We start from the raw sequence: 57671 nt of genomic DNA, 5'->3' as shown, positions 1-57671 counted from the left end.
TTCAAGATAAGAATGCATTGTTGAGCTGGTCAACAACCAACCACTATAACTTCAGTCACTTCGTAGTTGAGAAGAGTGTTGATGCAAGAAGTTTTAAAGAAGCAGCCATTGTGTTTGCACCTGAAACAACTTCTACAGAAAGCAATTTCAAGTATAAAGACAATCTGCAGAACAGCACAGACAAAGCAATCTACTATCGATTGAAAATGGTTGATATAGATGGCAAGTCTTCCTATTCTGAAACAAGAATGGTGCGTTTAACAGAAGAACATAAAGTACAGATCAGCACTTTCCCAAACCCTGCAACTAATGAAGTGCGTGTAATGATCCCCAATAATTGGCAGGAGAAAATGGTAACGTATGAAATTTATAACAGTACCGGCATCCTGGTGCAACGTTATCAGAGCAAGCAGGCAGCACAGGTGCAACAATTAAATGTACAACACCTGAACAGAGGGAATTACATACTCAAAGTAAATAATGGCGTAAACACTTCTACTTCAAAATTCATTAAACAATAAACGGTTCCGGTATAGACTATATGTTGCTGACCTGGCAAACACTGTTGCTAACCTTTTACCCATTACTCAACATCCACATTGGATAACTAACATATTGACTGGTCTCTTGGTACGGACTAAACATGTTGCTAACCGCCTACACTTTTTATTAAACACAGATTAAAAATTACAAATGGAATACATTCTTAAAATATTGGCAGGCATTCTTAAACCAACAAAACTGAAACTGCCCGCATTTGATTTTAATCAACTGCAACCTGTTTACGTGAAGAACATAAAAGAATCAACACATAAAAAATATTAGCTGGTCTCTTGGTACGGACAAACTAAGTTGCTAACCGCCTACACCTTTTTTCAAACACAACTGGTTTACCCGAAATCCATATTTGGATTCTTATAAAAATATTAGCTGGTCTCTTGGTACAGACAGAATTGTTGCTAACCATCCACATGTGAAGTGAAGTTTACCCATACCCAAAATCCACATCGGATTTTTCCTGACGGGTGCCCCGGAATAACTCCGGGGCTTTTTTATATACCTATCTCAAAATGCATTTCAGGGACGATCACATCTGTAAAGCCTTTACGCATCAACCGTTGCTGAAACGCATGCTGCACATCATACTCACCGTGAACGATAAATAATTTTTCTACCAGCTTTGGATCCTGGCAGGCAAGCCACTGACTCATATCTTCATAATCGCCATGCGCACTCATGCTGCGTATTTGGCCGATCTCAGCATGCACTTCCTTCTCAACACCAAATATTTTCACCTCTTTACGGCCTTCCAGAAGTTTACCACCTAAAGAACGTGGTTCGCAATAACCTGTAAGCAGAATGGTGTTTCGGCTGTTCTCAATTGCATTATTAATGTGGTGCTTTACTCGTCCCGCATCAGCCATACCACTTGCACTGATGACTACGTAAGGACCGCTTTTGAAGTTTAATAATTTTGATTCATCAACTGTTTTCACAAACTTCAATCCTTTAAAACCAAACGGATCATTATCGGTTTGCAATACTTTTTGAATACGTTTATTAAAATACTCCGGGTAACTTTTAACGATCTGTGTTGCTTCCATACTCAATGGACTGTCAACAAAATATTCCAGCTCCGGTAAACGGCGTTCGAGCTCCAGTTGATTAAGATCATATAACAACTCTTGCGTACGGCCCACACTAAATGCCGGAACAATGAGTTTGCCTTTCTTCTGCAGGCAGGCTTTTTCTATCCACTGCAATAACTGGTCGGGAGTTGAGATTGCATTATCATGTAAACTGTTACCGTACGTTGATTCCATGATAATAATATCAGCCTGCGGAAATTCCTGCGGCGACTTTAAGATCACATCACGGTAACGGCCAATATCACCCGAAAATGTGATGCGCTTTGTTCTGCCATTTTCTGTAACCTTTAAGTGCACACAGGCGCTGCCGATGATATGTCCTGCATCGGTAAACATGGCTTCAATACCATCTGATACTTTAAACCATTGGCCATACTCGTGTTGCACAAACCGGTCAAGTGCCGCCTTTGCATCCTCAATGGTGTACAGGGGCTGCAGGTAAGGCATATTGGTTGCGGCCCGGCGCTTGTTCTCATATTTCACTTCATCTTCCTGTATCTCGGCGCTATCTTCCAATAATACAGTTGTAAGTGATGCCGTGGCATCTGTACAATGAATATCACCTTTGTATCCATCTTTACACAACTTTGGTATCAATCCGCTGTGATCAATATGTGCATGACTGAGAATCATGTAATCAATTTCTGCAGGATCAAAACCCCAATGCCTGTTCAGGGCATCTGTATCTTTTCCCATGCCTTGAAACAAACCACAATCGAGCAATAACCGTTTACCGTTTACGGTAAGTATATGTTTGCTGCCTGTAACACAACGTGCAGCTCCGTGAAATGAAAGTTTCATAAAGACAATTTGAAAATGATTCAATTTGAAAATTTGAAAATGCAAATACATTTTCAAACAATCCTTTTTTTGTTAACTCTTTACTTTAAACGACCATGTAATATAGAACTCTGCAACAATCTCACCAGCTTTGTTACGGCCAATAGATTTTGCCTTCATACTTTTTGCTTCACCTGTTGCAATAGCTTCATCAACCAAGTGCTCCATCTGCTTCCCATCGTCACAAACAAAACTTGTAACATCGGTTGCTTTCTTAAAAAAACTTCCTTCAATATTTACAACAAGCATTGACACGGCAGGTTTTCGTCCGGTGATCTGCATCAACCCCAATACACCTGTTGTCATTTCTGCAGCCATTGCCAAACAGGCAAAATAAGTTGACCGAAATGGATTTTGTGAAAACCACTTGTACGGCACCGTTACCACGCAACGTTCTTCGGTAATTGATTGAATTCGTACCCCACTGAAAAAAGCGGAAGGAAGTTTCAGCAACAGGAATAACTTCCCTTTAATGGGATGCGTGATTTGTTTGATAAACTGGGTTGCAGATTCTTTCATGAACTTAAGGTGCAATGGTTTTACTTCGTTACTTCAATAATACAAGCTACTACATTATTGGCGTCTCCCGTTACATCAAAACGCATAGTACCATTACCTGTTGATGAATAACGCACATTGCGAATGAGTGATGAACTTAATGCACGGTTCAACCTGCTGCCAAAATCACCGGAAGGATCGGCACTGATCTGTTGATTCAATTGATACCAATCCAATTCTTTTTTACTTATCACCACAGCAAGTACATCTCTGCCACCAACACCAATGCTATCGGGCGTCATGCTTTTATCTTTTGGGAATAAACGCACACCGGTAATACCGCAGAAAGGAGAATATTTTGTTTTGGTGGGATCATCCGTTCTTGGATAAGGAAATAAGGTATAGCTCGTACCATCCACTTCTTTACCGAAAACATACACATAACATTCAGTTGTATTCTTCAACTCCATTTTAAATTTATCACCGGGGCGAACAGGTGCAGTTGTTTCAAAACGATTGCCGCCGATATTTCGTAAAGCAATATAATCACCTGCTACAGTTTTCTTACCATCGTATTGCACACTAACCAATCCCACTTCACAGGAAAACTGCTGCACATTTTCATTACCTGCATGCATGGGATTTACACCATATGCTTCACGCACATAGGTTTGAAAATCGCCGTATCGCACCCATGCAAATCCATTGGTGCCCCACTCCTGTCCCCAGCTGTTCATCAGTAAAAAAGAACCGCCATATTTTTTATCATCATACCCAACCACACACATTGCATGACCACCAAAGCCCATCATACTTCTGTCGCCACTTGCGGGAATCCACACATCCTGCCCCATCATTGGCTGCATAAAACTTTGCCCAACCATCATACCAATAACAACCGGTGCGCCCTGCGATAAATTCTCTTTAATGGCACGCAGATCAACAGCATCATTACGATCTCCTAAACTCAAACGATTGAAACCACGCATTCGATATTGAGCCGCTTGCTGCTGCAAGCTATTATCGGGTTGACGTTGGCAATCCTGATCGGTATAAGGAAACTGATCGTAAGGCACATCGCCACGCTTGGTCATAAATTCCATTGCACGGATGATGTATGAACCCTGGCAACCTTCCAAACCAATTTGATTATACATGAACGATGGAGAGAACACCACTTCGTTTGGCTGTTTACCTGTACGTGATGATTCTAATATCGTATGTGCAGCAAACGCACTGCTCCATGCAACGCAACTTCCCTGCGAACCTTGGTTTTGTGGTGTTGGACAAAAACGTTGCAGGTTTGCCGATTCAGGTAACGGATTTTTTGTATCATCATCAGCCAACGGTTCGTAGATCTCTGCCTTCTCAAATTGCTTTGGATCTAAGAAACCACCTGTTGCAAGGTTAGCTATATCACTCACATTACAACCACCACGACCAAGTAAAAAATATGCACCTGCTGCTACAACCAGCAACAAAATAATTCCTTTACCTCCTCCGCCTCCACCACGGCCAAATAAACTCAATAACAGAGGCAATAAGCTGAGTAATCCTCCGCCACCTCTTCCTCCACCACCCCCGGGAAAACCTCCGCCTCCACCATCATTACTTTGGTGTTCCTGTTGATCCTGCGGATCATCTGTCATACGTATTGGCATAGCTAAGTGTTTTTATGTTGATTAAATGTAATGCAATTTTTGAAGAACGGAACTACCGCAAACAATACTAAATGTATCTTTCAAAAAAAAAGACATGAAGAAACTTTTCATGATTTTAATCGTCCTTTGTTTTATCAGCACAACAAATGGACAAACAAAAACCGATACAGTTATTGCTGCAACAAAAGATGTAGAAACTGTTGATGCAATTGTTGCTGCATTATACAACGTTATCAGCGGACCGGCAGGTGAACCAAGAAACTGGAACCGTATGCGTAGTTTGTTTTTGCCTGAAGGAAAATTAGTTGCTACTGCTGTTCGACCAACAGGTGAGATAGTAAAGCGTGTACTAACCGTTGATGATTATATTACACAAAGCGGACCAGTAATTGAGAAGAATGGATTTTTTGAAAAAGAAATCAATCGTAAACAGGAAGTGTATGGACATATTGCTCATTGTTTCAGTACTTATGAAGCAAGAAGAACAGCAACAGATGCTGAACCGTTTATGCGTGGTATTAACAGCATTCAATTATACAACGATGGAAAGCGTTGGTGGATATTAACCGTGTTCTGGCAAACAGAGAATAAAGATCTGTTGATACCGAAGGAATACTTGAAGCAAAAATAGTTTTACGCAAAGACGCAATGCTACTTCTTATAAAATAATTATGGCTCTACCGTACTTCCTAACCAAGCCATCATTGCCATGCCTGTTTCAATGGCATCTTCATCAACATTGAATGTTGGGGTGTGTACACCGCTGCTGATTCCTTTATCTTTATTCATTACTCCAAGACGAAAGAAACAACCGGGAATTACCTGTGAGTAATAACCAAAATCTTCTGCACCCATGCGGAGTTCAGTTTCTTCTACATGTGATGTTCCTAATAATTCAGCTGCTTTTGATTTTGCTTTTTCGTTGAGAGCTTCGTTGTTGTAAACAGTAGGATAACCAACATCAATATGCAGATCGAGTTCGCCACCCATGCTTTGTACTAACTGTGTTGCATTGCGGCGGATAAGATTGTGTGCTTCAAAACGCCATGCTTCATCCATTGCACGGAAAGTGCCCATCAACTTTACTTCGTTGGGAATTACATTGGTGGTTGTACCTGCATTAAATGCAGTGATCGATAACACGGAAGGATTGTGTGGATTTCGGTTGCGGCTGATGACCTGTTGCAGACTCACCACGAGGTGTGATGCAATCAAGATTGGATCAACAGATAAATGTGGTGAAGCGGCATGTCCGCCCTTACCTTTCACCATTAGATATAATTCATCGGCACTCGCCATTACTTTACCTGCACGAAAACTTAACTGACCTAATTGCAAACCCGGATGCACATGCAATCCAAATATGCATTGCGGTTTTGGGTTTTCCAACACACCTTCTTTGATCATGATACTGGCGCCACCGGGATTTTTTTCTTCACCGGGTTGAAAAATGAGCTTTACCGTTCCCTCCCACTCTGCTTTTAATTCATTGAGAATTTTTGCTGCGCCGAGTAAACAGGTGGTGTGCACATCATGTCCGCATGCATGCATCACACCATCTACTTTCGATTTATAGGGAACATCATTTTCTTCCAGTATCGGCAATGCATCCATATCGGCACGCAAAGCAATGATCTTTGAAGATGGATTCTTTCCTTCGATCAAACCAACCACACCTGTTTCAGCCATTACCGTAAACGGGATACCCAACTCTGTGAGCTTGGCTTGTACAAATTTTGATGTTTCAAATTCTTTGTAACTGAGTTCCGGATTTGCATGCAAGTGATGACGAACTGCAATAAACTCTTCTTTATACTGTTTGGCCAGTGATTGTATCTGATCTTTTAACATAGAGGAGCAAAAATACAAAAACCTGCAACGCTGCAGGCTTTATTGATGACTGTTCACCTGAAAGCTGACTGATGATCATTGTTTTGATTCGTACTACAGTCACCTTTCAGGTGAGTAGACAAAGATATGTTCCGTCAGACAGGGGCGTGCTACAACTTGATGTTTTCTTCCTTTTCAGGAGGCGCTTTGTATTCAATATCGCTGGGAATCACAAACACTCCGGTAGGAAACATGCGGGCCAGTTCTTTTTTCAGGTCATCGGCTTCTGCTTTTTCAACAAAGTTGCCGATGCGAATTTTGAAATAAGGTGCCTGGTACATGAGGTATGTTTTCTGATCAGGATAGAGCGTCAATAATCTTGATTTGGTAGCCAGTGCCTGGTTACGATCGGTGGTGTTGAGCACCTGGATACGATAACCTTTGCTTGGCTTTTTAGAATCGGCTGATTTCTTGTTGATCTCAGCCTTCTTTTTTACGAGCAAATCGAAACGACTGTCTTTCACAACAAATACGTTACTCCCAATCGTATCAACTACAGTCTGTGCCTTGCTGATTGAAACAACACTTATGATAAAACAAAACAGAATGATCTTTTTCATATTACTGGTTCAAACTTTCTTTTACAATAGCAACGCTGGCACTGCAACCCAACCTGTCGGCTCCTGCTTCAATCAATTGTTTGGCAAAAGCGTAATTGCGTATTCCACCCGATGCCTTGATTTTTATATTAGACGGTAAATGCTTCCGCATCAGTTGCACGGCTTCCAATGTAGCGCCTTTTTCTGCGTAACCGGTAGAGGTTTTTACAAAATCTGCGCCAAGTTCAGCATAGATCTCACAACAACGAATGATCTCCTCATCGGTCAAAACCCCGCTTTCGATAATGATCTTGATGTGCTTTTCTTTTTTATGTGCCATGGGGATGATGGTTTCCCCTTCATGCTTTACAAAGTTCCAGTCGCCGTTTTTAATAGCAGAGATATTTGCCACCATATCAATTTCATCTACACCGTCAACGATCGACAGCAGGGTTTCAGTCACCTTTGCTTCAATGGCCGAATAACCAAATGGAAAACCAATGACCGTTGCTGTCTTTACACTTGAACCGCCAACCAGTCCTTTTGCAAAACGAGTAAAAGGCGGAGGCACACAAACCGCTGCAAAATTATACAGGGTTGCTTCGGTGCAGAGTTGTTCAATATCACTGATGAGGGTTGTTGGCTTTAGAATCGTATGGTCGATATATGAAGCAATGTTCATGGCGCAAATGTATTTTTTTATGAGTAGAAAAAAGGAAACAGCGATCAGCAAAAAAAACCTCCCGAAGGAGGTTTTCTCTTATAAATCTTTACCGTGACATTGTTTGTATTTCTTACCGCTGCCGCAAGGACAAGGATCGTTACGTCCGATTTTCGGTCCGGCAACAATTGGTTCCTGTTTTACATTTTCTGATGGATCATAATAATCCGGTGTTTCCATCAGTTCAGAACCACCACCTGCAGCTACCATATCTTCTTTGCGTTGGCGCATCTTGCTCATATCGGTTTTCTGTTGACGGCCTTCACGAATTTGTCCGGCTGTATTTTCTTCAACTGGTAAACCTGCATGTGCAAGGAATGAAACGATATTCTTATTGATCTCACTGTTCAATTGCTCAAACAATGTATACGCTTCCACCTTATAGATCACTAACGGATCTTTCTGTTCGTAAGTTGCATTTTGTACAGAAGTACGCAGATCATCCATTGCACGAAGATGTTCTTTCCATGCTTCATCAATGAAAGCGAGGGTTGCAGTACGTTCCAACGCACTTACTAATTCAGCACCCTGTGATTCGATGGTTTTGTTCATTGGCGTTAACACCTGTAAACCACGTTTACCATCGCTGAACGGCACAAATACATTTTCAATATGCGAACCCTGTGTTGCTTTAATATTCTGGAACACCGGCAATGCATCTTTCTTCAACAGATCACTCTTACGCAGGTAAGCTGTTTTTGCTTCCACATATAATGCTTCTGCCAAAGTGTTGCTGTCTGCTTTATCGAGTTGTTCTGCGGTGATCTGTGTATCGATACCAAAGTTGATGATACAAGCCATCTTAAATCCTTCATGATCGTTTTGCTCTTTGAACGATGCGATCAATCCATCAGCAACAGAATAAAACGCATTATCAGTATCAAGCGTTAAACGTTCGCCACTCAATGCATGATTACGACGGGTGTAAACCGCACCACGCTGTTTGTTCATTACATCATCATATTCCAGCAAACGCTTACGGATACCGAAGTTGTTTTCTTCTACTTTCTTTTGTGCACGTTCAATTGACTTGGTGATCATGCTGTGCTGGATCACTTCACCTTCTTTGTAACCAAGTTTATCCATCATGCCGGCAATACGATCACTACCGAACATACGCATGAGATCATCTTCAAGCGATACATAGAATTGAGAAGAACCAGGATCGCCCTGGCGACCTGCACGACCACGTAACTGGCGATCGACACGACGGCTGTCGTGACGTTCTGTACCAAGAATAGCCAAACCACCTGCTTCTTTTACACCTGCACCAAGTTTAATATCGGTACCACGACCGGCCATGTTTGTTGCAATGGTCACAGCACTTGGTAAACCAGCTTCAGCAACAACCTGTGCTTCACGGGCATGTTGTTTTGCGTTCAATACATTGTGTGGAATTTTTTTCACCTGCAACATCTTGCTCAGCAATTCACTCACCTCAACCGAAGTTGTACCAACCAGTACGGGACGACCGGCTGCACGAATCGTTTCAATTTCTTCGATTACTGCTTTGTATTTCTCACGCTTGGTTTTGTACACAAGATCCTGTTTATCCTCACGAACCATATTCAGGTTAGTAGGGATTTTTACAACATCCAATTTGTAAATGTCCCAGAACTCCCCTGCTTCAGTTTCCGCAGTACCCGTCATACCACAAAGTTTGTGATACATACGGAAGTAGTTTTGCAATGTGATGGTAGCATACGTTTGTGTTGCCGCTTCGATGTGCACATTTTCTTTCGCTTCAATAGCCTGGTGTAAACCATCACTATAACGGCGGCCATCAAGAATACGACCTGTTTGTTCATCAACGATCTTCACCTGTCCATCTAACACCACATACTCTACATCTTTTTCAAACAAGCTGTAAGCTTTCAGCATTTGCAGAATGGTATGGATACGATCTGCTTTTGCTGAATATTCATTTAAGAACGCTTCTTTCTGACGTAACTTTTCCTCAGCACTAAGATCACTTCTATCTAATGTTGCAAGAGAAGTACTGATGTCGGGCAATACAAAGAAGTTAGGATCTTCATTGTCTTTGGTGATCATGCTCAAACCCTTATCTGTCAGATCAACCGAATTGCTTTTCTCATCTATATGAAACAGCAAACCTTCATCTACTTTTGGCATTTCTTTTTGCTGATCGGCGAGGTAATAGTTTTCTGCTTTCTGCAGTTTTACTTTAATACCGGGCTCACTTAAGTATTTGATCAACGGACCATACTTCGGCAAACCTCTCCATGCACGCATCAATGCAAGACCACCACTCTTTGGATCATCATCACCTTCTGCAATAGCTTTCTTTGCTTCATTCAAATATTGTTGCGCCAAACGTTTTTGTGCATCCACGAGTTTTTCAATACGTGGTTTCATATTGTGGAACTGCTGCTCATTGCTGCCTGTACCAACAGGTCCTGCAATGATCAATGGTGTACGGGCTTCATCAATTAAGATACTATCCACCTCATCCACCATCGCAAAGTGCAATTTGCGTTGTACTTTCTCAGTTGTATTCACCACCATGTTATCACGGAGGTAATCGAAACCAAATTCATTATTGGTTCCGTAAACGATATCGGCCATATATGCCTTGCGACGGTCTTCACTATTAGGTTGATGTTTATCAATACAATCAACAGTTAATCCTAAAAATTCAAACAGAGTTCCGTTCCATTCACTATCACGACGAGCGAGGTAATCATTCACCGTTACAAGATGCACACCTTCACCAGGTAATGCATTTAAGTAAGCAGGTAAGGTTGATACCAGCGTTTTACCTTCACCGGTAGCCATCTCTGCAATTTTTCCCTGGTGCAACACGCTACCACCAATCAGCTGAACATCGTAATGCACCATGTTCCAGGTTACTTCCGATCCACCAGCCAGCCATGATTTTTTATAAAACACCTGGTCGCCTTCAATACGCATATGCGGGCGTTTGATCACAAGATCCCTGTCTAATTGCGTAGCCGTTGCCTGCAACTCTTCATTATTGGTAAACCTGCGTGCAGCTTCTTTCACTACAGCAAAAGCTTCGGGATGAATTTCTTCAAGAACCTCTTCAATTTTTTTATCTCTTTCTTTACGCAGTTTATCTATTTCCTGGTAAGTAGCATCTTTTTCCTGGATCTGATCTTCGCTGAATGCATCAGCTTTAACTGTAAGGGAAGCAATCTCGTCATCTATACTTTGGAGATGTGATTTAATGCGCTGTCTGAATTCCTGTGTTTTATTACGGAGTTCATCATTGGTTAAGCTTTGATATTGCTGGAAATACTGGTTGATTTTTTCAACGATAGGCGAAAGCTTTTGTACATCTTTCTCGCTCTTGCTGCCACCAAACAGTTTCGATAGGAATCCTAACATATGTATAGATTAATAAGTCAATTATTTTGATTAAAGCTTCCTTGTGTCAAATACAATGCAAAGTTTAAAACAAAGCCAATTTGACAGAAGCACCTTTTTTACAGGCCGACAAAGGTAATGATTAACTGTTGAGTGCGATGAACCAGGTTAAATTTTGAACTAGCCTGAAAGCAATAGAAACCATCCGTTTACAAACCTGATCAAGCGTTAAGCAATTCACAATAAACCCAACAAAAAACAGTTTACCCACCAGCACGGACAGCTGCCGCCACTGAAATGGTAGATTTGCCTTTTATACTGATTGCTCAACAAAGAGCAAACTTTTTCAGGCATTGTCGTCTATTATTTAACAATTCGAAAAATAAATTATTGACGAAAATTTTCGTATTTCGCATCTCAAACATGTTTATGAAGAAATTATTACTCATTCTCCTTGTCATCACAACATCCGTATCTGTAAAAGCCCAAACAGCAGGCATCACCGGGAAAGTAACCGATTCAACCGGATCAAGAGGACTTGACAAAGCCACTGTTAAGCTGGTTGAAAAAAGTTTCCCTTACGATACATCGAGAACATCGACGAATGCTAAGGGTGAGTTCAGCTTCGCAAAAATTCCTACTTCAGCCTATTCCATTGTTATCAGCTATACAGGCTATAAGCCAATGATCAAAGAATTCTTTAAGCCCTCAGCCGGTGTATCGAATATTGACCTGGGCGAGTTGGTGCTGGTCAATTCATACCTCGACCTGAAAGAAATTGTGATCGAGGCCCCCGCAGTAACCATGAAAGAAGATACGGTTGAATACCGTGCCGGTGCGTTTCAAACCAAACCAAATGCAACTACTGAAGAGTTATTGAAGAAATTGCCCGGTGTGCAGGTTGATAGAGAGGGTAATGTAACTGCACAGGGCAAGGCCGTAACCCGAGTGAAAGTGAACGGGAAAGACTTCTTCACGGGTGATCCTAAAACAGCTACCAAAGAAATACCGGCGGATATGATCGATAAAGTGCAGGTAATTGATGATTATGGTGATCAATCAACCGTATCAGGTATTCGTGATGGTGAACCAGAGAAAGTAATTAACCTGCAGCTGAAAAAAGATAAAAACAAAGGGATATTTGGACGGGCGCAGGCTGGTTACGGAACCAACGACCGTTATACGGGTGCCGTTACTGTGAACAGGTTCAACAACAGCAAACAGCTTTCACTTATTGCAAACTGTAATAACGTAAACACTTCTACTTTTCAACAGGATGGCAGCAGCGGTGGTGGTGGTGGCCGTGGCGGTATGACTTTTGGCGGCGGAGGCGGTGGTAATACTGGTGGTGGTAATCAAAATGGTATTACCAAGTTGAATTCAATTGGCCTGAACTATCGGAACGACTTTGGAACACGCAATTCCTTTTACGGCAGTTATACTTATTCGCACAGAGCTACAACCATTGAACAATTTACAGCCCAACAAAATATCGGCAGATCAGGATCAGGGTCGATCTTTACAAATACCGACCAGGGCTCACTAAATAAAAACGGTACACATCGTGCCTTTGGTAACCTTGAACTATGGATCGATTCGTTTAATTATATCAAATTCAGTCCAAGTTTTACTCTCACGGAATCGAACAACCGATCTGAAAGTATTTTTGATATTTTTAATGACAGTTCGCCTTTACAAGACGGAACTAACGTAAACACTTCATTAAGCGATCGTCCTAACTTCAGAAGTAACTTATTATACAACCACCGCTTTAAAAAACGTGGCCGTAACCTCTCGTTTAACAGTGATCTTAATTTCTCATCCAGCGAAAGTGATCAGTTTACAAATAACGAGTCCGTTTTTTATTTAACAAACGGCACGAAAGATTCAACGCTCAGGCAAAATATTCTGCAGGATAACCGCACACAAAACATCAACCTGCGTGCAACTTACACTGAGCCATTAGCGGTAGATCGCTTTCTTGACCTGAGTTATAACTACAACAAAAACTTTGGCAGCAACGACCGTCAGAATTATATCCAGCTTCCCGGCAATACGAACTATACACTCATTGACTCATTAAGTAACGCTTACGAAAATAATTTCGATTACAATCGTATTGGCGCAAGTGTGCGTACAGTAAAGAAAAAATACAACTATACGATCGGTGTTATTTTACAACCGGTTGTTTTAAAAGGTTACAGCATCAGTAAAGACAGTGCATACAAGCCAATTACAAACTTCAACTGGTTTCCTGTTGCACGCTTTACGTATAATTTTACCCGTACAAAATCGCTCAACTTCAATTACAATGGTAATGCAAGGCAACCCAATTTCGAACAATTACAACCTGTAAGAGATCAGAGCAATCCACAATATCTCACTGAGGGTAATCCATTGCTACGTCCATCTAACAGTCATAACTTCAATACCAATTTTAATAATTTCAACTTCAGTTCAGGCCGTATCTTCCTTGTGAACTTAGGATTTAATTTTGTTGAAGACCAGATCGTAAACAATGTGATCCGTTTCAAAGATCCCAATGGTAAATTAACCGGCGCACAGTTGACAAGACCTGAAAATGTAAATGGTTATTACAACGTAAATATGTTTACGACCTATGCAAAGCCTTTCAATAACAGAAAGTATGTGATCAGCACCAATACAATGGTGAATTATAATAATAACATCAGTCTTGTTGATGGTGAGCGTACCATTGGTAAAAACTGGTTATATACACAAGGCGCAAATTTTGAATTCAACATTCCATGGCTTGAGTTGGTAACAGGTGTAAGATATAACCTGAACTATGCTGACTTCAGAGAAGCAGGTCAGTCAATTACCCGTCAAAGCACCTGGACACTTAGCAGTGATGCCCGTTTTGATTTTGGTGCAGGCTTTATTTTCCGTTGGGACTTTGATTACCTGTTGAACCAGGGATTGTCAGCTGGTGTGCAGCAAAACATTGCGTTGCTGAATGCATCACTTGAAAAAGAGATATTTAAAACCAAAAACGGTGTGATCCGCCTGGCAGGTTTTGATATCCTGAAACAAAACACCAATGTTAACCGCAGTATCAGCAGCAACTTTATTACCGATACAAGAACAAACAGATTAACCCAGTATTTCATGTTGAGCTTTACTTATCGTCTCAACCGGTTTAAAGGAACCCAGCAGCCGCAACAGCAAAACAATATGCGCCGTATGGGTGGAGAAAGAATGATGATCAACGATAATTAATTTTTAAACATCGCCTGAAAAGCAGTCACGTTATTGTGACTGCTTTTTTAATGCCTTTTATAAAATAATTTAAAGTAAACATAAAAGGTCGCCGATATCAGAATCACGGTTACAACCTGGGTAAGTATGGTTGAAAGCATCCCTTTTAAAAACGAAACGGTTTTCTTTCCGCTATAAAATTGTGTGCAGGCCCAACCATAGTAACAACTCCAGCAAAAAAGGTAAAAAGCAAGAAAGGGATAAAATGGCGGGTGAAACATTAACCAGATTGGTGCAACCAGCATGCTGAAAAAAATAGAGCGTTGGCCCGATGTGAATGCCGCCAGTACCAGGTTTTCGGAATAATTTATTCCAGAACGCCGGAAAAGCAGTCGGTTAAACAATGCAAGCAACGGTATATTCAGAAAAATAAGCAGGTTTACATGTTTATCAAGGAACAGTGAAATAGGGTTTGCAGGCATTGCTGAGCCTCCGGAAAAACTGGCAAACCCTGAGCCGATCAGGATCACGGAGGCGAAGCCCACTACCACAAAAGCAAACGTAAACGGGTTGAAATATTGTTTTCGCTTTCCATCTACATACTCCCTTGCCACAATGCCCGGCTTGAAAACTAACTGCCATATGAGCGAAAAGATCCCCTTATCGGCATGGGTAAATGCATGCACCAGATCGTGCCAGATATGGTTGAAATTGAGCCTGTGTGTATCAGCTTTTTGTCCGCATTGAGGACAGAAACGTTGCGATGGTTCTAATGCAGAACCGCAGTTTAAGCAGTTTGTTGATTGCATGGTTGGTTTGGCTGTGGTGAAAATAATAAAATTGCTTCATTCACCCTGAAAAACACCCATCAGCTCCGCCTCGAAAAAACAGGTTCGGCTTTTCCACAATTTCGCTGCGGGCTTGCACTTGTAACCCTGTTTCCATTACCTTTGCGGCCTGAAAATAAACGTTCAACCACATGCCCGGACAATTAAAAGAGGTACGTAACAGGATCAAAAGTGTACAAAGCACCCAGCAGATCACGAAAGCCATGAAAATGGTGAGTGCAGCCAAACTCCGTAAAGCACAGGATGCCATCATCCAGATGCGCCCTTATGCACAGAAACTGCAGGATATGCTGAGCAATATTGTAAGCAACAGCGATGGTAGTGTAAACATGAAACTGGCAGCTGAGCGCCCGGTAAATAAAGTGTTGATCATCCTGGTTACCAGCGATCGTGGTTTGTGCGGTGGTTACAATGCCAACCTGGTAAAACTTGCCCGCCAGACAATTGCTGAGCAATATGCTGATCAACAGCAAAAAGGTAATGTACAGGTTTGGGGTATTGGTAAAAAAGGTTTCGAAGCGATGCTCCGTAACGGTTACAAAACCAGCGATACCTATAAAGATATTTTCCTGCACCTTAGTTTCGAAAACGTACAGCAGGCATCAGCTGCAGCAATGGATGCTTTTGTAAAAGGTGAGTTTGATGTGGTAGAACTGGTGTACAGCCAATTTAAAAATGCAGCCACCCAGCAATTTAAACTGGAGCGCTTCCTTCCTATTCCTAAAGTAGTGAGTAAAGAAGGTTCTGCTAAAACAAAATCTGATTTCATCTTCGAACCAGGCAAAGAAGAACTCGTTACTGAGTTAATGCCGAAGATCCTCAATACACAATTATTCAAAGCAGTGCTTGATGCAAATGCATCAGAGCATGGTGCCCGTATGACGGCGATGGATAAGGCAAGTGATAACGCCAACGAATTGTTGCGTTCACTCCGCATCAGCTATAACCGTGCACGCCAGGCAGCCATTACAACTGAGTTGACAGAGATCGTAAGTGGTGCAGCAGCTCTAAATAGTTAAATAGTTTAAAGTTTAAGGTTGAAAGTTGTGGATACAACTCAACTTTAAACATTAAACCTTCAACTTTAAACGTTTGAAAACGAATGGAACTTAGTGTTATCATCCCGCATATTGAAGCGCTGATCTTTGCAGCTGAACGTCCGCTTACCACATTGGAGCTTTGCGACCTTGTGAACAATGCATTGGGTTTTATTGAAGACCGTGCAAGCCTCGACCAGACAGAAGCAGCCATTTCAGCTATCAAAGAAAAATATACCGCTGAGTTTTATCCTTTTGAAGTGAGAGAAAGCGGCGGTGGCTGGCAGTTCCTCACCAAAAAAGAATACCACAAAACTGTTGCGCAGATCAACGGCGATAAATTCCTGAAGCGTTTAAGTACTGCAGCCTTGGAAACTCTTTCCATTATTGCCTACAAACAACCTATCACCAAAGGTGAAATGGAAGCGATTCGTGGTGTAAGCTGTGATTACGCTGTACAAAAATTATTAGAAAAAGAACTGATCGTTATACTTGGTCGTAATGAAAAGATGCCCGGTCATCCGTTGGTGTACGGAACGTCCCGTTCATTCATGGATTATTTTGGTATCAACTCACCGGAAGATCTTCCAAAGATCAAAGAGATTATTTCTACAGAGATCATTGATCCGACAGGTGTACAGAGCGATACACTGAATGTTGCCGGTGAAGAAGAACAGGTGCTTACTGCAAATGAAGCACTGGTGGTTACGGAAGATGGTGAGTTATTAGAGCAGCCTCTCAACAATGTTGAAGAAGATCAGCAGGAAGAACTTATTATTGAAGAGATTACTGCTGTTACAGAAGAAGTGAGCGGGGAAGAAATTGTTGAAGTAGAAGAATCTGCTCAACAAGAAGAAGTGGAAGAAACAGAAGAAGTAAGTGAAGAGAATGATTTGGATGAGCAACAGGAAGAAGATGATGATGAAGAAGAGAAAAAAGACTAATGATAGAAAGCCCCGTTGTTGAACGGGGCTTTTTTTATAGCACATGCTTACTGCATTGCGTCTTCACTCATTTGCGTTCTTTGCATGAAATAAAACAGATAATCGTTCAGGCCGCTTTAACGTCCTGACCGGTTTTTAAACTAAATTCGCAACCTAGCAATATCGACACATGACTCCTTCTATTCCAACCAATCTATTACAGCAGATCGCATCTACATATGGCACGCCCGTTTATGTTTATCATGCAGAAAAAATAAAGCAGCAATATGAAACATTGATCAATGCGTTTTCTGTTTTAGATACACGCATCTTTTATGCATCAAAAGCGTTAACAAATATTCATGTTGTTCGTTACCTCAACAGTCTTGGTTGCAATATCGATTGCAGCAGCATCAACGAAGTAAAGCTGGCATTGCATGCAGGCGTGGCCCCTGAAAATGTATTGTACACCAGCAACGGTATTTCATTTGCTGAAATTGAAGAAGCTGTGGCAGCAGGTGTGCATGTGAACATCGATAGTTTATCTAATCTTGAAAAATTCGGCAAGAAGTTCGGACATAGTTATCCAGTTGGTGTAAGACTTCGTCCAAATATTATGGCGGGTGGAAATATAAAAATTTCAACAGGTCATAATAAAAGTAAGTTTGGTATTCCTGTTGAGCAGATAGGCGAACTGGAAGCCATTGTAAAAGCAAATAATATTTTCATCCGCACATTACACATCCACACAGGAAGTGAAATAAAAGATGCTGATGTATTTGTAAAAGGGATTGAAGTGTTGTTCGATCTCATTCCTCATTTTCCTGAACTGGAAGTGATCGATCTTGGTGGTGGTTTTAAAGTGCCATACATACCCGGAGAAAAAACAGCTGATGTAGCGTCGATCGGACAAAAATTAAAACAGGCATTTGATGCACATCCTTTAGCGAACAATAAAAAATTACAGATCTGGTTTGAGCCGGGAAAATTTTTAGTAAGTGAATGTGGTTATTTACTGGCTGAAGTAAATGTGCTGAAACAAAATGGCGATACCATCATTGCAGGTGTAAACACAGGATTGAATCATTTGATCCGCCCAATGATGTATGATGCGTATCATCATATCAGCAATTTATCGAACCCAGAAGGTGAAGAAAAAAAATACATGATCACCGGTTATATCTGCGAAACAGATACGTTTGCGAGTGATCGTTTATTACCTGAAATAAAAGAAGGCGATCTGCTTTGTTTCCATAATGCAGGTGCATATGGTTTTGAAATGAGCAGTAATTACAATTCACGTTATCGCCCGGCAGAAGTAATGGTGAAAGATGGTGAAGCAATATTGATCCGTAAGCGGGAAAGCTTTGAAGATCTGTTGAAGAATATACCTGCTTGATCTTTGCCTGTTTCTCCATGTAATTTTCTAATCTAAGTGTGACTTTTTTACCAGAAAATCCACTTTTCATTCTTTTCGTACCTTGCCGCCCTTAGCAAGGCTAAAACGATTGTTTGATTAATTAATACGTATGAACAAAGAAGAACTACGCCGGCAACAGGCATTGGAATATCATGCCAAAGGAAGACCGGGAAAAATTGAAGTAATTCCTACAAAAGAAGCCAAAACGCAGCGTGACTTATCATTAGCATATTCACCAGGTGTTGCGGTGCCCTGCATGGAAATTTTTAATAATCCCGAGGATGTTTACAAATACACGGCCAAAGGAAATTTAGTAGCAGTGATCAGTAATGGTACTGCGGTACTCGGTCTTGGTGATATTGGTCCCGAAGCTGGCAAACCGGTGATGGAAGGAAAAGGAGTACTCTTCAAGATCTTTGCTGATATTGATGTGTTTGATATTGAAATCAACGAAAAAGATCCGGAGAAATTCGTGCAGATCGTAAAAGCGCTTGAACCAACGTTTGGTGGTATCAATTTGGAAGACATTAAATCTCCCGAATGCTTTTACATTGAACAGCGTTTGAAAGAGGAAATGAAAATTCCGTTGATGCACGATGATCAGCATGGTACAGCCATCATCAGCGCCGCTGCATTACTCAATGCATTGGAATTACAAAAAAAGAAGATCGACAAAGTACAGATCGTTGTAAATGGCGCAGGTGCTGCTGCCATTTCCTGTATCAAATTATATGTGGCGCTTGGTGCAAAGAAAGAAAACATCAAAGTGTTTGATAGTAAAGGATTGATCCATGACGGCAGAACCGATCTTGATGAGCAGAAGCAATTGTTTGTGATCAAAAGCAAACCAATGACGCTTGATGAAGGCATGAAAAATGCAGATGTGTTCATTGGTTTGAGTAAAGGAAACACCGTATCGAAAGAGATGGTAAAAAGCATGGCAAAGAACCCCATTGTTTTTGCAATGGCCAATCCTGATCCGGAGATCACCTATGAAGATGCAACTGAAGCAAGAAAAGATGTGATCATGGGTACGGGACGAAGCGATTATCCCAACCAGATCAACAACGTATTGGGCTTCCCTTATATTTTCCGTGGTGCATTGGATGTGCGTGCAACAACGATTAATGAAGAAATGAAACTGGCGGCGGTTAAAGCATTAGCTGAGTTAGCAAAAACGCCTGTTCCTGATATTGTAAACATGGCTTACAACGAAACCAACATTTCGTTTGGCCCTAACTACATTATTCCTAAACCACTCGATCCACGTTTGTTAAGTTATGTTGCCCCTGCTGTTGCAAGAGCAGCAATGGAAAGTGGCGTGGCACAACATCCTATTACCAATTGGGAAGAATACGAGAATATATTGAATCACCGTTTGGGTATCGATAACCAGTTAATGCGTGCAATAGGCAGCAAAGCAAGAAAAGATCCGAAGCGTGTGGTGTTTGCTGATGCGGAAAATGTAAAAGTGTTGAAAGCTGCACAACTTGCTTACGAAGAAGGTGTGGCTTACCCTATCTTATTGGGTGATGTAAAAAACATTAACGACATCGCTGAAGTAAACGGTATTGAGCTGGAAGGTATTCCTGTTCTTGATCCAAAGAGCAAAGAGATGGAAGAATTCCGCTCGAAATTTGGTGACCAGTTTTTCCAAAAGCGTCAACGCAAGGGGTTAAACCGTTACGAAGCAGCCAAATCCATGAAAGAACGTACACACTTTGGTTGTATGATGGTGGAAACAGGTGAAGCCGATGCAATGATCAGCGGATTGAGCCGTAAGTATTCTGATACTATTCGTCCTGCTTTGCAGATCATTGGTAAAGATGAAAACGTACGCAAGATCGCCGGTATGTACATCATGCTTACCAAACGTGGGCCTTTGTTCCTTGCTGATGCAACAGTGAATTTTAATCCACGTGCAGATGAACTGGCCGACATTACACAACTTGTAGCAAAAGAGGTACGATCATTTGGTATTACACCACGTGTGGCCATGCTCAGCTATTCAAACTTTGGGAGCAGTGAGGGCAGCGAATCAAAAATCGTGGCAAGAGCAAGAGAAATTGTAAAAGAACGTGAACCAAACCTGGTGTGTGATGGTGAAGTGCAGCCGCTTGTTGCGTTCAATAAAGAAATATTGAAAGAGAATTATCCGTTCAGCGAATTGGTGAATGGTGAACCGAATGTGTTGATCTTCCCCAACCTTGCAAGTGGTAATATTGCTTACAACCTGCTGCAGGAAGTTGGTGAAGCAGATGCTATCGGACCAATTTTACTTGGTTTGAAAAAACCCGTTCACATTCTGCAATTAGGCAGCTCAGTTCGTTCTATTTTCAACATGGTGTTGATCTCTGTAGTTGATGCGCAAATGAAAACCAAAAGCAACACACAGGAAGCTGTAAAAAAATCACCGTGGTGGAAGAGGTTTCGCAAGGTGAGCCATGAAATGTAAGCGTGAGTGGTGAATGGTTAGTGATGTAAGATTTAGCCAATTATCGTTGATAATAACAGACAAATCTCAAGTTTAGGTTACTTTACAGGCCTGAACTTGAGATTTGCATTTTGAATTGTATCTTCAATGCTTATAATTAGTCCTTTTGAATATTGATATTAAACTATGGATTTCTTCACACACTTCGGCCGTTACCTGTTAATGATCAAGGGCATGTTTTCCAGGCCGGAGAATATGCGTCTTTACTGGAAAGAGTTGATGCACCAATGCAATGAGATCGGTATACGTTCTGTTGGCATTGTGGTGATCATCTCTGTTTTCCTTGGTGCGGTAACAACTGTGCAAACAGCTTACCAGCTCATCACACCTCTTATTCCAAAAACAGTAATTGCTATTATTGTGCGTGACAATATCATTCTTGAATTGGCACCCACACTTATTTGCGTGGTACTGGCAGGTGTGGTTGGTTCACGTATTGCATCGGAGTTGGGTAACATGCGCATCAGTGAACAAATCGATGCACTGGAGATCATGGGCATTAATACAAAAACCTATCTCATTTTACCAAAGATTGTTGCAGCGTTAATTGTTGTTCCCTGTTTGGTTGTGCTTGCTGCAGTGTTAGGCATCTGGGGTGGCAAAATGGCGGGTTCTTTATCAGGTATTCTTCCTCCGGAAATTTACAACGATGGTTTGCTCGAAGATTTTATTCCCTACAACGTCATATTTGCGATGAGTAAAACTTATACTTATGCGTTCATCATTTCAAGTATTCCTGCGTATTATGGTTACCATGTGCAGGGCGGTTCACTGGAGATTGGGCGTGCAAGTACCAAATCGGTGATCGTAAGTTGTATTTTAATTTTATTGGCCGACTATGCACTCGCTGCATTATTATTATAACACATGATTGAGATCAATAACATACATAAAGGATTTGATGGCCGCACGGTGATCGATAATGTATCTGCAACACTTGAAACAGGTAAATGCAATCTCATTATTGGTGCGAGTGGCAGTGGTAAAACGGTGTTGATGAAATGCCTGGTTGGTTTGTTTGAACCCGATAGTGGTGAAGTATTGTATGATGGTGAAAGCATCACCAGTATGAATGAAGAAGGAAGAAAAATGCTGCGTCAGCAAATTGGTATGCTCTTCCAGGGTTCTGCCTTATTTGATTCGATGACGGTTGAGCAGAATGTACGTTTCCCGTTGGATATGTTTACCAAACTCAACCTCAAACAAAAACACGATAAAGTAAATGAAGTACTGGCAAGGGTAAACCTTGAAGGTGCCAATAATAAATTCCCGGCCGAGATCAGTGGTGGTATGAAAAAACGGGTAGGTATTGCACGTGCCATTGTTTTGAACCCGAAATTTTTGTTTTGTGATGAACCCAACTCAGGGCTTGATCCCAAAACATCCTTAGTGATTGATAAGTTGATCAAAGAGATCACCACCGAATATGGAATGACTACAGTTGTCAATACCCACGACATGAACAGTGTAATGGAAATTGGCGACAAGATCATTTTCATGCACCAGGGTCATAAAGAATGGGAAGGCACCAATAAAGACATCATCTTCAGTAAGAATGAAGAACTCAATCAATTCATTTTTGCTTCCGACTTTTTGCAGGATGCCAAAGACATGCGCATGCTTGAGGCAAAAGGGAAGATCAGTGACGACCGGGATATGGATAAGCTGATGAAGTAAACAGGCAACTTCCCGGCAGAAGATAAATAATACAGCTTTTTTAATTGAATGATATGAAGTTAAAATACAAGCTTACTTATTTACTTATTTTACTTCTTATACTACCGGCACTTGCACATGAATTCTGGCTTGAGCCGCAGCAATATATTTTCTCCCGTACAGATGAGATCAATATCCGTTTTAAAGCAGGTGAAGCATTTACAGGCGACAACTGGAAAGGCAACAGAGAAAAAGTAAGTGAGCTGAAATTATATTATGCTGATATCGTTGATGATCTGAACGATGCACTTAGTGACGAAGAAGGTGATTCATTACAATTCTCGATACACGAAGAAGGAACAGCAATGGTTACCTTCAACAACACAAACTCATTTATTGAACTGGAAGCAGAAAAATTCAATGCCTATCTTTTGGAAGACGGTTTACAAACGGCTATTGATTATCGTAAGCAACATAACGAAACCGATTCCATTGGTCGTGAGTTTTACCAACGCTCCGTAAAAACTATTGTGCAGGTAGGTGCACTTAAAACCGACGTGTATAAAAAGCAAACAACGCTACCTGTTGATATTATTCCACTCTCCCACCCTTACAAACTAAGCAATGGCGATACATTAAAAGTAAAAGTGCTGTTCAGAGGTGAGCCATTAATAAATGCCAAGCTACGTACATGGCATAAACTGTTGGGTAAAGTAAGAGACACATCGTTTTTAAGTAATGAAAAAGGTGAGATCAGTTTTCCTGTCAGCACAACCGGTGAATGGATGGTGAGTTGTGTAACGATGATTCGCCTGACTGATGATCCAAAAGCCCAATGGCAAAGCTATTGGGGAAGTTTAACCTGGGGTTACACGGGAAAGAATAAGAGTACGATAATGGCAAGGTAGTTTTTAGCTACTGATTGAAGGTGTAAGATTGCAGGTCGATTGGTATGCCATACTTCAAACCCATTTCAACATTTTATCAAACTGCAATTAAGTATGGCATACCTATTAAAAGCTCACGGGATGCCGGATTGAAGCGGCACCGTAGCGAAGCGGAGGTACAGCGAAAAGCCGGAACAATTGTTCGTTTTTGTACAATAGCAGAAAGCCCCAAATCTTACCGGTTAATTCAAAAATCCTAAAGCATCATCCCCTATCTTTGCGGCCTAATAAAGTTTCCAAATGAGCATCCTCGTTAATAAAAACTCGAAAGTAATTGTGCAGGGTTTTACCGGAACAGAAGGTACTTTCCATGCAACGCAAATGATCGAATACGGTACTAATCTTGTTGGTGGTGTTACACCGGGTAAAGGTGGCACAACGCATCTTGATCGTCCGGTATTTAACACAGTGGAAGAAGCTGTACAAAAAGCAGGTGCGAATGTGAGTATTATTTTTGTACCACCGGCTTTTGCTGCTGATGCAATTATGGAAGCTGCAAACGCAGGTATTGAACTGGTTGTTTGTATCACGGAAGGTATTCCGGTGCAGGATATGGTGAAGGCAAAAAATTATTTAGTTGGAACGAATACACGATTGATCGGGCCCAACTGTCCCGGTGTAATTACTGCCGGTGAATGTAAAGTGGGTATCATGCCGGGCTTTGTATTTATTCCCGGTCGTATTGGAATTGTATCGAAAAGCGGAACGCTTACCTACGAAGCTGCTGACCAGGTAGCGAAAGCCGGCCTTGGTGTAAGCACTGCGGTTGGTATTGGTGGCGATCCAATCATTGGCACTACTACCAAAGAAGCATTGGAATTATTTATGAACGATGAGAATACAGATGCAGTGGTAATGATTGGTGAAATTGGTGGTGGTATGGAAGCTGAGGCTGCCCGTTGGTATAAAGAAAATGCGAAGAAACCTGTTGTTGGTTTTATTGCTGGACAAACAGCGCCTCCCGGTCGTCGTATGGGACATGCGGGTGCCATCATTGGTGGTGCAGAAGATACTGCTGCTGCAAAAATGCAGATCATGACTGAGTGCGGAATTCATGTAGTAGCAAGCCCTGCGGATATTGGTAAAACAATGGCTGAGGTGTTGAAGAAGTAATACATTACATTTTATAGCGAAGGGAAGCATCTGCTTCCCTTTTTTTATGCCGTCTATTGCATTTGTTCAGGCTGATTATTAATTTGTATTGAAACATGCAACATGAGACCCATAATCACATTGCTGATTTTTTTATGCATTTTTCAAAAATCCGAAGCAAAACTTAGTTATTCGACAGTACCAGGTCAGAAGATTGTAAATCTACACGCAGGCAACTTTAACAGCCTTATTATTTCAACCATAAAAAGCAAACAGGCTTTTAAAAAAAGTAAGTTACTCGGCCTACTGTTGAAATTAAAAAAGAAAGACAACGAGGACATTCAAAAAAGAAAGAACAGAGTACTCGGAAAAGTCTCTGCTTCTTTTGGCGTTTTATCATTGGTTTTCATGATTCTCACATTTATTTTTGGATCAGGCTTTACAATGGTTTCGTGGTTTGTACCTTCTCTACTTGCTATTATTCTAGGGATCATTGCACTGAGAAAGAGTAAAAAGTTTTCCGACAAAACAAATTCGGGAAGAAAAGAAGCAATTGTGGGGATTATATTAGGCAGCCTTGGATTAGCAGCATTTATCATCTGGACAATAATAGAATTATCCAGTTGGAGTTGAAATCAATGACCAACAATTTTAAGACCTTATCACCTATACCCTATCAAGGATTTAAAAACTTCAATTCTTTTTAGTGAAGTAAACAAAAACCATTTACACTTTACAGTTCTTTGCTTCATTCAACCGTGCACTTCCTTAACTTTTACTACATTAGTTTTATGGAAAGAGCTTACCAAGAAGACAAAGAGTTTGAAAGTATTGATTATACTATCAAAAAATTGCCTGTTGGCGAATACGAAAACTGCCGATTCATCAACTGTAATTTTGCTGAGGCCAATCTTTCAAAAATCACATTCATTGATTGTGTGTTTGAGAACTGCAACCTGAGTGCAGCAAATATCAATGGCACATCGTTCCAGGAAACAAGTTTCAGCAATTGTAAACTGATGGGACTTCGTTTTGAAGATTGCAATCAATTTCTATTTACGGTAAGCTTTACGGATTGTCTGTTGAACCTGTCAACGTTCTATAAAATGAAATTAAAAAATACCCGTTTCATAAACTGCAGCATGCAGGAAGTTGATTTTACAGAAACCGATCTGACAGCAGCAGAACTTGATAATTGCAATTTGCTGCAAGCTGTATTTGATCATACCGTTCTTGAAAAAGCAGACCTTCGCACTGCCATCAATTTTTCCATTGACCCTGAACGGAACAAATTGAAGAAAGCAAAATTTTCTGCTACAGCTTTAAGCGGGCTGTTGCACAAATATGACCTAACCATTGAATGATTTTTATGAGCGATGTACAACAAGCCTACAACAGCTGGGCACAACAATACGACAGCAACGAAAACAAAACCCGTGATCTTGAAGCGAGATCATTGCGGGAAACATTAGCACCGCTTACCTTTGAACATTGCCTCGAAATTGGTTGCGGTACAGGAAAGAATACCGTTTGACTGATGCAAAAAGCAGCCACTGTTACTGCAGTTGATCTTAGTGAAGAAATGCTGGCAAAAGCGAAGGAGAAGATCACTACTCCTAACGTAACATTTGTGCAGGCAGATATCACCAAGCCATGGGCATTTGCCACAAAACCATATGATCTTATTGGCTTCAGTCTGGTGCTGGAGCATATTGAATTGTTACAACCCGTTTTGGAAAAAGCAGCTGCAGTGCTTAAGCCGGGAGGCCATCTTTATATCAGCGAACTGCACCCCTTCAAACAATACAACGGGAGTAAAGCGAGATTTGATACGGCCGAAGGCACACAAGTTGTAACCTGTTTCAATCACCACATCACCGATTTTACCGATGCAGCAAAGATGAATGGTTTGGTTTTAGTAAGACTTTCAGAATATTTTGATGATAATGACCGTAACAATATTCCACGCCTGCTCACTTTACTATTCATGAAGAAATAACAAATCCCCCGCTGCCGGGGGATTATTTTCATAGATGCTTCTGCTTAATATTTTAATTAATCTCTGTAGCTTGAAATGTATCTTGTAAGCTCGGTTCTACTGCTTCCGAAATTAAAGACGTCATTCACCACGAAATAGTTGCCTCTGTCGATGGTATAACGGTAAGCAAATTTTGCCAGCTCCAGTCTTGTCTGTTCAAATGAGATCAGCTGAGCAAGTTCCCGCACCTGTTGTGCGTTTACACGGTTGTAAGGCAGGGTTGAACGGAGCAGATCCATTTTGTTTTTGTCTGAATTTTCACGCTCTACTGATTGTTTGAGTTGTTGAAATCTTTCGTAACTCATGACAGTGCCGTAATTGTTATCACGGTTATCATTTCCCCAACCGTTGTTATTGTTGTCGTTGTTCCATCCGCTGTTGTTGTTCCAACCACCGTTGTTACGGTCGTTGTCGTTCCAGTTATCATCATTACGGTTCTCAATACGTTCTTCATCAATAAATACTTTTCCAAAACGATTGATCACAATATCAGTATGCATTCCTCTGCGGATATTCACACTGTTGTTATAGATCAGCTCATCACGGTTGTTGTTACCACCGAATAAGCCTTTTCGTCTGCTGTTGTTATAGTTCGAACTGTAGATCTGGATACGATGAATACCGGGGCTGAGATTATTGATGCGAATTTCTCTGTTGCCTTGTTGCACCTGCCGGCCATCGATCATGATACGCACCGGAGTATTACTCATACTGGTAATACTTAATCGGGCATCATCCCATGCAGCAAATGTTGCTACTGTTAAAAAGAGCATTGTAATCAGGGTAAAAATTTTCTTCATAAAAACCTCCTTTGTTTTTTTAATTAGATGTCAAATCAAATGCCGTGGAAAACAAAAAGCTGATAAAGATTCGTTAAAGGATTTATTGCCCAGCCTTAAAAGACGGAGCAATTACATTTATGCAATTCCCCGTTTCTTTGCATCTCATCACAGTAATGATTACCTTACATAAAATGTTTTCTATGTTTTTGAAACGCATTTCTCTTGTTAACCTTTTTATCTTTTTGTTCAGCATGTCGCTTTTTGCACAAAACAAATTCAACTATACCACTGCATGGAAAAAGGTGGAAGACCTTATTGAAAAGAAAGGTCTCACCGAATCGGCATTGAAAGAAGTAAAGCTTATTTATGCTGCAGCAAAAAAAGAAAAGAATAACGGACAATTATTAAAAGCGGTTCTCTTTCGCTTAAGTCTTCAGCAACAGAAAGAAGAAGATGCTGATGAAAAAGCTATTAAAGAAGTAGAAAAAGAAATCAGCACTTCTGCTGAACCGTTGAAGTCTGTTCTTACTAATTATGCCGCCGAAGCTTACTGGCAATACTTCCAGAACAATCGCTGGAAATTTTATCAGCGCACTAACACAACCGGTTTTAGCAAGGATGATATAAGCACATGGACGATTGATGATTTTCACAAGAAGATCAGCACACTTTACCTGGCTTCGTTACAAAACAAAAAGTTAATACAACAAACAAAGCTTGATGCGTTTGACCCTGTGATCAACAAAGGCAATGTTCGTCATCTCCGCCCCACACTTTATGATCTGCTCACGCACCGGGCCATTGAGTATTTTCAAAACGATGAACGCAGTATTACAAAACCTGCAGATGCTTTTGAGATCAACTTTGCTTCTGCTTACGATCCTGCTGCCGACTTTATAACACGTAAATTCAAAACAAACGACTCTCTCTCGCTTACACATAAAGCATTGCTATTATTCCAGGAATTGATCGCATTTCATCTTGCCGATAAAAAAGCAGATGCATTGATCGATGTTGATCTGTTACGTTTACAGTTTGTCCATCGCTATGCTTCGCTTGAAAATAAAACAGAGTTGTACAGGATGTCGTTGAATCATTTGCTCAGCCAGTACAACCATCAGCCAATTGTTTCGCAGGCAGCTTATTTACTGGCGAGAGATTATGCTGACTATGCTGCTACCTACGACTTTAAAAAGCATAAAGTAAATGACGAACTGAATCCACGCTATTATTATCAGAAAGCAGTTGAACTCTGTAAAAAAGTAATTACACAAACACAGTTAACAGAAGGCAAAGCAAATTGCAGTAATCTCTTGCAGGAAATTGAAAGCAAACAGCTTTCCATCACATCCGAAAAAGTAAATGTTCCCAACAAACCATTCCGTTCGTTGCTGAACTACCGCAACACAAGTAAAGCATGGTTCCGGATTGTGAAGATTGATCAAAAGAAATTTGCGGAGATGGGGCAAAACCGCTGGGAAGACAGTTACTGGAAAGATCTTACAGCATTAAAACCAACAGTAAGCTTTTCATACAATCTTCCGGCAACAGAAGATCACCAGGAACACAGCACAGAAATAAAAGTAAATGCATTGCCTGTTGGCACTTATCTCCTGCTTGCAAGTGCCGATGAAAAATTCAGTCTTGCAAAAAATGTATTGGCCGTTCAGTTCTTTCATGTGAGTAATATTGCCTGGATGCATTACGGTAATGATTTCTTTGTGGTGAACCGTGAAAGTGGTCAGCCACTGCAAAAAGCAAACATCATATTGTGGGAACAGTCGTACAACTATGATCAACGGAAAAATGTTTCAGTAAAAGCAGGCAACTACACCAGTGATACCAATGGTTATTTTCTTGTAAACAAACCGGCAGGTAACAATGCCTATAACCGTACACTCGAAGTCAGTTATCAAAATGATCACCTGTATTTAGATGACCGAGCTTACAGCTATGTTTATAATGAACAAAAAGAATCGGTTGATGAAACAAAAAGCCGTCGCACTTTTTTCTTTACCGATCGCTCTATTTATCGCCCCGGACAAATTATGTATTTTAAAGGTATTGTTACAACAAAAGATGCAACAACGGGTAAGCCGAAAGTAGTTGCCGGTCTTAAAACAAAAATTTATCTCTACGATGCCAATTATCAGAAAGTAGATTCTGTTGAAGTAACCAGTAATGAATATGGTTCTTACAGTGGAAAATTTACATTGCCTCTTGGCCGTATCAGCGGGCAATACCAGTTACAGGAATCAGTAACAAATGGTATCGTCTCTTTTTCAGTTGAAGAATATAAGCGTCCGAAATTCTTTGTAGAGTATCAACCCATCAATGAAAGTTTTAAGGTGAATGATAAGATTACTGTTACAGGTAATGCAAAAGCATATGCGGGCAATAATGTTGATGGCGCAAAAGTGAAATACCGTGTTGTTCGTCAACCAAGACTGCTTTATCCATGGCTTAGCTGGAAATGGGGCTGGCCGCTAATGCAGGAACAGGAAATTGCACATGGCGAAGTAACAACGAAAGCAGATGGCAGTTTTGATATTTCGTTTACAGCTATTCCCGATAAACAGGTGCGTAAAGAACTAGAACCTGTATTCGATTATAATGTGATCGCTGATGTAACTGATCTGAATGGTGAAACAAGAACTGGTGAAACAACAATCAGTGTTGGTTATAGTTCTTTGCAATTACAACTCAGTTTACTAAAAGGTGAATTGCAGTCAACTGCACAATTCAACAGCATCAACATCAGTACAAAAAACATGATGGGTGAATTTGTGAAGAGTACTGTTACTGTAAGAATGTATAAACTCAAATCACCCGACCGACTCATCCGTGAACGTTATTGGGAATTGCCCGATCAGTTTATTATGAATGAGAAAGACTACCGTGCTGATTTTCCTAACGACGAATACAACAACGAAACAGAAAAAGCGAATTGGGAACGGGGCGAGAAAGTTTATGAGAAGAAAGACAGTGCGAACGTGAGTGGTGAATGGCCAATGGTCAGCGGTCAATGGTCACCTGGATGGTATTTGATTGAAGCTGTAACAACGGATAAAGATGGCAAGGAAGTAAAGAATCAAACCTTTGTACAGTTAACTGATGCAGCAGGCAAACTTTCTTCACCCGAATATGTATGGCAATTGCCTACTACTGTTACAGTTGAACCGGGTAATGTTGCCAATATCAGTTTTGGATCAAGTGGAGATAGTGTTCATCTCATACAAATGAATGGAACTAATGAAAAAGAAAAGCAAAGTTATTATCAACTCAATAATGAAAAGAAACAACTGGATATTCCTGTAACCGAAGAGCAGCGTGGCGGTATTGGTTATGCCTACACGTTTGTAAAACACAACCGCTTTTACAGCTTTACCCGCTTTGTAAATGTGCCCTGGACAAATAAAGAAATTAAGATCACTTATGAAACCTTCCGTGATAAAACATTACCGGGTAGTGAAGAGCAATGGAAGATCAAGATCAGTGGTTACAAAGGCGATAAGATTGCAGCAGAAATGCTGGCGAGTATGTACGATGCATCACTCGATCAGTTTAAACCGCATCAATGGAATAAACCTGATTTGTTTCCAACGAACTTCTTAAGAAATAATTGGAGTGGTGGTGGGTTTGCTCAGGTTGATTCTGATGAAAAAGAATGGGAGCCAGAAACTTCGGACTCTTTTTTAAAAGAATATGATTACCTCATTTTGTTTGGTTACCAAATGGATCATATTTTTAATTTCTCTCCCAAAGTTTTACAAGGAAGAATACCGGGGATTCAAACAGAATCTTTCATTCAAAATGCACCAGCTCCAATGCAAGACAGTCAAGCTCTAAACGAAGTTGTTGTTGGAGCTACTCGGTCTAACAATAAACAACTCTCCCAGCCGTTTACAATAACACCTAAACCAGAACAGCCAAAAGACCAAGAAGTAAACACAAAAATCCGCACCAACTTTTCCGAAACAGCTTTCTTCTTCCCCGATCTGAAAACAGATGCAGAAGGAAATATTACGTTCAGCTTTACTATACCCGAAGCATTAACGAAATGGAAAGCGCAATTGCTGGCACACACAAAAGATCTGTCGCTTGGGTTGAGTGAGCAAAGCATCATCACGCAAAAAGACCTGATGGTGCAACCTTTTGCTCCACGTTTCTTACGTGAAGGTGATCGATTTGAATTCACGGCTAAGATCAGCAATATGACCGATAAAGAAATGACGGGCATCAGTTCTCTTGAACTGCTGAATACATCCACCATGCAACCCGTTGATGGCTGGTTTCAGAATACATTTCCTGTGCAACACTTCACGGTTGGTGCCAAGCAAAGTACCGTGGTGAAGTTCCGTACAGAAGTACCCTATAATTTTAATGAAGCACTCACCTATCGCATCAGTGCTAAAGCAGATAATAAAAGTGATGGTGAGGAAGCAACATTACCTGTATTAACCAATCGCATGCTGGTAACAGAATCGTTACCATTGAATATGCGTGGTGATGGCACAAAAACATTCAATTTCACCAAACTGCTGAATGCTGATGAATCAGAAAGTTTAACGCATCATCGATTTACCATTGAGTTTACCAGTAATCCTGTTTGGTATGCAGTGCAGGCATTGCCTTACTTAATGGAATATCCTTACGAATGTGCAGAGCAAACATGGAATCGTTTTTATGCAAATGCGTTGGCATCACACATCACCCAAAAGTTGCCACGCATTCAACAGGTAATGCAGCAATGGAAAATAAAAGACACAGCCGCATTGATGAGCAATTTGCAGAAGAACGAAGAATTAAAATCGGCTCTATTGCAGGAAACTCCCTGGGTATTACAAGCGAAGAGTGAAGAACAACAGAAGAAAAACATTGCATTGCTGTTCGATATGATCCGTATGAACAGTGAGTTGAGCAAGAATCTTTCTCAATTACAACAAATGCAATCTTCAAACGGTGGCTTTGTTTGGTTCAAGGGAGGACCAGATGACCGTTATATTACACAATACATCATTACAGGCATTGGTCACCTGCAAAAACTGAATGCTGTACCAAAAGAACAACAGGCTGCGTTGAATGTAATTGTAGCAAAAGCAATTTCCTATCTCGATAAAAAGCTGAAAGAAGACTATGATCAACTGTTGAAATACAAAACACCGTTGAAGAATCAGAACATCAGTAATATCCAGATCCAGTTTTTGTACATGCGCAGTTTCTTCCCTGAAACAGTACAAACAAAAGGAACGGAAGCGGCTTATAAATATTATTATGGTCAAAGTCAGCAGTTCTGGATAAAACAAAGCCGTTATATGCAGGGAATGATCGCCTTGGCATTGCATCGTACAAAAGATGTAAAAACGCCAACAGCTATTGTAAAATCATTAAAAGAGAATGCACTCTTCAGTGAAGAAATGGGCATGTACTGGAAAGAATTCAATGCAGGCTATTACTGGTACCAGGCTCCTGTGGCAGCACAGGCGTTGATGATTGAAGTATTTAGCGATGTTACAAAAGATACCAAAGCAGTAAACGATCTCAAAACATGGTTGCTGAAACAAAAGCAAACACAAAACTGGAGAACAACCATCGCCACTGCCGAAGCCTGTTATGCATTGCTCCTGCAAGGCGGCTCATGGATCGCTGCAGAGCCTGTTGTTGAGATCAAAGCAGGCAATCAGTTGTTCAGTACATCAACCGAAAAAACAGAAGCAGGCACGGGTTATTTCAAACGCAGCATTGATGGCAATTTCGTACAACCTTCGTTTGGAAATATCAATGTGAGTGTAAGTAAATCAAACGGGCAACCAAGTTGGGGTGCGGCTTACTGGCAGTATTTTGAAAATTTAGATAAGATCACTTCGGCAGAAACACCTTTAAAGTTGCAGAAGAAATATTTTGTTGAACGCAATACAGCCAACGGACCGGTACTTACTCCGGTGAATGAAGGCGACGAATTAAAAGTGGGTGACAAAATAAAAGTGCGCATTGAATTACGGGTTGATCGCAGCATGGAATATGTGCACATGAAAGATATGCGCCCAAGCTGTATGGAACCGGTGAATGTTATTAGTCAATACAAATGGCAAGGCGGACTTGGCTATTATGAAACCACGAAAGATGCCAGCACCAATTTCTTCTTTAGTTGGTTAAACAAAGGCACTTACGTATTCGAATACCCGCTGTTTATTACCCATGCCGGCAACTACAGCAGTGGTATTACAAGTATTCAATGTATGTATGCTCCTGAATTCACGAGTCATAGCGAAGGGGTGAGGGTGAAGGTGAGTGAGTGATGAATAATGAATGATGAGTATAGGAAACGGGCAGCTTCGCTGCCCGTTTCCATTTTATGCTGGATGGGCAATAGAGATATACCATTCATCCGCCGCTCATCCATTCCGTTCGGTGGACATGCCGATGCTGCTTATCTTTAAAGCATCAGCATGAGAAGCCGGGCATTACTGTCTCTTCTCCATTATTTACATCAAAACTTTCTGCATGAGATCCGTTTTTGTTTCACTGCTGTTGCTCATCGGCACTGCCCTTTACGCACAGAATCTTCCTTCGCCAAAACAACATTTTGGTTTCAACATTGGCGACAATTATCAGTTGGCCACGTACACACAAACTGAAGCCTATTTCAAAAAGCTTGCTGCTGCATCCGACAGAGTGAAGCTGGTTGACATTGGCAAAACAGAAGAAGGGCGTACGCAATACATGGTGATCGTTTCTTCACCTGCTAACCTCAAACAACTTGAAAAATACAAGAGCATTTCACAACGGTTGGCACGTGCAGAAAATTTGACTACTGCACAAGCACATGATCTGGCAAAAGAAGGAAAAGCAATTGTATGGGTTGATGGTGGTTTGCATGCAACGGAAACAGTTGGTGCACATCAGTTGATTGAAACCATCTGGCAGTTTGTTAGTCGCAATGATGAAGAAACGCAACGCATCCTCAATGATGCCATCATTCTGTTTGTGCATGCAAACCCTGACGGACAGGAACTTGTTTCAAACTGGTATATGCGCAATGCAGATACGTTGAAACGCTCACTCAACAATCTTCCACGTTTGTATCAGAAATATATTGGTCATGATAACAACCGTGATTTCTTCATGAACAACATGAGCGAAACAAGGAACATGAGTCGTCAACAATACATTGAGTGGATGCCGCAGATATTATACAATCACCATCAAGCCGGTCCGGCAGGTTCTGTTGTTGCAGGCCCTCCTTATCGTGATCCATTCAATTTTGCGTTTGATCCGTTATTGGTAACAGGCATCGATGGAGTTGGTGCAGCAATGATCAACCGGTTGAATGTGGAAGATAAACCCGGTTACACACAACGTGCAGGTTCTGTTTTCTCAACCTGGTGGAACGGTGGCTTACGCACAACTGCTTATTTTCATAACATTATTGGTTTGCTTACGGAGATCATCGGCAATCCAACTCCTGCAAGAGTTCCATTGGTAACTGCACGACTTATTCCAAATGCTGCAACGCCAAATCCGGTAACACCACAACAATGGTTGTTCCGTCAGTCGATCGATTATTCTGTTTCGTTGAACTATGCTGTTCTTGATTATGCAGTACGTAACCGTGAACCATTGTTGTACAACATTTACAAGATGGGAAAGAACTCGATCGATAAAGGCAACAGAGATCATTGGTCTTTATCACCCAACAAAGTGGAAGCCATCAGAGAAGCATTTAAAAAAGATCAACGTCCATCTGCACAAAATAATAATCAGAATTTTGTTGATACTATTCCGTTGAAATATTATGATGCCGTATTTAAAGATCCGGCCAAGCGAGACCCAAGAGGTTTTATTATTACTGCTGATCAGCCCGATCTCAGTTCTGCAGTAAAGTTTGTGAATGCATTGATTCTTTCTGGCATCAAGGTGGAGAAAGCAACTGCAAACTTTACTGTTGCCGGTAAAGAATATCCTGCAGGTTCGTATGTGGTGAAAGCAAACCAGGCTTTTCGTCCGCATGTAATTGATATGTTTGAACCACAGGATCACCCGAATGATTTCTTATATCCCGGTGGACCTCCAGTTCGTCCGTATGATGCTGCAGGCTGGACTCCTGCCTTTACGATGGGCTTTCGTTTTGATCGCATCATGGACGGATTTGACGGACCGTTTGAAACCATTGCGTACGGCGCAGAACAAATGACGCCGGGTAAATTCAGCAACAATGCAAACGGATATGTATTGAATGCGGCAGGTAATGCATCGTTTATTGCGGTGAATGATCTGTTACAGGCAGGTGTTGAAGTAATGCGTATTACTGATGCAACTGCAAGTGGTACCACACAAGGATCATTTTTTGTGAAAGCAAATGCTAAATCAAAATCCATCCTTGAAAAAGCAGCGAAAGAATATGGTGCGCAGGCAATTGCTGTAAACAAACAACCTGCCGGCACTGCAAAGAAAATAAAATCATTGCGTGTTGGTTTGTGGGATGTGTATGGTGGCTCTATGGCTTCAGGTTGGATGCGTTGGATCTTTGAGCAGCATCATTTCCCTTACACAGTTATCTATGCAAAAGATATTGATGCTGGCAAACTCATTGATCAATATGATGTGATCGTTTTTGTGAGTGAAGCTATTCCGGCAACTGGTGGTGGCGGTCGTGGTTTCGGTGGTCGTGGACCAACAGCTGCTGAAGTACCCGCTGAATATCATAAAACATTGGGAAGAATTACACCTGATACTTCGATTGCACAATTGAAATCCTTTATTGAAGCAGGCGGCAGCATTGTCACCATCGGCAACAGTGCCAACCTTGCTTATCATTTTAAACTGCCTGTAAAAAATGCATTGGTTGAAATGAATAACGGTGTTGAACGTACGCTTCCCGGTGAAAAATATTATATACCCGGCAGCGTGTTGCGTGTAAAGGTTGATTCAACACAACAAAGTGCCTGGGGCATGAATAGTGAAGCAGATGTATTTGTATCGAGCAGCCCTGTGTTTAAATTATCGCCCGATGCCATTGCAAAAGGCGTAGTAACTCCGATTGCATGGTATGCTTCACCAAAACCATTACGCAGCGGTTGGGCATGGGGACAGGAATACCTGCAGGATGGCGTTGCTGCTTTTTCTGCAAAAATGGGTAAAGGAAATTTATACGTGTTTGGACCAGAGATCGCATTCCGTTCGCAAACACATGGCACATTCAAGTTTTTGTTTAATCAATTAACGGGAACTAAATAATCAATCGTTGATAGAAATAAAAAGAGGGCAGTAACATCTGCCCTCTTTTTATTTATTTGAATGCCGTTAAAATAAAATGATCTCATCTTTCTTCCTTTCTCTTTTCCTGAACCATCGTTTCTTTTCTTTTACCGGTTTATATAAGTCTTTTGCCTTCCTTACCAGCATCAGCATTTCACTTTGCCAGTAGTCTTTTGGATCTACACAAGTAGTAAGCAGGTTGATAAGAGCATCCCAGTTTGGTTTTTCTATGTAAGGCGATTGCTTTAACATCAAACCAAACATGGCAACTGCTGCTGCAAAACGATAACTGCTGTCAACACGATACAACGATTGATAATTTAACGGGAAAGGAAATTTATCATTCACCCTGCTCTTTGTTTCAACCGATTGATAACTGAGTTCTGCTTCCGCAACCGGTTGGTCTGTATTGTGATCTTTTGCTAACTCCACTTCAAACACAGCCGTTACTGTATGTCCTGTTCCTATTTCACCACCTTCAAGAATACTGTTACCATCGGCGAGTACATCTTTGCGGTTATCGAACCCGATCAAACGATAGCGTTTTACCTGCGACGATTGAAACACAGTGTTGAGATAAGCATCATCCACCACTACATACAACGTCTGCATTAATTCTTTCACCAACACTTTCTCTGCCTCCATCACATTATCGAGATAAGCAAAGTTGCCATTCCCTTTCTTCGCCAATGCTTCAAGCTTCGAATCTTTGTAATTACCCATGCCCACACCAAGACAGGTTAAATAAATCCCTGTCTGTTGTTTTTGTGTAATGAGTTGCATCAATGCTTCTTCACTTGATTCGCCTACATTAAAGTCGCCATCAGTTGCAAGTATCACACGATTGTTACCTCCAACAATAAACTGACTTTGCGCCAAACGATAAGCCTGCCTGATGGCTGATTCTCCCGGTGTATCACCACCGGCAGCCAATGAATCAATAACACTCATGATCTTGTCTTTCTCATTACCACCTGTTGGTTGCAATACAATGCCAACTGTTCCGCCATACAACATGATCGACAAGGTATCAATACTCCGCAGGTTCTGCACCATCATACGAAATGCAGTCTTTAATAACGGCAAACGATTAGGCAGGTCCATCGAACCACTCACATCAATCAGGAAAACAAAATTGCTGGGAGGTAGTGAATCGTAATTGACTTTTCTAGCCTGCAATTGTAAAAACAATAAACGGTTTGAAGGATTCCATGGACAATCCGTGAGCTGTGATTGTACATGAAAATCTTTGCCCGGCTGCGGTTCTTTATAAGGTTGCGGAAAATAATTCAACATCTCTTCAATACGAACTGCATCGGTTGGCACACGTGAATTCATATTGATGAAACGGCGGATATTGCTGTACGATGCTTTATCAACATTCATAGCAAAACCAACGGAAGCATAATCAGCAGCCTCGTTAAAACTATTCTCTACCTGTGATGAATAGGTTTCACCCGAAGTAAAATAATGTCCCTTTGTATCTTCTTTCTTATCCCTTGTAACAGATAATAATTTCCGTTTAGGATTGCTGATAGCTGCACTTGGTTTCATCAATACCGTATTGTACTCATTGCTGTTGAGCACAACTGTTTTCTCTTCGTAACCATGCAGAAAAAAACTGACGGTGTCTTTTGTTCTTGAAGACGGGATGCCAAAGGCTCCGGTTGATCCTGAAGAATAAAATGAATTGGAGGCGTGAACCCGTATCTGCACCAATGCTAAGCCATTACCACCTGCATCTTTCACTTCGCCACGAAAATAAAACTGTGCATCCGCTGTTGCGGCGATGAGAAGCAAGCATACCAAAGCAATGCACCTTAGGTTCATAGTTCATTTCCTGCTTCACCGGGTTAGTAAGTGGTAAATCAGGAAGGGTTTTCGGTCAGCTGGTATATCTCTTTCAAGTTACGGCCAAGACCGTCATAATCCAAACCATAACCAAGTAAGAATTTATTAGGAACTGAAAAGCCTAAATAATCAATGGTGATCGGGTACTTAGTTGCTTCGGGTTTATGTAACAAAGCCGCAATTTTTAATGAAGCAGGTTGTTGATTGTAAAGCTGTGGCAAAAATTCATTCATGGTTTTGCCTGTGTCAATAATGTCTTCCACAATGATCACATGACGATCAACAATATCAGTATCGAGACCTATTGCTGTGATCACCTGCCCTGTTGACTTTGTTCCTTTGTAAGAAGCAAGTTTGATGAAACAGATCTCTGCATCAATGCTTACACATTTAAAAAGATCAGAAGCAAACATAAACGAACCATTCAGAATAGCGATAAAAAGCGGCTTCTTCCCTGCATAATCACGATCAATGTCTTTTCCTATTTCAGCAATTCGGGCAAGCACCGTTGCCTCTGTCATGTAAGGAATAAAATACTTATCGTGGACTTTGATGGTTGACATGCAGTTTATTTAGTAATGATGAGTTCTGATCCTTCTTTTGTATTTACAACTGTAAGAAGTTTTGGTGCAGCAGGTGCTGGTGATTGCAAATACAATTGTTGACCCGGTGCAGGTTGTTGATTTGAAGGTATCTGGTTCAATTGCATTAATGCATCTAAACGGATACCTTGTACCTGTGCAATATCATACAATGTTTCGCCACTTGCAACAACATGAAATTGATTAGCACCAACACGGCGTTTACGTTGCAGATAAATGAGCTGATCTTTTTCAAGTACTTCTGTTTCTTTCAAGTCGTTAAAATCGAACAACCACTTCAACTGCACATTGTGTTGTTGTGCAATGGCAAGAAACGATGTTCCTTTTGTTGCATAAACCACTTTTGTTTCATTGATCTTGAATTCACCTGTTGGATAATTAACAACAGGTTTTTTTACTTCTTCAACTACAGCAACACTTGTTGTTTGCACCTGTTGTTGTGGCTCTACTGCAAAGGTTTGTTGCACAACAACCGGCTGTTCTGTTTTTGCAAGAATAGGCTCTTCAGCTTTTTTCTTACCCAAGGCAATGAGCGAATAATCGTTGAGATTATATTTTTCAATGTACTTGATGAGCATTTGCGGATAAGCAGGGTTGGTTGCATAACCGGCTTTTTTTAACCCATAAGCCCATGCTTTGTAATCTGCTGGATCGAGAGAAAAAAGAAAATTATAGTGCTTGCGTGTACGCAGAAAATCAGAATGATCAACATAGGATTGCTCTGCATTTTCATATTTACGGAAACATTCACCTGGCGCATCGTCATCATGACTTACCGATGGACCTGTCCATGTTTCCTTACACTTAATACCAAAATGATTGTTTGATTTTTTTACCAGCTTACTGTTGCCACTTTCTGTTTCTACAATTCCCTGTGCCAACGTAATGGATGCAGGCACGCCGGTACGGATCATTTCCTTGATGGCAATTTCTTTGTAGGTGTTCACATACTCTTCAATTGAAATCGTCTGCGCATTCAACGCTGTTACAGACAAAAGAGCAATGAATAAATAAACCAGTCTTTGCATAGTATATTCTATTTTTTACGAATGAGAAACAATCCGTCTCTCAGAGTTAACATTACTTTTTCAACTTCATCATCAGCACTCACCATTTCATTGAACGCATGAATCGCTTTCCCGTTCTTTCCTTTGATCTCCTCTTCGAGCACATCACCATGAAAGAGCACATTATCGGCCAGGATGAGGGCACCGCTCCTTAAACGTGGTTTTAGCAGCTGATAGTATTTTTCATAGCCGGGTTTATCGGCATCAATAAATACAAAGTCCCATGTTTCCTGTAATTCTGGGATGATATCGAGCGCATTGCCAATATGTAGCTGAATGCGATCGTTCACTCCCGCCCTGATAAAATTATTTTTGGCAATAGCTGCATCCTGTTCACGCATTTCGATGGTGTGTAGTACTCCGTCTGCAGCAAGTCCTTTTGCAAGACAAATTGTGCTGTAACCGATCATTGTACCGATCTCTAAAATGCGTTTTGGCTGAACAAGTTTACTGATGATTTCAAGGAACTGTCCCTGGAGATGCCCGCTCATCATGTGTGGCTGGGCATGTGATACTTCCGTTTCAGCTGAGATGGTTTTCAGCACAGTATCCTCTGTTGAAGAATAGCGTGCTGCATATAGTTCGGCCTTCGGGTTGATCAACTCCAAGTAAAAACGTTTCGGCAAAGATAAAACAGATGATTGGAAAATAGGCCATTAGCAACGGGCAATTGGCAAAGCTTTAGTACGCAAATCACTTGCATATTGCATATTGCCTGTTGCTAATTCCCCATTGCCTGTTGCTTCTCTTGCTTATGCGAGATCGTCCACAACCCAATAAAGGTTAAAAGTCCATTGATGATGAGTAGCTCAAGACCTACTTCAAATGAACCAAATAATTGCTTTTGAAATTTATCAATGAAGAAGCAAATGACCGGAGCGATGATGCAAACGAACGGAACAAACTTATCGTTAACTGCCCGCTTGGTAATAATACCGAATGTAAACAAGCCCAATAATGGGCCATAAGTGTATGCCGCAACTTTTAAGATAACACCGATCATGCTCGGTTCATTCACCCATTTGTACACCATCACCAACAGTAAAAACACAGCTGCAAATACAAGATGTACCCGTTGACGCATCTTTTTCTTTTCAGCATCAGTTAAGTCAGTTCTTCTTTGCATACCGATGATATCGATACAAAACGATGAAGTGAGTGCTGTAATGGCACCATCGGCACTCGGGAACAAGGCCGATATTAACGCAATGATAAAGATCACCGACACAATTGGCGGCATATGATTCAATGCAATAGCAGGGAATAATTTATCGCCAACAGCAGTAATGCCTTGTTGTTCTGCAAACAATAACAAAACGCCACCGAGGAAGAGGAACAACATCAATACAACCATTAATATTACACCCAGTGTAAGCACATTCTTCTGCGAATCTTTCAATGTTTTTACTGAAATATTTTTCTGCATCATCTCCTGATCCATACCCGTCATGGTGATAGTGATGAATGCGCCGGCCAATATCTGTTTTACAAAAAATAATTTACTGCCCGGATCGGTGAAGAAGATCTTTGAATACCCTTTTTCATTCATTGCAACAAGGCTGTCGCCAAAACTCAAATCCATTTGGTTGAGAAGATAGCCCACACAAATTACAAGCCCAGCCAGCATACAGGTTGTTTGCAAGGTATCGGTCCATACAATTGTTTTTACACCACCTTCATAGGTGTAAAGCAGGATCATGATAAGAATCACAAGTGTTGTTACCCAAAATGGAATATTTACTGATGCAGGTAATGCATCCTGTAAAATTTTTACCACGAGATATAAGCGTGCTGTTGCACCCAACGTTCTTGACAGAATGAAAAAGGATGCGCCTGTTTTATACGATTTGAAGCCAAGCCTGCCGCTCAGGTAATTATAGATTGATGTAAGATTAAGTTTGTAATACAGCGGCAGCAATACATAGGCAATGGTAATATAGCCGATGAGATAACCGATCGTGATCTGAAAATAAGCAAACGATTCTTTTGCCACTGCACCCGGAACACTCACAAACGTAACACCGCTCAGCGAAGTGCCGATCATTCCAAACGCTACCAACATCCAGTTGCTGCTGCGGTTACCAATAAAAAATGATTCGTTATTTGAATTTTTGGAAGTGTACCATGCCACTACCAGCAGCAATAAAAAATAACCAAATACGAAGGAGAATAGCAAGACTGGTGACATAAGGACTTGTTTAAAAATGAAGATAAAGAATTAATCCAACGGTCAAACAGTTTGCCTATTTTGCAGCATATTTTTATCACATGCAATTCACTTCACTTGCTGTTTTTTGTGGCTCAAAATCAGGAGCCGATCCACTCTACATTACGCATGCAAAAGAACTGGGCCGGTTGATGGCAGAAAAAAACATCAAACTTGTGTATGGTGGCGGAGGCAAAGGCATCATGGGTGCCGTTGCAGATGCGGTGATGGAGATGCATGGAAATGTTGTGGGTGTAATTCCGGAAGTATTATTAGAATGGGAAGCGCAGCACAAAGGCATTACCGAATTGCATGTGGTTACCGACATGCATGTACGTAAAAAGATGATGTATGAATTGTGTGATGCAGCAGTTGTACTTGCAGGTGGTTATGGTACGCTGGATGAATTATTTGAAATGCTCACATGGAACACCTTAAAGATCCACAACAAGAAAATATTCATTGTTAACAGCAATGGCTTCTACACGCATTTAATTGAACACATGCGCCAGATGTTCCGTGAAGATTTTCTATACGAGCTGCCGGAAGAGCGCATTGTAATTGTAAACGAACCTGCCGAAATTTTTTCTACCGTTCACGCTTAGGTTTAAAATAAAATAAAAAGGTTGTGCGGAACACGGGTTGCAACCGCCTGTAACTATCAATGTATGGGGAATTAGGATTGCGGAGCACATCTACCATAATACTTGTGTAGAACTGGTTACCACCAATGGTGCGGTTTCCATAACCGGCACCAACTAAAATACTCGGCGCATTGCGATTTTCCTTGTACACAATATCTCCCCCTGACTTGACACTGTATGCAATACTATTGTATTCAAATTGTCCTCCAATGAACAGCATATTCACGGGCCATACACGAACAAATGGTCCACCACCAAATGTCCATTGCCGGTATGTTGTTGGAGAATTGGGGTCGTTTTGTGTGATGAGGTTTACATTAGTTCCTATACCCACATCAACAAAGCGGTTTAAGCTATAACCAATTTCAGGGTTTAAGCCAACGATAAATCCGTTGAAGAAACCGAGGTTAACACCTGTACCAATAAATAACTGATCACGTTTAAATCCTTTATCTTTTTCCTCATCTTCGGTATTCTGTGCAAAAGAGAGAAATGAAGTCAGCAACATCAATAAGAAGAACAGTGATTTTTTCATGTATAAAAGGTTTATTGCTGGTCAAAAATTTTGCCCGGATTTAAAATGTTGTTTGGATCGAATGCTCTTTTTATATCACGCATAATGCGAAGGTTGGCCTCTTTCATCACAATATTCATGTATCCCTTTTGTATCAACCCAACACCATGTTCACCACTGATGGTTCCGCCTAATTTATAAACCAATTCAAACATGGCACGCAGGCATTTGTTCATTTCTGCATCACCATAGCTGTTGGGCGTTCCTTCTTTATGAATACGGATGTGCAGGTTACCATCGCCGGCATGGCCATAACACACCACATTAAAATCATATTGCCTGCCCAACGCTTTTACACCACGGATCAACGCCGGTAATTCTGCTCTTGGCACAACGGTGTCTTCTTCAATTGTATAACCAACCATCTTCACTGCTTCAGCAACACGCCTGCGCAATTTCCACAACTCTGTTTTTTGTTGTGCATCGTCTGCAAAGTACAATTCACCAATATCATATTTCGTTAAGAGTTCGCTAATTGCTTCCATCTCTTTCATCAACACATCCACATCGTTTCCATCTACTTCAATAATAAGATGCGCTTCTGTATCTTCTGTAACAGGAACTGCAGAACTATCAACCATTTTACTAACGATCTTCAACGCATCGATCTCCACCAGCTCTAATCCACTCGGTACAAAACCTGCTCGGAAAATTTCACTCACTGCTTCACCTGCCTGTTCTAAATTTCGGAAAGGGACAAGCATGAGCAAATCATATTTCGGCAATGGAATTAGCCGTAATACAATTTTGGTTACAATGCCCAATGTGCCTTCGCTGCCAACAATCAAATGTGTAAGATTATAACCGGTTGAATTCTTTAAAACGTTTGCACCTGTCCATATTACTTCACCACTTGGCAATACAACCTCAAGGTTCAATACATAATCTCTCACCACGCCATACTTCACGGCTTTAGGACCGCCACTGTTTGCAGAAATATTTCCACCAATAAAACAACTGCCCCTGCTGCTTGGGTCAGGCGGATAAAACAAACCAACTTTCTTCACTTCATCCATCAGCACTTCAGTAATAACACCCGGCTCGGTTATTACCTGGTGATTGCGTTCATCTATTTTTAAAATGGAATTCAAGCGCTCGGTTGAAAGTAACACACCTCCTTTGTCAGCCAGTGCAGCACCTGCCAAACCTGTACCTGCACCACGTGGAGTTACGGGAATAATTGCATCATTACAAAGCTTCATGATGTGGCTGATCTCTTCAGTTGTACGTGGCTTCACCACAACTTCGGGTGGAAAATGAAGATTTTCTGTTTCATCATGCGCATAATTGCTGAGTGATTCTTCATCAACAAAAACATATTGCTCACCAACAATTGCTTTCAGTTGCTGAACAATTTCCATATCCACTTTTGCGTAATTTTCAACGGAGATCATGTGCTGAATTTTGGGCGAAATTCGGAAAGGACGGGCAGGATGCAAAATCTAATCAGTATGTGATTGTTCTTGCAATCAAATCAGATTTAAAACCTGGGACACAAACTCTGTCTCCTTTGGCTCTTGTCGCCAAAATACTCGTTGTAATAACCGTTCTTAATGAGTGAGAATTCATACGCCCCGTTTGCGCTGTTAAAGCGGCCGAGATTACTCGTAGTGGCATCGTATGTAAAAGTGAAGCGGATATCTTTCCATTCAAGACCAACCATTGCCACAGCGGCATCAGCCCAGCGATAATATGCACCGCCAAATACCACCACACTTCCATCGCCCATTACATTGTAAGCGAGGTTACCGCCAAATACTGTTTCATTAGCACCTGCCTGCGATGAAAAATAAGCATTGGGATTAACGATCCAGTCATCATTCACTTTAAAACTGCCATTGAGAAATCCAATATAACGGCGGGGCACTTCGTTGGTGCCATTACTGAAGAATGTTTCTTTTGGCTTATTGATGTGATGCACTGAAACACCTGCGTTGATGTATGTATTTTCTGTTGGGAAGTAAGCATAGTTCATACCCACCTGCAGATCAAAATAGGAAGTGTTGGCATTGGTCAAAAATGCTTCACCGTTAGGTGCACCCGCATCAAAGAATTTTCCGTTCCATTGATTATCGAAAGTGAACTTCGTTATATCAATACGTTTGCTTGCATACCCTGCATTAAAACCCGCACTTAATAAACTGCTTAGCCCGATCATCTGGTGATAGGCAACCGATCCATACACTTTATTGGAACGCAGGTTGCCACGCCCTGCTACATCTGTCAATAATAATCCGCCAACACCTACCCAACCATTTTCAATATTGTTACGAAAAACCTGTACATCGCCCCAAACACTGGCGGTTTTGTAAGGCACAGGAACAGAGGTCCACTGGCTGCGGAAGTTGCCGCCAATACGGTAATCAGCTTCGGGAATAAATCCTGTATTTGCCGGATTGGTTGTAAGCGGCGAATTCATGAATTGAGAGAAATGCAGATCCTGTGCAGTTGCATTTGTTTGCAACAACAGCAATATCAGTACAGCCCCAATGATACGGTTACAGTTCATAGCTCTTCTTTTAAACGTTTACACAAGCTGATGGTTCTGGTTCTGTCAAATCTGGATATAGGGTACTGCAGGTTTTTATACTCGCTACCTGATGAGTGTTACATCACCTTTCTTTCTGAATTTTTCGCCGGTGAAATATTCTACTTCCAATGTCCATGCATAAGCATCCATTGGCTGCGGCGTTCCTTTGTAAGTGCCATCCCATCCAATATTCTGCGAACGGCTTTCAAACACCATTAATCCCTGGCGGTTATACACACGTAAGGTCATTTTCGTAATGCCGAATCCACGAACAAAGAAGATATCATTCACGCCATCACCGTTTGGTGTAAAGGCCGATGGCAGATCATTTACGACGTTGATGATGGATTCAACCGGAATACATACTGAGTCAACGCAACCGGCCGCATTCGTCACTGTTTGACAAACTGTATTAATGCCCGGTGCTGTGTATTGATAAACCGGATCACGTTGCGTTGAAGTGCCGCCATCACCAAAATTCCATAACCACGACACGACATCATCAGATGCCGTACTGGTAAACCTGGTAGCTGTATTTTCCTGTGATGGATTTGGATTAAAGATAAACCCTGCCGTTGGCGGACCAACTGCGAGGAAGCTTCTTGTTGTTGAATCGACAAGGTTACAGCTGTTTGGATTGTAGATGTATTGTGTAATACTGTATGTGCCCGGTGTATTGTAAACGAATGCCGGCAAAGGGTCGGTTGATTGCTGACCATCGCTGCTTACCCACAGATAAGTTAAAGCACCCAATGAAGTGTCGATCACACTGATTGTATCGGGCACACAAACAGAACTGATACTAAACCCTGCTCTGATATTATCGATCACCTGGAAATTAACGATACTATCTGCATCGCCAAGGTTACAATAATTTGAATCGATCAATACCAAACGTACATCATAAGAACCTATGCCGGGGAATGTATGTGATACAGGTGGGGCAAACCCAAGTATAGTGTCATTGGGAGAACCATCACCCCATACCCACATGAATGATTTCGGTCCAAACGGAGTTGAAGCTGTTCGTATATCACTCGTATTGGTAAACTGGAAGGTAAGGCTGTTACAATTCTGTCTTGCAAAGCTGAAATCAACATCTACAGAATCGGTTGTAACACGAATACGCATGAACGCTGAGTCTTTCACGTTACAGGAGTTACTATCGATACCAATTACTTTCACATCAAAAAATCCTGTGCTGGTATAGGTATGTGTAAATGGATTTACAGTAGTTGTATCGTTTGGTGTTCCATCACCCCAAATCCAGATGTATTGTTTTGCTTCACGAATAGTATCAGTAAACTGGATAGTGGCCGGCAAACAGAAATTTAATTGTTTCGCACCAACAGCCCTGAGAGATACATCAATGCCTGACAAGTCAAACCTCATTTTCACCATACCAAGATTACAACCACTTCCTGTTGCCGGATTTGTATTGCCATAAACACCTGCTGTAATCGGGAAAGGTGCACTGAGAGGAACCCCGCTGGCAACGTTTTTACAGTTGGCACACATGGCCTGGTAGATGACACCATTTGCATCGAACCTGCTGGTACCACCATCCACATGCTCTAAACCTCCACCGCCGCCTAACTGTCCAAAAAAACTTCCATATAATTGGGAAGCTGCATTTTTTTGCAGAACGAAAAAGTAAAAATCACTTCCATCTGTGTTTCGTTGAAACGCATCAGGTGTTACAGGCAAGCCGGTTGTGCCTGAAGTTGGATACCCGGTTGTGCCACCAAAACTATTTGCACCACCACCCCATCCGGAAACGTATACATTCTCACAATTATCAACCAGGAAAGCTACAGGAGAAATATTTGGATTTATTGCACCACTTGTGCCAAACGTTGTTGAATAAACAAATGCATTGAGATTAGGTTGCAGTTTAGCAATAAACTGCCTTGAATTGCCGACCGAGTAAGCAGCATTTATTACCGGCCAGTTACCCGTTGTGATGCCCATTACATAAGGAAATCCTTTCGAATCGAATTGAACACCATAAACAATATCGATATTATTTGTTCCAAGATATGTGGCTCGAACAATTCCTACGCTTCCTCCGTTATCCTGCAATTGCGCTACATAACCATCTGTTAAGCCTCCGTTATAAGTTCCTTGCACAGCGCCTCCACCCATGCCTGAAAAATTGGTATTACTGCTTGTGCCTCCGCCAACATAGATATTTGCAGTACTTAAAGGATTTACTGACAATACAAAACCTGCATCATCAGCATCGCCACCCATTGTTGTACTCCAAATTACTCCAGTAGCATTAGAGTTTATTTTCAGTATCACTGCGTCCTGGTTTCCACGTAAACCTGTTTGAAAACCATTTTGTGTTGGAAAGTTTGTTGATCTGGTTGATGAAGCAAGCAAAATATTTCCGCCGGGATCAAGGATTACTTCACTTCTTCCATCATCGCCATAAAAACGTTGGAGTGAGTTTGCACCGCCACGGGTTGCAGTAATATTTACGCCATCATCACCTGTGCCTCCAATACGTAATGAGCCAATGATAGCTGTACCGGTTGCGTTGATCTTCGTAACGAAAATATCATACCCTCCACCTGCGCCAACCAATGTTCCCGGAAAGTTTGCGCCTGAATTAGTACGACCGGCAATCACAAGATTACCTGCTGCATCTGCAATGAGACTATGCGGCTGATCTAATTGATTACCGCCAAGATATGTTGCATAAAGTCTTGTTCTTCCATCGGGTGATAATTTGATAATAGCGATATCAGGCGGTGAGCCGCTACCTGCAGGGCCACTACCTGTTCCCTGTATGGCACCTGCTGTTGTTGGAAATCCGGTTGGCTGCGCAATACCGCCGCCGAAAAAACTACCATCAGCACCGGGTGTTGCTGTAAAGCCCCAGTTATCAGCCGTACTTCTGCTGAAAGACGAGAACACCAGCGAAGGATCAATGATTAAAGTGGTTGATTTGTTGTATGCCTTAACATCAAAACTCACTGTGTTGCCGGCAATCTTGTATTTGTTTCCCACAACCTCACGCTTGCCATTTACAAATTGATAGGTGTAAGGTTTTAACTCACGGGCCTCACCAACCGAAGTGGCCACTACAAGTTCATTATCACGGATCGATAATTTATCAGCCCCTTCATAACGCATCTGGATCTTTGAAACATCTGCTCCGGGATAAACCACTACATCATATTTCAGCTGATCGTCCTGTACGTAATAACGAACATCAATATTGGGATAAACATTCTTGTAAGTAATAGCCTGGTACAAACGACATTCACTTGCCCATTTTGAAGGGTCATTCCCGATAAAATAGTTTTCAATACCCGGCATTGGTTTTTCCATGATGGGTTTTGAATTGAAATTGCCACCGAGGAACTTTACCCGAAACGCATGTGCACGCATTTTTTCAGGAGCAGCAGCTCTTGCATTGTATTTTACTAATGAATCGAAACCATGACCATGATTGAATTCTGATAAGCGCTGATAATCCTCGGGGTGATTCATCAAGATGCTGTAACCATCTTTAGTGAGAAAGAAAGCACTGTTACCCGCCTCCGTTTTAAAGTGCACCTGTTGATCCCACTGACCTTTATTTTCAACAAAATAAAGTTGCGAAAAGCTGAACATAGGTACAGCCATGAACAGGCAAGGTGCAAGAAGGAGTCGGAGTACTTTCATGTAAATATTTTCTTATGCTACGGGACTTTGAATTTAAAACTTTAAAACGGAAATAACTATCGCTTATTTTACATTAAGCCACTCTGCTCCATTCCGTTTTTCCTTTTTTTAACAACAGGTATGATTTCAACAGCAAATTTTCTGCCGAAGACAAATCCGGATCGTCTTGCAGCAGACGGTCGCTCAAATTCTTTGCAATTTCTAACAGGTCTTTGTCCTGCACTATACTCGCCAGTTTAAAATTGAGCATACCACTCTGTCTTGTTCCTTCAATATCACCTGGTCCACGCAGCTCAAGATCTTTTTCTGCAATGAGGAAACCATCATTTGTTGCACACATTATCTTTAACCGTTCACGGGCATCATTCGTTAATTTCTGCCCTGTTAAAAGAATGCAAAAACTCTGTTCACTTCCCCGGCCCACCCTTCCACGCAGCTGGTGAAGCTGCGATAAACCAAAACGTTCAGCACTTTCCATCACCATTACGCTGGCATTCGGCACATCAACCCCTACTTCAATAACCGTTGTTGCCACCATGATCTGCGTATCATTTGTTTTAAAGCGCATCATGTTGGTATCCTTTACTTCAGGCTTTTGTTTCCCATGCACCATACTGATATAGTAGGCCGGTTCGGGAAAAAATGCTTTTACTTCTTCGTAGCCTTTCATCAGGTTTTCAAAATCCAGCTTAGAGCTTTCCTCGATCAACGGATAAATAAAATAAGCTTGCCGTCCTTTGGCTATTTCCTGTTTTACAAAGTCCATGATCGAAGGCCTCGCTGTTTCATAACGATGAACAGTGGTGATTGGTTTACGTCCCGGGGGTAATTCATCCATTACGCTATAATCAAGATCACCGTATGCCGTCATTGCCATGGTACGTGGGATAGGCGTTGCCGTCATAACCAACACATGTGGCGGAATGGTTGCTTTTGTTTGCAGTTCTGCACGTTGTGCCACACCAAAGCGATGCTGCTCATCAACTATTGCCAAGCCAAGGTTTTTAAATTGTACCACTCCTTCAATAAGTGCATGAGTACCTACGAGCAGTTGTATATCGCCAGATTGCAGACCATTCAATATCTTTTCCCGTTCTGCTTTTTTGGTTGATCCTGTAAGCAAGCGGATGCTCACATTCATCTCCTTTAATAAATTTGAAAGGCTGTTGAAATGCTGTTGCGCCAATATTTCCGTTGGCGCCATCAAGCAACTCTGGTAACCATTATCCGCAGCAAGCAACATGGTTAATAAAGCAACAATGGTTTTTCCACTACCTACATCGCCTTGCAGCAAACGATTCATCTGGTGACCACGTGCAGTATCCTGCCGTATTTCTTTGAGCACTCTTTTTTGTGCGCCTGTCAGTTGAAATGGCAGGTGATGATTGTAAAAATCATTGAAGATATCACCTACTTTATCAAACACAATTCCTTTAGAAAAACGATGACGGTTACCCTTAATCATGCCCATACGCAGCTGTGCAAAAAAGAGCTCTTCAAATTTCAACCGTCGCAGCGCATTATCAAATTGCGATTGCTCGGAAGGAAAATGAATATGGCAATATGCTTCGTAGCGTGATGGCAATTTTAATTCTTTGATAATGCTCTCGGGCAAATTTTCCGGCAGATCTTTTACATGGATCTGAGGCAACAACACGGCAGTAAGTTTGGCAATACTGCGACCATTCAACCCACGAACTTTCAATTTTTCAGTTGTTGGGTAGATGGGCTCAAGCAACGACTTACCTACAGCATTCGCTTGTGTACGCACTTCCAATTCGGGGTGAACGATCTGCGGCTTACCCATAAAGAATCCCAGCTTTCCAAACACCAAAAACTCTTCGCCGATCGCCATCATTTTCTGCACCCAGTTAATACCCTGAAACCAGGTAAGTTCCATTGAGCCACTGCTGTCCCTGATATGCGCCACCAGTCTTTTCCCTTTTCGCTCACCAATAATTTCAAAGTCTGTTAAGCGACCGGCCACCTGCACATAATCCATACTCATGTTCACTTGTGCAATGGGTGTGATCTTGGTTTTATCTAAATGGCGGTAGGGAAAATGTTCCAGCAAATCACCAAACGTAAAGATGTTGAGTTCTTTTTTTAACAGATCTCCACGCAAAGGACCAACACCTTTCAGGTATTCGATAGGGCTGCTCAGTATAGTAGTAGTTGTGCTGATAAACGAAATTTAAGAATATGAAATTATTGAAGAAACCATTAGCAATGGTTAACGCTCTGCTTTTTCCCAAAGCACCGATTGCTGACCGTTAGCGTAACGTGCAATGCCAGCCAGCATTGCCGCATGCATAAACACGATATAAAACGGAATGTTGAACAAAAAGAAGGAGCGGTGATTTCTGGCTAACTGCCAACCGATTAATGCAAATAGATAAAACAATATCTGCATGACCATTAACCATACCAACACTTCACCTGCGCTATAGATAACTAACAGCAGGTTACTTAAAAAAAGAAGAAGTAATGCCGGTGCACAAAACACCCAACGCAATACACGGTGTGAAAAGAACTGAAATGCGAGCAGCGGATAAAGAAACAGGTTGAGTGCTTTGCTCAAAAAAGAAAGTGATTGAATGCCGCCTGCTGCAATTCTTACTTTTCGTTTCCATTCATCGGCTAAGGATGCAGATGCTGTTTCTGTACTTACAGCATGGGGAGCATACTGTACTTTCTTATGTTTAAGGTTTACATTGATCGAAATAAAAAAATCATCTGTAATGGTTTGTTCAGGTACCGGCACAAATAACTCTTTTCGTAATGCAAACAATTCGCCTGCTGCACCAACAACAGTATAAAACTTTGTCTCTTGTTTTTTAAGCCACGATTCGTATTGCCAATACAATCCTTCTCCTGAAACAGCAGCTCCTTCTGTACTGATCACTTTCTTTTCTCCCGCCACTGCACCTGTTTGTTCATCAGCAAAAGGAGCGATCAATTGTTTTAAAGTTTGTGTTGATAATGCTGTATTAGCATCAGTTAAAACAACAATGGGATGAATTGCATGTTTAATAGCCTCGTTAATAGCAGCAGCTTTTCCTTTCCGTTCTTTTTCATGTAACACGAGTACATGATCAAATGATGCTGCAAGTGTTGCAGTGGCATCGGTTGATCCGTAAGCTGCAACAATAATCTGAAGTTTAGAAGAGGGATAATCCAGCGCAAGTGTGTTCTGCAATTTAGAAGCAATCACTTTCTCTTCGTTATAAGCAGCAATGATCATTGATACTGCGGGTTCATCGCCTTGGTTGAAACCATGTTTTCTCTTTCGCCAGAATGAGAAAATATACAACAGCACCGGGTAGCCAAGATATGAATACACGATCACCCCGGCACAGCAGTAAAATAGAACAACCCACATGGGTTAAAAATAGAAAGATTGAGGCAATCGGCCGAATTAAGATAAGCATGCCAAACACAAAATACCATGCAGAGGGTATGGTAAGGGAAATTCTTCATTATTAACATTGTTCCAGTAAACGGGATCACCAATCCCCGGCCAACAAATGAAACTCTTTTTGCTTTTAAACCTTTCCTCATTGTTGCTTCATGCAACTGCCCAAACAACTGAAAAATATGCGTTGATCGTGGCAGTTTCAAATTATGCTCCTTCAACAGGGTGGAATAAACTAAATGCTGATAACGATATCCCTCTCATTAAAGAATCGTTGAAGCGCCAGGGTTTTAAAGAAGAAAACATCCGCATCATAAAAGATAAAGAAGCAACAAAAACGGGCATTCTCACTGCCATGCAACAGCAACTGATCGCTAAACCCAAACCAGGCGATATCTGTGTATTTCATTTCAGCGGTCATGGTCAGCAGGTGATGGATGATAACGGCGATGAAGCTGATGGTTATGACGAAGCACTAGTTACCTACGATTCACCTATGGAGTATGAGGCCGGTGTTGAAAAACATTTAAGAGATGATGTATTTGGATTGAAGCTGGAAGAAATACGAAAGCATCTTGGCAATAACGGCAACTTGTTGGTAATTGTTGATGCATGCCACAGCGGAACAAGCACCAGAGCCGGGCTTGGTAACTATCGTGGTACAACCACAAAATATGCACCCAAAGGATACAAACCTGTTGCAAATACTAAAATAGTTAATGAAGGTTTGTTCAGTCTTGGTGAATCAAAACCGGGACTTGCACCCATGAGTGCATTTTTTGCATCAGCCGCATCAGAACTTAACCAGGAATGTGGTGATGAACATTGTGGAAGTTTGTCTCTTGCTTTTTCGAGAGCATTAGCAAAAAGCGACAGTAAAACCAGTTACCGTGGCTTATTCGACAATGTGCGTTTAGAGATGAGCAAGATGGTGCCCGGACAAACACCAAATGCCGAAGGTGATCTTGATAAAGAAATATTCGGCGGTAAAGCGTTGGGCAAACCCAATTACTACCCAACGGAACAGATTATTAACAAGAAAAAAATAACCATTGCCTGCGGCAAAATTTATAGTGTGTTTGCCGGTACAACCATTTCGCTTTATCCATCAAACACGTATAACAGGGAAACAGCCAAACCAATTGCAAAAGGCACCATTATTACAGCTGGTGATTACAGCAGCGAAGTGGAACTTGATACCGAACTGAGTGAAGATGTATTAAAAACTGCCTGGACTTTTTTAGATGAGGTAAGCTTCGGAGATCTTACTGTACCTGTTACCATTAAATCTTCTGACGCAGCGATTACAAGTTCAGTTAAAAAAATTGTTGCACAAATTAAACAGGCAAAACTTACCGAAGCACAAGGCGATGTGTTTATTGAATATGGTACGGCAGGTTTCAGCACCGATTCAATTTACATTTCTACTTCCGGCGATTACAGATTAGGCGTTTGTAGTAAAACCTTGGCCGAAGAACAACTCACAACATTTATCAGTTCAAAGATCGCTGCCTATGGCCGTGCTGCTTACCTGCGCAACCTCAATATGAAAAATGAAGAGTTGAATGTTGTGTTTGAATTTGTTCCAATTGATTATAAAAAAGCCGAAGGAAATAATAACGCCATCATCAAAGATCTTCCTGAGAAAACCATTAAAGATGCATCAGGCAATATCGTATTTCAACATGATGACAGGTATAACTTACGCATCATCAACAATGGACAGGAGCGTCTTTATTATAATATTCTTGAAATACAGCCCGATAATATTGTGAATGTGCTGTTCCCTGCTGCGAATCAGCAACCAATGGATTGCTTTATTAATCCGGGTGATACCGTTCGTTTAACAAGGATCTTTCGCATTGGACCGCCTGATGGAATGAATGTATTGAAACTGATCGCAGCAAAATCGGCATTGAATCTCCGCCAGGTATTTGCTGCACCGGGTCTCAACCGTGGCGACACACCAAAGCCGAACAACCCATTTGAAAAATTAATGCAGGGCATCAATAAAACAGAAGGTGTGCAAACACGTGGCAGTGGCGAAGAAACTATTCAACCGGATGCTGTGAATATTCATTCGATACCCTTTAAGATCGTTCCTAAAAAACAATAAATCTTTAAACCATCATTTATCACAAATCAACAAAATCAAACAGTATGAAAAAGTTAGTGTTCCTCACGATCGCTATTATCGGTTTAACCGTTGCATTTGGCAACAAAGCAACTGCACAAGCTGCTCCTAAAAAGAAAGTAGCTGTAATTGCACAGGAAGTAAAAGAAAAGAAAGATCTCCCTGGTCCTGAAGGTGGTCCACGTGAAAAGAAAACCCGTGGTTATTGCTACGCATACTTCGATAATTTTACCGGTCACTATGTTGACATTTGGGTAGAAGGCATTTACCAGGGTCGTCTTTCTCCATACGCAACTTCAGTTCGTATTGATGTATGGGTACCTGGCAACTGGACAAAATGGTATGCAGAAACAACTGACAAATCTTTGTATTGGAGCAACAGCAGCTATTGCAACGATAGCCGTGTGTTTACTTTAAACCTGAAACGATAAGTAAAACCGTCAGAAGTACAAGGGTATAAACGATCGTTTATACCCTTCTTTGTTTACATACAGATCAGTCTGCTCATGAAAAAATTCTTTGGTGAATACTTACTGCTCAACCTGTTTATTTTTGGTTGCGTGTCGTTATTATCACTGTTGATCCTTAACTTTTCCATCTTCGATCCGTTTACTGAATCGTTTCGTGATTTTACATTAACCGATCTGTACTACAATAAAGTGCAAAACAAAAACAAGATCTACAACAAAAATCTTGTACTCATCAATGTAGAAAACAAAAGCCGTAAGGAGCTTGCCTTTTTATTACAGCAAATACAGGAGGGTGATCCCAAGGTTGTAGCTCTCGATATCATTTTTGCGCAACGGAAAAATGAAGATGACAGTTTACTGCAACAAGTATTATCTAAATATGGAAATTATGTTCTTGGTTATGCTGCCAATTTTGAAAACCAACAGGAATCAATTTATACTGACAGTTTTTTTACTAAAACCAAAGATGGCTATATCAATGTAGCAGGTGAACATGCTGAATTCTCAACCATCCGTTACTATTACCCATTTCATCAAGAGCAGGAAGCATTTACTAGTTCCATTCTTAAAAAATTCAACCCTATCATTTATCAGCAGTTAAAACACAAACGAAACAATCAAAAAGAAATTCATTACTATGGCAATCTTGCCAACTTCAACTATTTTGATTTTGATGAAGTGATGGATGCAGGCTTTGATGTTAGTCAACTAAAAGATAAAATTATTTTACTCGGCTTTCTAGGCATTCCTTCTCAGCGGGGCACTGCCAAGCTCGATGAAGACAAATTGTTTACTCCGCTTAATGCCCGGTTATCAGGCCGCAGTTACCCTGATATGTATGGCTCAGTAATTCATGCAAACATTCTCCGGATGGTTTTGGAAAATGATCATATAAGGGTAATACCAAAGTGGGTAACAGCCGTTCTTTCTTTTTTTCTGATCTGGCTTACATTGCCAATTATGTGCGGCCTGTTTTTTAAAGGTGATCTCTGGTTCAATTCCGTTGGCACATTGCTGCAACTTGTGGGCAGTCTGCTGGTAGTTTTTCTCACCTTACTTACCTACACTTATTTCAACATAAAATTCGACCCGGGTTTATTGCTGGCTTGTCTTGTTTTACTACCAACTTTCATAAATTTATACGAAGCTTTGCTTAACTTTCTGAGACATAAATTGAAAATACCTTTTCATTCGGCTTTTTTAGGAACAAATAAACATGCGTAAATTAATTTTCATACTGCTTCTGCTGCAACAATCATTTGCACAAGCCGGTGCCGGCCAGAAATACCTGTTGTACCATGTAAACAAAAATGTACAGCGGGTTGAAAATGGAAAAAAAGAAATAGCCAGACGTGGTATGTTTTTAATGGCCCCGCATACGATTATTTTACAGCCGCAAGCCGATGTAATGTTGGTACAGAACGATGGCAAATCATTATTACTGAATAAACCCGGCATTTATACATTCAACCGTATCAGTCAGCTATTCAATAGTGAAAACATCAGTTCGCTTTCCTCAGGCTTTTTCAGTTATGTGTTTGAAAAGTTTTTACAGAACGAAAATGCTGATGAACAGCAGAAAGTTACAGCCGTGGTTTTCAGAGGAAAAAAGGCAATGCAGTTACCTGTTGACAGCAGCTTTA

43 protein-coding genes (2 of these 43 running past the window's edge) are annotated in these 57671 nt (G+C 41.2%); 23 read left to right on the top strand and 20 right to left on the bottom strand.

Going from position 1 to position 57671, the window contains the following annotated elements:
• On the top strand, positions 1-521 hold the 3' end of the coding sequence (locus VK159_RS06610; protein ID WP_324229346.1) for a T9SS type A sorting domain-containing protein. The gene continues 712 nt to the left of window position 1, outside the view; the window shows 521 of its 1233 coding nt (coding positions 713-1233); the start codon falls outside the window, past its left edge; its stop codon occupies positions 519-521.
• Positions 522-693: 172 nt separating this feature from the next.
• The gene (locus VK159_RS06605; protein WP_324229345.1) at positions 694-825 is read left to right on the top strand and encodes a hypothetical protein; all 132 of its coding nucleotides are present in this window, start codon (positions 694-696) and stop codon (positions 823-825) included.
• Positions 826-1052: 227 nt separating this feature from the next.
• Here the strand turns inward: VK159_RS06605 and VK159_RS06600 are convergent, their stop codons facing one another.
• From VK159_RS06600 to VK159_RS06590, 3 genes are all read right to left on the bottom strand, one after another.
• Positions 1053-2450, bottom strand: a complete 1398-nt coding sequence (locus VK159_RS06600; RefSeq protein ID WP_324229344.1) for an MBL fold metallo-hydrolase — start codon at positions 2448-2450, stop codon at positions 1053-1055.
• A 72-nt stretch (positions 2451-2522) separates the two neighbouring features.
• Positions 2523-3008 (bottom strand): DUF4442 domain-containing protein, encoded by a 486-nt coding sequence (locus tag VK159_RS06595; RefSeq protein WP_324229343.1) that lies wholly within the window; start codon positions 3006-3008, stop codon positions 2523-2525.
• Between the two features lie 20 nt (positions 3009-3028).
• The gene (locus VK159_RS06590; protein WP_324229342.1) at positions 3029-4648 is read right to left on the bottom strand and encodes a C1 family peptidase; all 1620 of its coding nucleotides are present in this window, start codon (positions 4646-4648) and stop codon (positions 3029-3031) included.
• A gap of 94 nt (positions 4649-4742) precedes the next feature.
• Between VK159_RS06590 and VK159_RS06585 the strand changes: the two genes are divergently transcribed.
• Positions 4743-5279, top strand: coding sequence for a hypothetical protein (locus VK159_RS06585; protein ID WP_324229341.1), 537 nt, complete (start codon positions 4743-4745; stop codon positions 5277-5279).
• A gap of 38 nt (positions 5280-5317) precedes the next feature.
• On the opposite strand, the gene VK159_RS06580 is transcribed toward VK159_RS06585, so the two are convergent.
• The 4 genes from VK159_RS06580 to secA all read right to left on the bottom strand — a co-directional run bounded on the left by VK159_RS06580 (position 5318) and on the right by secA (position 11167).
• Positions 5318-6499 carry a M20 family metallopeptidase gene (locus VK159_RS06580; RefSeq protein WP_324229340.1) on the bottom strand — a complete coding sequence of 394 codons (1182 nt, stop codon included), beginning with the start codon at positions 6497-6499 and terminating at the stop codon, positions 5318-5320.
• A 149-nt stretch (positions 6500-6648) separates the two neighbouring features.
• The gene (locus VK159_RS06575; protein WP_324229339.1) at positions 6649-7098 is read right to left on the bottom strand and encodes an SPOR domain-containing protein; all 450 of its coding nucleotides are present in this window, start codon (positions 7096-7098) and stop codon (positions 6649-6651) included.
• Position 7099: 1 nt separating this feature from the next.
• Positions 7100-7759: a deoxyribose-phosphate aldolase gene (gene deoC / locus VK159_RS06570; protein WP_324229338.1), complete on the bottom strand. Its 660-nt coding sequence runs from the start codon at positions 7757-7759 to the stop codon at positions 7100-7102.
• Between the two features lie 78 nt (positions 7760-7837).
• Complete coding sequence (gene secA / locus VK159_RS06565) at positions 7838-11167, bottom strand: preprotein translocase subunit SecA (RefSeq protein WP_324229337.1); 3330 nt, start codon at positions 11165-11167, stop codon at positions 7838-7840.
• Between the two features lie 408 nt (positions 11168-11575).
• On the opposite strand from secA, the gene VK159_RS06560 reads away from it, so the two are divergent.
• Positions 11576-14386: an outer membrane beta-barrel protein gene (locus VK159_RS06560; RefSeq protein WP_324229336.1), complete on the top strand. Its 2811-nt coding sequence runs from the start codon at positions 11576-11578 to the stop codon at positions 14384-14386.
• Positions 14387-14433: 47 nt separating this feature from the next.
• Here VK159_RS06560 and VK159_RS06555 read toward each other — a convergent pair whose 3' ends face one another.
• Positions 14434-15174, bottom strand: a complete 741-nt coding sequence (locus VK159_RS06555) for a DUF3667 domain-containing protein (RefSeq protein WP_324229335.1) — start codon at positions 15172-15174, stop codon at positions 14434-14436.
• 170 nt (positions 15175-15344) lie between these two features.
• On the opposite strand from VK159_RS06555, the gene atpG reads away from it, so the two are divergent.
• The 12 genes from atpG (at position 15345) to VK159_RS06495 (ending at position 26781) form a co-directional block, all read left to right on the top strand.
• Positions 15345-16232 (top strand): ATP synthase F1 subunit gamma, encoded by an 888-nt coding sequence (atpG, locus tag VK159_RS06550; protein WP_324229334.1) that lies wholly within the window; start codon positions 15345-15347, stop codon positions 16230-16232.
• Positions 16233-16315: 83 nt separating this feature from the next.
• The gene (scpB, locus tag VK159_RS06545; protein ID WP_324229333.1) at positions 16316-17194 is read left to right on the top strand and encodes an SMC-Scp complex subunit ScpB; all 879 of its coding nucleotides are present in this window, start codon (positions 16316-16318) and stop codon (positions 17192-17194) included.
• Positions 17195-17363: 169 nt separating this feature from the next.
• Positions 17364-18572 (top strand): diaminopimelate decarboxylase, encoded by a 1209-nt coding sequence (gene lysA / locus VK159_RS06540; RefSeq protein ID WP_324229332.1) that lies wholly within the window; start codon positions 17364-17366, stop codon positions 18570-18572.
• A 130-nt stretch (positions 18573-18702) separates the two neighbouring features.
• Positions 18703-21048, top strand: coding sequence for an NADP-dependent malic enzyme (locus VK159_RS06535; RefSeq protein ID WP_324229331.1), 2346 nt, complete (start codon positions 18703-18705; stop codon positions 21046-21048).
• Between the two features lie 165 nt (positions 21049-21213).
• Positions 21214-21951 carry an ABC transporter permease gene (locus VK159_RS06530; protein ID WP_324229330.1) on the top strand — a complete coding sequence of 246 codons (738 nt, stop codon included), beginning with the start codon at positions 21214-21216 and terminating at the stop codon, positions 21949-21951.
• 3 nt (positions 21952-21954) lie between these two features.
• Positions 21955-22764, top strand: coding sequence for an ABC transporter ATP-binding protein (locus tag VK159_RS06525; protein WP_324229329.1), 810 nt, complete (start codon positions 21955-21957; stop codon positions 22762-22764).
• Between the two features lie 53 nt (positions 22765-22817).
• Positions 22818-23651, top strand: a complete 834-nt coding sequence (locus VK159_RS06520; RefSeq protein WP_324229328.1) for a DUF4198 domain-containing protein — start codon at positions 22818-22820, stop codon at positions 23649-23651.
• Positions 23652-23930: 279 nt separating this feature from the next.
• Positions 23931-24803: a succinate--CoA ligase subunit alpha gene (sucD, locus tag VK159_RS06515; RefSeq protein WP_324229327.1), complete on the top strand. Its 873-nt coding sequence runs from the start codon at positions 23931-23933 to the stop codon at positions 24801-24803.
• A gap of 102 nt (positions 24804-24905) precedes the next feature.
• The gene (locus tag VK159_RS06510) at positions 24906-25415 is read left to right on the top strand and encodes a DUF4190 domain-containing protein (RefSeq protein ID WP_324229326.1); all 510 of its coding nucleotides are present in this window, start codon (positions 24906-24908) and stop codon (positions 25413-25415) included.
• A gap of 158 nt (positions 25416-25573) precedes the next feature.
• Entirely contained in the window at positions 25574-26146 is a 573-nt protein-coding gene (locus VK159_RS06505; protein ID WP_324229325.1) for a pentapeptide repeat-containing protein, read from the top strand.
• Positions 26147-26151: 5 nt separating this feature from the next.
• Positions 26152-26316 carry a hypothetical protein gene (locus VK159_RS06500; RefSeq protein ID WP_324229324.1) on the top strand — a complete coding sequence of 55 codons (165 nt, stop codon included), beginning with the start codon at positions 26152-26154 and terminating at the stop codon, positions 26314-26316.
• Positions 26317-26319: 3 nt separating this feature from the next.
• Positions 26320-26781 (top strand): class I SAM-dependent methyltransferase, encoded by a 462-nt coding sequence (locus VK159_RS06495; RefSeq protein ID WP_324229323.1) that lies wholly within the window; start codon positions 26320-26322, stop codon positions 26779-26781.
• A gap of 56 nt (positions 26782-26837) precedes the next feature.
• Here the strand turns inward: VK159_RS06495 and VK159_RS06490 are convergent, their stop codons facing one another.
• On the bottom strand, positions 26838-27620 hold the full coding sequence (locus tag VK159_RS06490) for a DUF4476 domain-containing protein (protein WP_324229322.1): 783 nt from the start codon (positions 27618-27620) through the stop codon (positions 26838-26840).
• Positions 27621-27802: 182 nt separating this feature from the next.
• Here VK159_RS06490 and VK159_RS06485 point away from each other — a divergent pair, with 182 nt between their 5' ends.
• Positions 27803-33901 carry an alpha-2-macroglobulin family protein gene (locus tag VK159_RS06485; RefSeq protein ID WP_324229321.1) on the top strand — a complete coding sequence of 2033 codons (6099 nt, stop codon included), beginning with the start codon at positions 27803-27805 and terminating at the stop codon, positions 33899-33901.
• Positions 33902-34106: 205 nt separating this feature from the next.
• The gene (locus tag VK159_RS06480; RefSeq protein WP_324229320.1) at positions 34107-36839 is read left to right on the top strand and encodes a M14 family metallopeptidase; all 2733 of its coding nucleotides are present in this window, start codon (positions 34107-34109) and stop codon (positions 36837-36839) included.
• Positions 36840-36905: 66 nt separating this feature from the next.
• Here VK159_RS06480 and VK159_RS06475 read toward each other — a convergent pair whose 3' ends face one another.
• From VK159_RS06475 to VK159_RS06455, 5 genes are all read right to left on the bottom strand, one after another.
• Entirely contained in the window at positions 36906-38690 is a 1785-nt protein-coding gene (locus VK159_RS06475; RefSeq protein WP_324229319.1) for a vWA domain-containing protein, read from the bottom strand.
• A gap of 38 nt (positions 38691-38728) precedes the next feature.
• Positions 38729-39274 carry a hypoxanthine phosphoribosyltransferase gene (gene hpt / locus VK159_RS06470; protein ID WP_324229318.1) on the bottom strand — a complete coding sequence of 182 codons (546 nt, stop codon included), beginning with the start codon at positions 39272-39274 and terminating at the stop codon, positions 38729-38731.
• Positions 39275-39279: 5 nt separating this feature from the next.
• Positions 39280-40341 (bottom strand): glucosaminidase domain-containing protein, encoded by a 1062-nt coding sequence (locus VK159_RS06465; protein ID WP_324229317.1) that lies wholly within the window; start codon positions 40339-40341, stop codon positions 39280-39282.
• 8 nt (positions 40342-40349) lie between these two features.
• On the bottom strand, positions 40350-40988 hold the full coding sequence (locus VK159_RS06460) for an O-methyltransferase (RefSeq protein ID WP_324229316.1): 639 nt from the start codon (positions 40986-40988) through the stop codon (positions 40350-40352).
• A 113-nt stretch (positions 40989-41101) separates the two neighbouring features.
• Positions 41102-42568, bottom strand: coding sequence for a sodium:solute symporter (locus VK159_RS06455; protein WP_324229315.1), 1467 nt, complete (start codon positions 42566-42568; stop codon positions 41102-41104).
• 80 nt (positions 42569-42648) lie between these two features.
• Between VK159_RS06455 and VK159_RS06450 the strand changes: the two genes are divergently transcribed.
• Positions 42649-43191: a TIGR00730 family Rossman fold protein gene (locus VK159_RS06450; RefSeq protein WP_324229314.1), complete on the top strand. Its 543-nt coding sequence runs from the start codon at positions 42649-42651 to the stop codon at positions 43189-43191.
• Here the strand turns inward: VK159_RS06450 and VK159_RS06445 are convergent.
• The 6 genes from VK159_RS06445 to VK159_RS06420 form a co-directional block, all read right to left on the bottom strand.
• Positions 43175-43765, bottom strand: coding sequence for a hypothetical protein (locus VK159_RS06445; RefSeq protein WP_324229313.1), 591 nt, complete (start codon positions 43763-43765; stop codon positions 43175-43177). The genes VK159_RS06450 and VK159_RS06445 overlap by 17 nt on opposite strands.
• 11 nt (positions 43766-43776) lie before the next feature.
• A complete protein-coding gene (locus VK159_RS06440; RefSeq protein WP_324229312.1) occupies positions 43777-45198 on the bottom strand; it encodes an FAD-binding oxidoreductase in 1422 nt (473 codons plus the stop codon).
• A gap of 86 nt (positions 45199-45284) precedes the next feature.
• Positions 45285-46313, bottom strand: a complete 1029-nt coding sequence (locus VK159_RS06435; protein WP_324229311.1) for a PorP/SprF family type IX secretion system membrane protein — start codon at positions 46311-46313, stop codon at positions 45285-45287.
• A gap of 84 nt (positions 46314-46397) precedes the next feature.
• Complete coding sequence (locus VK159_RS06430) at positions 46398-50009, bottom strand: PKD domain-containing protein (protein ID WP_324229310.1); 3612 nt, start codon at positions 50007-50009, stop codon at positions 46398-46400.
• Positions 50010-50082: 73 nt separating this feature from the next.
• Positions 50083-52173: an ATP-dependent DNA helicase RecG gene (gene recG, locus VK159_RS06425; RefSeq protein ID WP_324229357.1), complete on the bottom strand. Its 2091-nt coding sequence runs from the start codon at positions 52171-52173 to the stop codon at positions 50083-50085.
• 69 nt (positions 52174-52242) lie between these two features.
• A complete protein-coding gene (locus VK159_RS06420; RefSeq protein WP_324229309.1) occupies positions 52243-53391 on the bottom strand; it encodes a glycosyltransferase family 2 protein in 1149 nt (382 codons plus the stop codon).
• A 145-nt stretch (positions 53392-53536) separates the two neighbouring features.
• On the opposite strand from VK159_RS06420, the gene VK159_RS06415 reads away from it, so the two are divergent.
• The 4 genes from VK159_RS06415 to VK159_RS06400 form a co-directional block, all read left to right on the top strand.
• The gene (locus VK159_RS06415; protein WP_324229308.1) at positions 53537-55540 is read left to right on the top strand and encodes a caspase family protein; all 2004 of its coding nucleotides are present in this window, start codon (positions 53537-53539) and stop codon (positions 55538-55540) included.
• A gap of 44 nt (positions 55541-55584) precedes the next feature.
• Positions 55585-55989 carry a hypothetical protein gene (locus tag VK159_RS06410; protein WP_324229307.1) on the top strand — a complete coding sequence of 135 codons (405 nt, stop codon included), beginning with the start codon at positions 55585-55587 and terminating at the stop codon, positions 55987-55989.
• 75 nt (positions 55990-56064) lie between these two features.
• Entirely contained in the window at positions 56065-57252 is a 1188-nt protein-coding gene (locus VK159_RS06405; RefSeq protein ID WP_324229306.1) for a CHASE2 domain-containing protein, read from the top strand.
• Positions 57245-57671 carry the 5' portion of a hypothetical protein gene (locus tag VK159_RS06400; protein WP_324229305.1) on the top strand. 365 nt of this gene lie beyond the right edge of the window, so 427 of the gene's 792 nt are visible here — the first part of the coding sequence; its start codon is at positions 57245-57247; the stop codon falls past the right edge of the window. The genes VK159_RS06405 and VK159_RS06400 overlap by 8 nt, the downstream gene beginning before the upstream one ends.

The organism is Lacibacter sp. (assembly GCF_035299325.1).
Classification (GTDB): domain Bacteria; phylum Bacteroidota; class Bacteroidia; order Chitinophagales; family Chitinophagaceae; genus Lacibacter.
The sequence above is the reverse complement of the archived record's forward strand: the minus strand, read 5'-3'. Positions and strand labels throughout refer to the sequence as shown.

Bases quoted from the DNA above. Each gene is read 5' to 3' on its own strand.
- VK159_RS06600 (WP_324229344.1), bottom strand. From the start codon at position 2,450: ATGAAACTTTCATTTCACGGAGCTGCACGTTGTGTTACAGGCAGCAAA.
- VK159_RS06525 (WP_324229329.1), top strand. From the start codon at position 21,955: ATGATTGAGATCAATAACATACATAAAGGATTTGATGGCCGCACGGTG.
- VK159_RS06555 (WP_324229335.1), bottom strand. From the start codon at position 15,174: ATGCAATCAACAAACTGCTTAAACTGCGGTTCTGCATTAGAACCATCG.
- VK159_RS06495 (WP_324229323.1), top strand. From the start codon at position 26,320: ATGCAAAAAGCAGCCACTGTTACTGCAGTTGATCTTAGTGAAGAAATG.
- VK159_RS06440 (WP_324229312.1), bottom strand. From the start codon at position 45,198: ATGATCTCCGTTGAAAATTACGCAAAAGTGGATATGGAAATTGTTCAG.
- VK159_RS06445 (WP_324229313.1), bottom strand. From the start codon at position 43,765: ATGAAAAAATCACTGTTCTTCTTATTGATGTTGCTGACTTCATTTCTC.
- VK159_RS06500 (WP_324229324.1), top strand. From the start codon at position 26,152: ATGAGCGATGTACAACAAGCCTACAACAGCTGGGCACAACAATACGAC.
- VK159_RS06455 (WP_324229315.1), bottom strand. From the start codon at position 42,568: ATGTCACCAGTCTTGCTATTCTCCTTCGTATTTGGTTATTTTTTATTG.
- lysA (WP_324229332.1), top strand. From the start codon at position 17,364: ATGACTCCTTCTATTCCAACCAATCTATTACAGCAGATCGCATCTACA.
- VK159_RS06430 (WP_324229310.1), bottom strand. From the start codon at position 50,009: ATGAAAGTACTCCGACTCCTTCTTGCACCTTGCCTGTTCATGGCTGTA.
- sucD (WP_324229327.1), top strand. From the start codon at position 23,931: ATGAGCATCCTCGTTAATAAAAACTCGAAAGTAATTGTGCAGGGTTTT.
- VK159_RS06480 (WP_324229320.1), top strand. From the start codon at position 34,107: ATGAGATCCGTTTTTGTTTCACTGCTGTTGCTCATCGGCACTGCCCTT.
- VK159_RS06475 (WP_324229319.1), bottom strand. From the start codon at position 38,690: ATGAACCTAAGGTGCATTGCTTTGGTATGCTTGCTTCTCATCGCCGCA.
- VK159_RS06420 (WP_324229309.1), bottom strand. From the start codon at position 53,391: ATGTGGGTTGTTCTATTTTACTGCTGTGCCGGGGTGATCGTGTATTCA.
- VK159_RS06415 (WP_324229308.1), top strand. From the start codon at position 53,537: ATGAAACTCTTTTTGCTTTTAAACCTTTCCTCATTGTTGCTTCATGCA.
- VK159_RS06560 (WP_324229336.1), top strand. From the start codon at position 11,576: ATGAAGAAATTATTACTCATTCTCCTTGTCATCACAACATCCGTATCT.
- VK159_RS06450 (WP_324229314.1), top strand. From the start codon at position 42,649: ATGCAATTCACTTCACTTGCTGTTTTTTGTGGCTCAAAATCAGGAGCC.
- VK159_RS06605 (WP_324229345.1), top strand. From the start codon at position 694: ATGGAATACATTCTTAAAATATTGGCAGGCATTCTTAAACCAACAAAA.
- VK159_RS06490 (WP_324229322.1), bottom strand. From the start codon at position 27,620: ATGAAGAAAATTTTTACCCTGATTACAATGCTCTTTTTAACAGTAGCA.
- VK159_RS06485 (WP_324229321.1), top strand. From the start codon at position 27,803: ATGTTTTTGAAACGCATTTCTCTTGTTAACCTTTTTATCTTTTTGTTC.
- VK159_RS06410 (WP_324229307.1), top strand. From the start codon at position 55,585: ATGAAAAAGTTAGTGTTCCTCACGATCGCTATTATCGGTTTAACCGTT.
- VK159_RS06575 (WP_324229339.1), bottom strand. From the start codon at position 7,098: ATGAAAAAGATCATTCTGTTTTGTTTTATCATAAGTGTTGTTTCAATC.
- VK159_RS06595 (WP_324229343.1), bottom strand. From the start codon at position 3,008: ATGAAAGAATCTGCAACCCAGTTTATCAAACAAATCACGCATCCCATT.
- VK159_RS06585 (WP_324229341.1), top strand. From the start codon at position 4,743: ATGAAGAAACTTTTCATGATTTTAATCGTCCTTTGTTTTATCAGCACA.
- VK159_RS06580 (WP_324229340.1), bottom strand. From the start codon at position 6,499: ATGTTAAAAGATCAGATACAATCACTGGCCAAACAGTATAAAGAAGAG.
- VK159_RS06505 (WP_324229325.1), top strand. From the start codon at position 25,574: ATGGAAAGAGCTTACCAAGAAGACAAAGAGTTTGAAAGTATTGATTAT.
- VK159_RS06530 (WP_324229330.1), top strand. From the start codon at position 21,214: ATGGATTTCTTCACACACTTCGGCCGTTACCTGTTAATGATCAAGGGC.
- atpG (WP_324229334.1), top strand. From the start codon at position 15,345: ATGCCCGGACAATTAAAAGAGGTACGTAACAGGATCAAAAGTGTACAA.
- VK159_RS06520 (WP_324229328.1), top strand. From the start codon at position 22,818: ATGAAGTTAAAATACAAGCTTACTTATTTACTTATTTTACTTCTTATA.
- VK159_RS06510 (WP_324229326.1), top strand. From the start codon at position 24,906: ATGAGACCCATAATCACATTGCTGATTTTTTTATGCATTTTTCAAAAA.
- VK159_RS06405 (WP_324229306.1), top strand. From the start codon at position 56,065: ATGAAAAAATTCTTTGGTGAATACTTACTGCTCAACCTGTTTATTTTT.
- secA (WP_324229337.1), bottom strand. From the start codon at position 11,167: ATGTTAGGATTCCTATCGAAACTGTTTGGTGGCAGCAAGAGCGAGAAA.
- hpt (WP_324229318.1), bottom strand. From the start codon at position 39,274: ATGTCAACCATCAAAGTCCACGATAAGTATTTTATTCCTTACATGACA.
- deoC (WP_324229338.1), bottom strand. From the start codon at position 7,759: ATGAACATTGCTTCATATATCGACCATACGATTCTAAAGCCAACAACC.
- VK159_RS06435 (WP_324229311.1), bottom strand. From the start codon at position 46,313: ATGAACTGTAACCGTATCATTGGGGCTGTACTGATATTGCTGTTGTTG.
- VK159_RS06590 (WP_324229342.1), bottom strand. From the start codon at position 4,648: ATGCCAATACGTATGACAGATGATCCGCAGGATCAACAGGAACACCAA.
- VK159_RS06535 (WP_324229331.1), top strand. From the start codon at position 18,703: ATGAACAAAGAAGAACTACGCCGGCAACAGGCATTGGAATATCATGCC.
- VK159_RS06465 (WP_324229317.1), bottom strand. From the start codon at position 40,341: ATGCAAAGACTGGTTTATTTATTCATTGCTCTTTTGTCTGTAACAGCG.
- scpB (WP_324229333.1), top strand. From the start codon at position 16,316: ATGGAACTTAGTGTTATCATCCCGCATATTGAAGCGCTGATCTTTGCA.